The organism is Bradyrhizobium sp. SZCCHNR2028 (assembly GCF_032380995.1).
Taxonomy (GTDB): domain Bacteria; phylum Pseudomonadota; class Alphaproteobacteria; order Rhizobiales; family Xanthobacteraceae; genus Bradyrhizobium.
The window spans coordinates 57,672-115,342 of sequence record NZ_JAUHJF010000011.1; the positions used below are offsets into that span (position 1 = coordinate 57,672).

Annotated in this window: 52 protein-coding genes (2 of these 52 cut by a window edge); 32 read left to right on the top strand and 20 right to left on the bottom strand. The window is 66.0% G+C overall.

The features are described from left to right. A protein-coding gene (locus QX121_RS18575) for an ABC transporter substrate-binding protein (RefSeq protein ID WP_315812709.1) crosses the window boundary here: on the bottom strand, positions 1-1,073 show its 5' portion. 112 nt of this gene lie to the left of the window's left edge; the window shows 1,073 of its 1,185 coding nt (coding positions 1-1,073); the start codon lies at positions 1,071-1,073; its stop codon lies off the left edge, out of view. Positions 1,074-1,378: 305 nt separating this feature from the next. Between QX121_RS18575 and QX121_RS18580 the strand changes: the two genes are divergently transcribed. From QX121_RS18580 to QX121_RS18595, 4 genes are all read left to right on the top strand, one after another. Then, on the top strand, positions 1,379-1,873 hold the full coding sequence (locus QX121_RS18580; protein ID WP_315741180.1) for a MarR family transcriptional regulator: 495 nt from the start codon (positions 1,379-1,381) through the stop codon (positions 1,871-1,873). Between the two features lie 165 nt (positions 1,874-2,038). Continuing rightward, complete coding sequence (locus QX121_RS18585; protein WP_315812710.1) at positions 2,039-3,724, top strand: benzoate-CoA ligase family protein; 1,686 nt, start codon at positions 2,039-2,041, stop codon at positions 3,722-3,724. 21 nt (positions 3,725-3,745) lie between these two features. Then, a complete protein-coding gene (locus QX121_RS18590) occupies positions 3,746-4,192 on the top strand; it encodes a RidA family protein (RefSeq protein ID WP_315741182.1) in 447 nt (148 codons plus the stop codon). An 808-nt stretch (positions 4,193-5,000) separates the two neighbouring features. Continuing rightward, the gene (locus QX121_RS18595; RefSeq protein WP_315812711.1) at positions 5,001-5,273 is read left to right on the top strand and encodes a hypothetical protein; all 273 of its coding nucleotides are present in this window, start codon (positions 5,001-5,003) and stop codon (positions 5,271-5,273) included. A 424-nt stretch (positions 5,274-5,697) separates the two neighbouring features. Here QX121_RS18595 and QX121_RS18600 read toward each other — a convergent pair whose 3' ends face one another. Further along, complete coding sequence (locus QX121_RS18600; RefSeq protein WP_315812712.1) at positions 5,698-7,065, bottom strand: vWA domain-containing protein; 1,368 nt, start codon at positions 7,063-7,065, stop codon at positions 5,698-5,700. Between the two features lie 5 nt (positions 7,066-7,070). Next, positions 7,071-8,030: a MoxR family ATPase gene (locus QX121_RS18605; RefSeq protein ID WP_315773062.1), complete on the bottom strand. Its 960-nt coding sequence runs from the start codon at positions 8,028-8,030 to the stop codon at positions 7,071-7,073. A 262-nt stretch (positions 8,031-8,292) separates the two neighbouring features. On the opposite strand from QX121_RS18605, the gene QX121_RS18610 reads away from it, so the two are divergent. The 10 genes from QX121_RS18610 (at position 8,293) to QX121_RS18655 (ending at position 17,431) form a co-directional block, all read left to right on the top strand. Then, on the top strand, positions 8,293-8,706 hold the full coding sequence (locus QX121_RS18610; protein WP_315812770.1) for a TspO/MBR family protein: 414 nt from the start codon (positions 8,293-8,295) through the stop codon (positions 8,704-8,706). Positions 8,707-8,952: 246 nt separating this feature from the next. Further along, positions 8,953-9,852, top strand: coding sequence for a LysR substrate-binding domain-containing protein (locus tag QX121_RS18615; RefSeq protein ID WP_315812713.1), 900 nt, complete (start codon positions 8,953-8,955; stop codon positions 9,850-9,852). Positions 9,853-10,165: 313 nt separating this feature from the next. Beyond that, a complete protein-coding gene (locus QX121_RS18620) occupies positions 10,166-11,542 on the top strand; it encodes an MFS transporter (protein WP_315812714.1) in 1,377 nt (458 codons plus the stop codon). 42 nt (positions 11,543-11,584) lie between these two features. Continuing rightward, positions 11,585-12,610: an amidohydrolase family protein gene (locus QX121_RS18625; protein ID WP_315779435.1), complete on the top strand. Its 1,026-nt coding sequence runs from the start codon at positions 11,585-11,587 to the stop codon at positions 12,608-12,610. Positions 12,611-12,628: 18 nt separating this feature from the next. Continuing rightward, on the top strand, positions 12,629-13,324 hold the full coding sequence (gene ligK, locus QX121_RS18630) for a 4-carboxy-4-hydroxy-2-oxoadipate aldolase/oxaloacetate decarboxylase (RefSeq protein ID WP_011925385.1): 696 nt from the start codon (positions 12,629-12,631) through the stop codon (positions 13,322-13,324). Positions 13,325-13,330: 6 nt separating this feature from the next. After that, positions 13,331-14,269, top strand: coding sequence for an NAD(P)-dependent oxidoreductase (locus tag QX121_RS18635; RefSeq protein WP_315812715.1), 939 nt, complete (start codon positions 13,331-13,333; stop codon positions 14,267-14,269). 8 nt (positions 14,270-14,277) lie between these two features. Further along, complete coding sequence (locus QX121_RS18640) at positions 14,278-15,192, top strand: amidohydrolase family protein (protein ID WP_315776332.1); 915 nt, start codon at positions 14,278-14,280, stop codon at positions 15,190-15,192. Positions 15,193-15,204: 12 nt separating this feature from the next. Next, a complete protein-coding gene (gene ligA / locus QX121_RS18645) occupies positions 15,205-15,594 on the top strand; it encodes a protocatechuate 4,5-dioxygenase subunit alpha (RefSeq protein WP_315773072.1) in 390 nt (129 codons plus the stop codon). Continuing rightward, complete coding sequence (locus tag QX121_RS18650; protein ID WP_315773073.1) at positions 15,595-16,458, top strand: class III extradiol dioxygenase subunit beta; 864 nt, start codon at positions 15,595-15,597, stop codon at positions 16,456-16,458. A gap of 1 nt (position 16,459) precedes the next feature. Continuing rightward, positions 16,460-17,431, top strand: coding sequence for a Gfo/Idh/MocA family oxidoreductase (locus QX121_RS18655; protein ID WP_315812716.1), 972 nt, complete (start codon positions 16,460-16,462; stop codon positions 17,429-17,431). Positions 17,432-17,495: 64 nt separating this feature from the next. On the opposite strand, the gene QX121_RS18660 is transcribed toward QX121_RS18655, so the two are convergent. The 3 genes from QX121_RS18660 to QX121_RS18670 are packed head-to-tail and all read right to left on the bottom strand — an operon-like array spanning position 17,496 to position 20,394. Continuing rightward, on the bottom strand, positions 17,496-18,650 hold the full coding sequence (locus QX121_RS18660; RefSeq protein WP_315812717.1) for an ABC transporter substrate-binding protein: 1,155 nt from the start codon (positions 18,648-18,650) through the stop codon (positions 17,496-17,498). Between the two features lie 25 nt (positions 18,651-18,675). Continuing rightward, positions 18,676-19,527 carry an amidohydrolase family protein gene (locus QX121_RS18665; protein WP_315779443.1) on the bottom strand — a complete coding sequence of 284 codons (852 nt, stop codon included), beginning with the start codon at positions 19,525-19,527 and terminating at the stop codon, positions 18,676-18,678. 24 nt (positions 19,528-19,551) lie between these two features. Then, positions 19,552-20,394 (bottom strand): shikimate dehydrogenase, encoded by an 843-nt coding sequence (locus QX121_RS18670; protein WP_315812718.1) that lies wholly within the window; start codon positions 20,392-20,394, stop codon positions 19,552-19,554. A gap of 250 nt (positions 20,395-20,644) precedes the next feature. Here QX121_RS18670 and QX121_RS18675 point away from each other — a divergent pair, with 250 nt between their 5' ends. Further along, positions 20,645-22,129 (top strand): AMP nucleosidase, encoded by a 1,485-nt coding sequence (locus QX121_RS18675; RefSeq protein WP_315779447.1) that lies wholly within the window; start codon positions 20,645-20,647, stop codon positions 22,127-22,129. Between the two features lie 20 nt (positions 22,130-22,149). On the opposite strand, the gene QX121_RS18680 is transcribed toward QX121_RS18675, so the two are convergent. Continuing rightward, the gene (locus QX121_RS18680) at positions 22,150-22,473 is read right to left on the bottom strand and encodes a helix-turn-helix domain-containing protein (RefSeq protein ID WP_315741221.1); all 324 of its coding nucleotides are present in this window, start codon (positions 22,471-22,473) and stop codon (positions 22,150-22,152) included. Between the two features lie 181 nt (positions 22,474-22,654). On the opposite strand from QX121_RS18680, the gene QX121_RS18685 reads away from it, so the two are divergent. Next, positions 22,655-23,773 carry an NADH:flavin oxidoreductase gene (locus tag QX121_RS18685; RefSeq protein WP_315779448.1) on the top strand — a complete coding sequence of 373 codons (1,119 nt, stop codon included), beginning with the start codon at positions 22,655-22,657 and terminating at the stop codon, positions 23,771-23,773. 105 nt (positions 23,774-23,878) lie between these two features. Here the strand turns inward: QX121_RS18685 and QX121_RS18690 are convergent, their stop codons facing one another. Next, positions 23,879-25,042 carry a cytochrome P450 gene (locus QX121_RS18690; protein WP_315741200.1) on the bottom strand — a complete coding sequence of 388 codons (1,164 nt, stop codon included), beginning with the start codon at positions 25,040-25,042 and terminating at the stop codon, positions 23,879-23,881. A 133-nt stretch (positions 25,043-25,175) separates the two neighbouring features. Between QX121_RS18690 and QX121_RS18695 the strand changes: the two genes are divergently transcribed. The 10 genes from QX121_RS18695 (at position 25,176) to QX121_RS18740 (ending at position 38,498) form a co-directional block, all read left to right on the top strand. Further along, positions 25,176-26,090 (top strand): helix-turn-helix domain-containing protein, encoded by a 915-nt coding sequence (locus tag QX121_RS18695; protein ID WP_315779450.1) that lies wholly within the window; start codon positions 25,176-25,178, stop codon positions 26,088-26,090. Between the two features lie 178 nt (positions 26,091-26,268). Further along, the gene (gene pobA, locus QX121_RS18700) at positions 26,269-27,441 is read left to right on the top strand and encodes a 4-hydroxybenzoate 3-monooxygenase (RefSeq protein WP_315741202.1); all 1,173 of its coding nucleotides are present in this window, start codon (positions 26,269-26,271) and stop codon (positions 27,439-27,441) included. Between the two features lie 1,063 nt (positions 27,442-28,504). Beyond that, the gene (locus tag QX121_RS18705) at positions 28,505-29,533 is read left to right on the top strand and encodes a LacI family DNA-binding transcriptional regulator (RefSeq protein ID WP_315741203.1); all 1,029 of its coding nucleotides are present in this window, start codon (positions 28,505-28,507) and stop codon (positions 29,531-29,533) included. 119 nt (positions 29,534-29,652) lie between these two features. Continuing rightward, positions 29,653-31,101 (top strand): xylulokinase, encoded by a 1,449-nt coding sequence (xylB, locus tag QX121_RS18710; protein WP_315812719.1) that lies wholly within the window; start codon positions 29,653-29,655, stop codon positions 31,099-31,101. Between the two features lie 6 nt (positions 31,102-31,107). Then, entirely contained in the window at positions 31,108-32,430 is a 1,323-nt protein-coding gene (gene xylA, locus QX121_RS18715) for a xylose isomerase (protein WP_315812720.1), read from the top strand. Positions 32,431-32,476: 46 nt separating this feature from the next. Beyond that, positions 32,477-33,244 (top strand): ATP-binding cassette domain-containing protein, encoded by a 768-nt coding sequence (locus QX121_RS18720; RefSeq protein ID WP_315812721.1) that lies wholly within the window; start codon positions 32,477-32,479, stop codon positions 33,242-33,244. Continuing rightward, entirely contained in the window at positions 33,244-34,341 is a 1,098-nt protein-coding gene (locus QX121_RS18725) for an ABC transporter permease (protein WP_315773080.1), read from the top strand. The genes QX121_RS18720 and QX121_RS18725 overlap by 1 nt, the downstream gene beginning before the upstream one ends. Positions 34,342-34,424: 83 nt before the next feature. After that, entirely contained in the window at positions 34,425-35,360 is a 936-nt protein-coding gene (locus QX121_RS18730) for a sugar-binding protein (protein WP_315758434.1), read from the top strand. A gap of 364 nt (positions 35,361-35,724) precedes the next feature. Then, complete coding sequence (locus QX121_RS18735) at positions 35,725-36,597, top strand: helix-turn-helix domain-containing GNAT family N-acetyltransferase (RefSeq protein WP_315773082.1); 873 nt, start codon at positions 35,725-35,727, stop codon at positions 36,595-36,597. A 356-nt stretch (positions 36,598-36,953) separates the two neighbouring features. Further along, the gene (locus tag QX121_RS18740) at positions 36,954-38,498 is read left to right on the top strand and encodes a L,D-transpeptidase (RefSeq protein ID WP_315812722.1); all 1,545 of its coding nucleotides are present in this window, start codon (positions 36,954-36,956) and stop codon (positions 38,496-38,498) included. Positions 38,499-38,553: 55 nt separating this feature from the next. On the opposite strand, the gene QX121_RS18745 is transcribed toward QX121_RS18740, so the two are convergent. Then, a complete protein-coding gene (locus QX121_RS18745) occupies positions 38,554-39,222 on the bottom strand; it encodes a hypothetical protein (RefSeq protein WP_315812723.1) in 669 nt (222 codons plus the stop codon). Positions 39,223-39,483: 261 nt separating this feature from the next. On the opposite strand from QX121_RS18745, the gene QX121_RS18750 reads away from it, so the two are divergent. Then, on the top strand, positions 39,484-40,401 hold the full coding sequence (locus QX121_RS18750; protein ID WP_315799287.1) for a PaaI family thioesterase: 918 nt from the start codon (positions 39,484-39,486) through the stop codon (positions 40,399-40,401). A gap of 24 nt (positions 40,402-40,425) precedes the next feature. Here the strand turns inward: QX121_RS18750 and QX121_RS18755 are convergent, their stop codons facing one another. Further along, positions 40,426-40,779, bottom strand: coding sequence for a DUF2200 domain-containing protein (locus QX121_RS18755; protein ID WP_315776349.1), 354 nt, complete (start codon positions 40,777-40,779; stop codon positions 40,426-40,428). A gap of 132 nt (positions 40,780-40,911) precedes the next feature. Then, positions 40,912-41,058, bottom strand: a complete 147-nt coding sequence (locus QX121_RS18760) for a hypothetical protein (RefSeq protein WP_315776350.1) — start codon at positions 41,056-41,058, stop codon at positions 40,912-40,914. A 371-nt stretch (positions 41,059-41,429) separates the two neighbouring features. On the opposite strand from QX121_RS18760, the gene QX121_RS18765 reads away from it, so the two are divergent. The 3 genes from QX121_RS18765 to QX121_RS18775 all read left to right on the top strand — a co-directional run bounded on the left by QX121_RS18765 (position 41,430) and on the right by QX121_RS18775 (position 43,883). Continuing rightward, entirely contained in the window at positions 41,430-42,149 is a 720-nt protein-coding gene (locus tag QX121_RS18765) for a RibD family protein (RefSeq protein WP_315741214.1), read from the top strand. Continuing rightward, positions 42,142-43,419 carry an NAD(P)/FAD-dependent oxidoreductase gene (locus QX121_RS18770; RefSeq protein WP_315776351.1) on the top strand — a complete coding sequence of 426 codons (1,278 nt, stop codon included), beginning with the start codon at positions 42,142-42,144 and terminating at the stop codon, positions 43,417-43,419. Before QX121_RS18765 ends, QX121_RS18770 begins: the two co-directional genes overlap by 8 nt. 77 nt (positions 43,420-43,496) lie before the next feature. Further along, positions 43,497-43,883, top strand: a complete 387-nt coding sequence (locus QX121_RS18775; RefSeq protein ID WP_315812724.1) for a VOC family protein — start codon at positions 43,497-43,499, stop codon at positions 43,881-43,883. A gap of 24 nt (positions 43,884-43,907) precedes the next feature. On the opposite strand, the gene QX121_RS18780 is transcribed toward QX121_RS18775, so the two are convergent. Beyond that, complete coding sequence (locus QX121_RS18780; RefSeq protein ID WP_315776352.1) at positions 43,908-44,840, bottom strand: LysR family transcriptional regulator; 933 nt, start codon at positions 44,838-44,840, stop codon at positions 43,908-43,910. Positions 44,841-44,963: 123 nt separating this feature from the next. Between QX121_RS18780 and QX121_RS18785 the strand changes: the two genes are divergently transcribed. Together QX121_RS18785 and QX121_RS18790 are read left to right on the top strand one after the other, a co-directional pair. Continuing rightward, positions 44,964-45,317, top strand: a complete 354-nt coding sequence (locus QX121_RS18785) for a protocatechuate 4,5-dioxygenase subunit alpha (protein ID WP_315758446.1) — start codon at positions 44,964-44,966, stop codon at positions 45,315-45,317. Between the two features lie 2 nt (positions 45,318-45,319). Beyond that, positions 45,320-46,156, top strand: coding sequence for a class III extradiol dioxygenase family protein (locus tag QX121_RS18790; protein ID WP_315812725.1), 837 nt, complete (start codon positions 45,320-45,322; stop codon positions 46,154-46,156). 263 nt (positions 46,157-46,419) lie between these two features. Here QX121_RS18790 and QX121_RS18795 read toward each other — a convergent pair whose 3' ends face one another. From QX121_RS18795 to QX121_RS18830, 8 genes are all read right to left on the bottom strand, one after another. Further along, the gene (locus tag QX121_RS18795; RefSeq protein ID WP_315779473.1) at positions 46,420-47,103 is read right to left on the bottom strand and encodes a PadR family transcriptional regulator; all 684 of its coding nucleotides are present in this window, start codon (positions 47,101-47,103) and stop codon (positions 46,420-46,422) included. Between the two features lie 127 nt (positions 47,104-47,230). Beyond that, complete coding sequence (locus QX121_RS18800) at positions 47,231-50,308, bottom strand: efflux RND transporter permease subunit (protein ID WP_315812726.1); 3,078 nt, start codon at positions 50,306-50,308, stop codon at positions 47,231-47,233. A 33-nt stretch (positions 50,309-50,341) separates the two neighbouring features. Then, positions 50,342-51,457: an efflux RND transporter periplasmic adaptor subunit gene (locus QX121_RS18805; RefSeq protein WP_315812727.1), complete on the bottom strand. Its 1,116-nt coding sequence runs from the start codon at positions 51,455-51,457 to the stop codon at positions 50,342-50,344. After that, entirely contained in the window at positions 51,457-52,977 is a 1,521-nt protein-coding gene (locus QX121_RS18810; protein ID WP_315812728.1) for an efflux transporter outer membrane subunit, read from the bottom strand. The genes QX121_RS18805 and QX121_RS18810 overlap by 1 nt, the downstream gene beginning before the upstream one ends. A gap of 400 nt (positions 52,978-53,377) precedes the next feature. Beyond that, on the bottom strand, positions 53,378-54,298 hold the full coding sequence (locus QX121_RS18815) for a PepSY-associated TM helix domain-containing protein (protein WP_315812729.1): 921 nt from the start codon (positions 54,296-54,298) through the stop codon (positions 53,378-53,380). Between the two features lie 477 nt (positions 54,299-54,775). Then, positions 54,776-55,489 carry an ABC transporter substrate-binding protein gene (locus QX121_RS18820; protein ID WP_315737110.1) on the bottom strand — a complete coding sequence of 238 codons (714 nt, stop codon included), beginning with the start codon at positions 55,487-55,489 and terminating at the stop codon, positions 54,776-54,778. Positions 55,490-55,605: 116 nt separating this feature from the next. Beyond that, a complete protein-coding gene (gene dctA / locus QX121_RS18825) occupies positions 55,606-56,925 on the bottom strand; it encodes a C4-dicarboxylate transporter DctA (protein WP_315776358.1) in 1,320 nt (439 codons plus the stop codon). A 46-nt stretch (positions 56,926-56,971) separates the two neighbouring features. After that, positions 56,972-57,671, bottom strand: the 3' portion of a protein-coding gene (locus QX121_RS18830) for an amidohydrolase family protein (RefSeq protein ID WP_315812730.1). 272 nt of this gene lie beyond the right edge of the window; 700 of the gene's 972 nt are visible here — the last part of the coding sequence; the start codon falls outside the window, past its right edge; the stop codon is at positions 56,972-56,974.

Genomic DNA, 57,671 nt, shown 5'->3' on the forward strand with positions numbered 1-57,671 from the left:
AAGTCCTGGATCGGGTAGCCGTTGGTGTTGAATTTGAAGTTGCCGCGCAGCGAGGCGAAATCGGCCTTCTTCAGCGCCGCGGCCACGGCATCCTTGTTGCTGAGGTCGCCGCCGACCGCCTTCACGGCGCTGTCGATCAGCAGCGCGGCGTCATAGGCCTGCATGGCGTAGGTGCCGGGCACGCTGTTGTAGGCGGCCTCGTAACCGGCGACGAACTTCTTGCTCTGCGGATTGTCGAAATTCGGTGCCCAGTTGGCGCCGCCGAACATTCCGACCGCGGCATCCTGCTGCGCAGGGAGCGTGGACTCGTCGACGGTGAAGGCGGAGAGCACCGGGACGCTGTCGGCAAGGCCCGCCTGCTTGAATTGCTTGACGAGGTTCACGCCCATGCCGCCCGGCATGAAGGTGAACACGGCGTCCGGCTTTTGCGAGGAGATCTTGGACAGCTCGGGCTGGAAGTCGAGCGTGTTGAGCGGAACGTAGGACTCTTCGACGATCTCGCCCTTGTAGTCGAGCTTGAAGCCGGCGACGCTATCGCGCCCGGCCTGATAGTTCGGCACCAGCAGATACATCTTCTTGTAGCCGCGGTCCTGTGCGACCTTGCCGAGAACCGCGTGCACCTGGTCGTTCTGGTACGACGTCACATAGAAATACGGGCTGCACTCCTTGCCAGCGTAGCTCGACGGACCGGCATTCGGGCTGATCAGGAAGGTCTTGTTCTCCGTGATCGGGCGGTGGATCGCCTGCAGCATGTTGGAGAAGATCGGGCCGACGACGAAGTCGACCTTGTCGCGCTCGAGCAGGCCCTTGGCCTTGGTGATCGCGGCGTCCGGCTTCAGCTCGTCGTCGGCGACGACCACCTCGACGTCCTTGCCGCCCATCTTGCCGCCGAGGTCCTTGATCGCGAGATTGAAGCCGTCGCGGACCTGCCCGCCGAGCGCGGCGGCCGGCCCCGAAAGGGTGACGATGACGCCGATCTTGATCTTGTCGGCGGCCAGCGTCGGCTGCGCCAGCAGGCACGCGACGACGCCAAGTCCAGCGCCGAGACTGACCAGCTTCGAACTCACTTTCATGACAACTCCCCCGGATGCGGAAATTCAGGTTTATGTTTTTTGCACCTGACCAGATGATGCGTCAGACCGCAGCTTGGTCTCAAGCCTAGTCCGATGACGCCCTTACCCGCAAGCGAGCTGCCTGCGGTGAACGGCGGTTTCGGCTGCATGCAAGCAGCGCGCCAATTGCTTGAAGGTTAAAGGAATTACCGTCCTTCCTCCTCTGCCACAGGGGACGGTACGTTTTTCCTTGCTCCCGGAAGGTCCTGAAGGTCAAACTCGCGAGCCTCGCTGGACGAGGCTGAACGTGCCCAAGTGATTCCGTCATGACGCTTGATTCCGAGACCAAGGCCGTCGAGCTGCCCGAGGACCATGCCGAGGAGCTGCGGCTGTGGCTGCGCCTGCTCACCTGCACGACCCTGATCGAGGGCGAGATCCGCAGCCGGCTGCGCGAGCGCTTCGACGTGACCCTGCCGCGTTTCGACCTGATGGCGCAGCTCGACAAGGCGCCTGATGGCATGACCCTGTCCGATGTCTCCAAGCGCATGATGGTTTCGAATGGAAACGTGACCGGGCTGGTCGAGCGCCTGGTCGAATCCGGCCATCTCGATCGCCGCACTTCGGAGACCGATCGTCGGGTTCAGGTGATCCGCCTGACCAAGCTCGGCCGCGCCGAATTCCGCAAGATGGCGGCCGAGCACGAGACCTGGATCGCGGACATCTTCGGCGATCTCACGGAGAAGGACGTGCGTGAGCTGATGCGGCTGCTCGCCAAGACCAAGGGATCGGCGCAGAAAGCCGTGCAGCGCCGGCAGGATTGACGCGAGCCTGACAGGACGTCGCAGGCGGCGCTGCTGCGCGCGGCAAACGCTCAAACAATTTGCTGGCAGTGCACAATCTTCGGCTCTTGCGTCCAGATGTTTTAAGTCTAAAATGTTTAGGACTGAAACGTACCGGGCGTCTTTCCTTTCAGACAGGAGCCTGTGATGGCCACCGCCGCCAAAGCTCAACTTCCGGACAGCGCAAAGGCGCATAGCGCCCATGTCGACACCTTCGCTCAGGACAATCTGCCGCCGCGCGAGCTGTGGCCCGACTTCGTGTTCAGCCGGCCCGAATTCCACTATCCGCCACGGCTGAACTGTGTGACGCATTTCGTCGACCGCTGGGTCGAGGAAGGGCGGGGCGATGCGCCCTGCATCATCAGCACCGAGGTCAGCTACACCTATTCCGAGCTGCAGGCCCTGGTGAACAAGATCGCCAACGTGCTCGTCAGCAAGCTCGGCCTGGTGCCCGGCGGCCGCGTGCTGCTCCGCTCCGCGAACAATCCGATGATGGTTGCCACCTATCTGGCCGTCATCAAGGCCGGCGGCATCGTGGTCGCCACCATGCCGCTGCTGCGCGCCAAAGAGCTGTCCTATCCGATCCAGAAGGCGCAGATCGCGCTGGCGCTGTGCGACGGCAAGCTCGCCGACGAGATGGAAAAGACGCGCGCGGTCGCGCCGGCGCTGAAGCAGGTCCTGTACTGGGGCAACGGCCGGCCCGACGCGCTGGAAGCGCTGATCGCGGATGCCAGCCCGGACTTCACCGCGGTCGATACGGCCTCCGACGATCTCTGCCTGATCGCGTTCACCTCGGGTACCACCGGGGACCCGAAGGGCACGATGCATTTCCACCGCGACATGCTGGCGGTCTGCGATGGCTACGCCCGCAACGTGCTGCGCGCCAATCAGGGCGACCGCTTCATCGGCACGGCGCCGCTCGCCTTCACCTTCGGCTTCGGTGGCGTGCTGTTTCCGATGCATATCGGCGCCTCCTATGTCGTGCTGGAGAAGACGACGCCGGACGATCTGTTGTCGGCCATCGAGCGCTACAAGGCGACCGTCTGCTTCACCGCCCCGACGGCGTATCGCGCCATGCTCGGCAAGCTCGAAGGCCGTGACATCTCCTCGTTGCGCAAATGCGTTTCCGCTGGCGAGACGCTGCCCAAGCCGACCTTCGATGCCTGGCTCAAGGCGACCGGGCTGAAGTTGATGGATGGCATCGGCTCGACCGAGATGCTGCACATCTTCATCAGCGCCGTCGAGGACGAGATCCGGCCCGGCGCCACCGGCAAACCGGTGCCGGGCTACGAGGCCAAGATCATCGACGATGAAGGCCGCGACGTGCCGCCGGGGACCATGGGGCGGCTCGCGGTGCGCGGTCCCACCGGCTGCCGCTATCTCGCCGACGAGCGTCAGCGCAAATACGTCCAGAACGGCTGGAACGTCACCGGCGACACCTATGTCATGGATGAGGACGGCTACTTCTGGTACCAGTCGCGGTCGGACGATATGATCGTGTCGTCCGGCTACAACATCGCCGGCACCGACGTCGAGGCCGCGCTGCTGACGCATCCCGCGGTCGCCGAATGCGGCGTGGTCGGTGCGCCCGACGAGGCCCGCGGCATGGTCGTGAAGGCCTATGTCGTGCTGGCGCCGGGTGCGGAAGGCACCCCGGCGCTCGTGGCCGAGCTGCAGGAGCATGTCAAACGCGAGATCGCGCCGTACAAATATCCGCGCGTGATCGAGTTCGTGACGCAGCTGCCCAAGACCGAGACCGGCAAGCTGAAGCGGTTCGCCCTGCGCGCGATCGCACAGGCCGCCGCTGCGCCATCGTCGGGCACGGGCGCGTAGCAGAGACAGGGAGAGACGTTCGTGAGCACGACCAAAGCGCCCACGCTCGCCGTGGTGAAGCAGGAGGAGGGCGAAGGCCTGCGCGTCCTGCAGCCGAGCGGCTGGCCGATGCCGAAGGGCTACGCCAACGGCATCAGCGCGGACGGACGGATCGTCGTGACCGGCGGCGTCATCGGCTGGGACGCGAACGAGACGCTGGCCGAGGGCTTCGTGGCGCAGGTCCGGCAGGCGCTGCAGAACATCGCCGCCATCCTGGCCGAGGGCAACGCCGGGCCGGAGCATCTGGTGCGGCTGACCTGGTACGTCGTCGACATGGACGAGTATCTCGCCAACCTGAAGGATCTCGGCAGGATCTATCGCGAGATCTTCGGCAGCCACTATCCGGCGATGGCGCTGGTGCAGGTGGTGCGGTTGGTCGAGAAGGCCGCGCGCGTCGAGATCGAGGCGACCGCGGTGGTGCCGCGCTGAGGGCGACGTTCGAGCGGGAGGCGCGAGACCATGGAGATCTCCGTAAAATGCTGTGAAGCCGGGCTCCGCCGTGCGCATGCGTTCCTCCCACCGGTCTCGGCTCGGGGATAATTGAAGCAAAATCCGCGACGCGGTTTCGACCACACCTCGGCGTGCGACATTGCCCTCTCGCGGCGCAGATGCGTCCGAGCTGTGCTGGTCTCGTTCGCCCTCCTGAAATCGAGGGCGCAGGGAAGGCCGGGTGTCCACCACACCCGCGGCCCCCGTGCGAAAAAAGTGCACGGGGCAGGAACCACAGGTGGGCCGAACATTCCGGCCTTCCCTGCGCGATGGTCTGACGGCTTATACGTGGTCTCCCTGGTGCACCGGGCTTGTTGGCCACCATGGCGCGCGCAATGCGCTGGGCATTGTCACGCACGTGATACCAGCATCGGGGTATCAGGACATCACGACTTCACCGTACGCCGCTACATCACTCGTCTGCGCGAGATGCGCATGATGCAAGCCGCGTCCATCGCAGCCTGCCTCACGTATCGTGACGACGCGTACGCCCCTCTTCGCGAAGCAGGATGGCCGCAACCATCGGTCTGATTTGCCCGACGGCACAAGGCCTGAGCGCTGCGACATGGTAACGCGACGGGCAGTCACACACGGGATCACAGTTGTCGCGCCGTGCGTCGTCACGGACCGAACAAATATGGTCGCTTGATGAGCTTGCTGCCGAACGAAGGGCCAGACATCGCCTTGGCGTAGACAAAAACCTGTTCGAGCGTGGCGGCGCAGTGGCGGGTGAGAGCAGGGGGCGAATTTGGACTGGAAACTCTTCGTAACGACAGCGCTGGCGGCCGCCGTCGGCGCTGCGGCCGGAGCATTGGCCCTGGCCAGTAGCGGCGGCGGCATCGAGCATCAGGCCGACGCCAAGATGCTGGAGATCGGCGTCGCTATCCTGCGCGAGCCGGCGCGGGTGGATGATGATCCGATGCGATCATGGGCGGTGAAAGTGGTGGAGAAGAAGTCGGGTGTGAGTTTTACGGATCAGCAGCGCGCGGCGTTGCTGAAGCGGGCGGCCGGGGGACGGTAGATCAGCGATCGGCTGAATAGCGTGGGCAAAGGCGTGCCTGCGCGATTGCCTGTTTGTCGATGCTGTGTGATAGCAGCCGTGCTGACCATCTTGTGCTGATAGATTTTAGTCGGCGCGCCCCGTGGACTCGGGACCGGTGTCATCAGGTGTCAGAACCAGTTGTGCCTCACGTTCCGGCCGGTGGTTATGGGTCCCGGCGTTCGCCGGGACGACAGTTGTGAGTGGAGCGCACAGCTGTGTAGGACTGCCCCAGTCGAGCGACAACCACCGCTGTCGTCCCGGCGAACGCCGGGACCCATACCGCGGGATTGTCCTTGGGCCCGAATGGGAGAGATATCCAAGGCCCCGACGCGCTGCTCCATCATGTTGTCATTGGGAGGCGCGCAGCTTCGCTGCGCTCGCAATGAGGGGGTGAGAGCGGGGGCTACTGATACGCCGACACGATATCGCTGACGGCGCGCTCCAGCTGCTGCGCGGTCGCGCAGGGGCGGACCACGTTGCAGAAGGTCTGGTAGCGCGGCATCTCGGAATCGCCCCAGCCCCAGGTCACGCGCCCTTCGGGGTTGAGCCAGACCACGCGCTTGGCGCGCTCCGAGATGGCTTTCAGGATGTCGGCGCGTGGGTCGAGCTTGTTGCTGCGGGCGTCGCCGAGCACGATCACGGTGGTCTGCGGCGTGACCGAGGCCATGAACTGCTTCTCGAAATCGACCAGCGAGCTGCCGTAGTCCGACGAGCCGAAGCCGACCTTGTACATGATCTCGGCCATCGCCTCCTCGGCGGATTTCTGCTCGAGGATGCCACTGACCTCGATCAGGTGGCCGGAGAACGCGAACGAGCGGACGTCGCTGACGACGTCATGCAGGCTGTGGATCAGCAGCAGGAAGAAGTCGGAGACGCGCGCGACCGAGCCGGAGACGTCGCACAGCGCCACGATCTTCGGGCGGTCGCGATGCCGCCGCTTCCACGCGGTGAGGAAGGGCACACTGCCCCAGGCGGCGTTACGCCGGAGGGTGCGGCGGACGTCGAGATGGCCGCGGCGCTGGCGCTTGCGCGGCTTGCTGTAGCGCTCGCGCAGGCGGCGGGCGATCTGCCGGATCAGCGCCCGCATCGCCGCGACCTGGCGCGGCTCAATGCGCGATAGCTGCGCGTTGCGCAGGATCTCGTGGCGCAAATTCTCGGTTTCCTCGCGGCCGTACAGTGCGAGCGCCTGCGCAACGGCATCACGCACGGTGTCGCGCAGGCCATCGAGCCCGGCCTGCAGCCGTTCGGCCAGCGCGGGATTGCTTTCGGTCAGTGCGTCCAGATCGTCGCGCAGTCGCTGGATGCCCATCGTCTCCAGCATGCGGCTGGAGAACAGGCCGCGCTGGGTGAAGTAGCGGATCTCGGAAAGGCCGACGGCGCTGGAGGCGTTGGCGATCGCAGCCGAGATCTCGGCCGTGCTCTGCGCGAGCAGCATCTGGGCAAGGGGGCCGAGCTCGGTATTCGCTTTGCCGGTCTGCTGCCCCAACGTCGGCGCTGGCTGGGCTTCGGTCTGCGCCGCCTCCTCTGATCCCTCGTTCGTCTCTGCCTGTGCCGGATCGACATGGGCGAAGAACAGGTCGAAGCAGGCGCCGAGCGCCTTCTTCTCGTCCTCGCTCTTGGCCAAGGTCAGCAGCAGGCTGTCGCGCAGCACCGTGCGATCGGACAGGCCCACGCGCGCCACTGCCCGCATCGCGTCGATGCTCTCGGCCGGCGAGACATGCACGCCGGCGCCGCGAGCGGCGCGAAAGAAGCGATGCAGGTTCTCCTGCATGGGCCCTATCCGAAGATGTTCTGGCGCTGCGCCTTGGCGACGAAGGTCGTCACCTGCGGCAGCGCCACCTCGATGTCGGACTCGTATTTCAAGAGCACGTTGAGCGTGTCCTTGACCACCTCATGGCCGAGCTCGGCCGCCTGCAGCAGCACCAGCACGCGGGCCCAGTCGATGGTCTCGCTGACCGACGGCTGCTTCTTCAGGTCGAGCGTGCGGATGTCATGGATGAAAGCCACGAGCTGCCGCCGCAGGGTTTGCGAGATGCCGGGGATGCGGCTCTCGACGATGCGCTCCTCCAGCTTCTGCTCCGGGAAGCCGATGTGCAGATGCAGGCAGCGCCGCTTCAGGGCGTCGCCGAGATTGCGCTCGGAGTTGGAGGTCAGGATCACGGTCGGCGGCTTGGCGGCGGCGATGCTGCCGAGCTCGGGGATCGTGACCTGGAAGTCCGACAGGATCTCCAGCAGCAGCGACTCGAACTCGGCGTCGGACTTGTCGATCTCGTCGATCAGGAGCACGCAGCCATCAGGCTCGAGCAGGGCCTGCAACAGCGGCCGGGGTTCGACGAATTCCTTGGAGAAGAACACGTCGCCGAAATCATGCAGCTGGGCGAGCGCCGCGTGCAGCGTCTGCGCGCCGCCGAGCACCTCGCCGAGCTTGTCCTTCAGGATCTGGGTGTAGAGCAGCTGCTTGGCGTATTTCCACTCATACAGCGCCTTGGCCTCGTCGAGCCCCTCATAGCATTGCAGCCGGATCATCTTCAGGCCGCGCCAGGCGGCGATGGCCTTGGCGAGCTCGGTCTTGCCGACGCCGGCCGGGCCCTCGACCAGGATCGGCTTGTCGATCGCCTGCGACAGGTAGACGGCGGTGGCGATCTGGCGGCTGGCGATATAGCCCTGCGCGGCGAGGCCGGCTTCGACGGCGGCGATCGAGGCGATGGCTGAAGAGGGGGCCGGGGAATCAGCCACTGATCGAACTCCGTTTCCTTGGGCAGTCGGACCTGGGGCTGACGTGATCGGCGGTCCGGTCCCTGCGATGCCCGTCAGGCGAAACCCCTGACATTTGCTGGCTTTGTGTTATGTCCTGGCTACGCGCCCGGCCCATCCTTGTCCAGTGCGGGCGCGTCGGCAGGGCAGCATGGCTGCCTGTCCCGGATCGACGGACCCCGAAAATCACGCCGAGCGGAATATGAACCGATCCATCCTGCATCTCTTCGTCCTCCTGGTCCTCGTGGTCGGAGGCGGCTGGATCATCGGCGCCTCCAACATGCCCGGCGCCTGGTACGGCTCGCTCAACAAGCCGCCGTTCAATCCGCCGAACTGGCTGTTTCCGATCGCCTGGACCGTGCTCTACATCCTGGTCGCGATCGCCGGCTGGCGGACGTATGAGCGCGTCGGCAGCGGTGCGGTGATGCAGGTGTGGTGGGGCCATTTGGTCCTGAACTTCGCGTGGTCGCCGGTGTTCTTCACCGCGCATCTGATGTGGGTGGCGTTCGCGATCATCGTCAGCATGTTCGTGCTGATCGTGACCTTCATCGTGATGCAATGGCGCGACGACCGGATCGCGGCGCTGCTGTTCGTGCCCTATGCCTGCTGGGTCGCGTTTGCGTCCGCGCTGAATTTTTCGGTGAACGTGCTGAACTGAGATGAGGCGGCTGATGGGGCGAAGCTTAGGACGGTTGGCCAGGCTGCCGCGGCATCCTCCGCCGTCGTCCCGGCGAACGCCGGGACCCATACCGCGGACGGCCGATTGTTGGAAACGGCTCTGCGTCATCTTTCTTTCTCGACAGAGGGCCCCGGTGGTTATGGGTCCCTGCTTTCGCAGGGACGACAGCGGAGGGTGGGGCAGCCGGCTGGGCATACTGAGGCATGATGTTCGAGGCCTCCAGCCATGAACCTCAAGCAGCTCGAATATTTCGTGCAGGTCGCCGAGCTCGGCTCGTTCAGCAAGGCGGCAAGCGTGCTCGACGTGGCGCAGCCGGCGCTGTCGCGGCAGGTGCGGGCGCTGGAATCCGAATTGAAGCAGCAGCTGTTCGCGCGCAACGGCCGTGGGGTGGCGCTAACCGAGGCCGGCAAGCGGCTGCTCGACCATAGCGTCGGCGTGCTGCAATTGGTGGCGCATGCGCGCGAGGATCTCGGCGCCAGCCGCGACGCGCCGGTCGGCCGCGTCACCATCGGCCTGCCGCCGAGCATCGCGCGGCAATTGACGCTGCCGCTGATCGACCGCTTCCGCAAGGAATATCCGGCGGCGCGGCTCGCGGTGGTCGAAGGGTTGTCGACGCATGTCGTCGAGTGGGTGACCAGCGGCCGCATCGATGTCGGCATGGTCTATAATCCCGAGGCCCAGGCCGGCATCGAAATTACGCCGGTGCTGCAGGAGCCCTTGGCGCTGGTCAGCCACGCGCCCAAGGGCAAGCGCCGGGTCACCGCGCCGCTGCCGATGGCGGAGCTGTCACGCTATCAGCTGATCATGCCGGAGCGGGTGCATGCGATGCGGCGTCTGCTGGAGACGCAAGCCGCGCTCGCCGGCATCAAGCTCGACATCGCCTGGGAAGTGTCGAGCGTGCCCTCGATCATCGACCTCGTCTGCGCCGGCTACGGCCACGCCGTGCTGACCCCGAGCGGCGTCGCCGCGTCCGGGCGCGCGAGCGAGCTCGCGATCCGTCCGCTGACCGAGCCGGCGCCGACCAGCGTGCTGTGCCTGGTGACATCAGCGCACAAGCGGCCGACCCCGCTGGCCCAGCACACGATGAAGCTGGCGACGGCCCTGATCAGAAAGCTGCCGCGTTGACTGCAGCAATCCGTTTCGGCTCGGCGGTTGCCACCCTCCCCCTCCAGGGGAGGGTGGAGCCCGGGGCGTCTACGTGATGCGCAATCCGCAGCCCAGACCCGTTGAGACCCATTCTAAAATCAGCATGGCTCACCTGATATCTTATGCCGTTTTGGAATAGCTGATAGACGCAGCCCGGCGCTGGCGCGCCCTGTCGCGCCCGGTCACATATCTCGTCAAGCCGCCGCAGGCGCAGGGCTGATCGCGCACGGACGCGCGCTCCTTGCGGACCTCGGCGAACGAGCAAGAACAGCCCCTAAGGAAAGCAGAAACGATGCAAACGACCGGCCGCGTCGACGTCCAGGCCTTTCTCGACGATCACAAGTTCTCCGCCTTCCAATGGCTGATCTTCGCGCTCGGCTTCGTCATCGTGCTGCTCGACGGCTTCGACACCGCTGCGATCGGCTTCATCGCGCCGTCGCTGCTCAAGGAGTGGGGCATCGAGAAGTCGGCGCTCGGCCCGGTGCTGAGCGCGGCGCTGTTCGGGCTTGCCGCCGGCGCGCTGTTCGCCGGTCCCGTGGCTGACCGTCTCGGCCGCAAGCTGGTGCTGGTCGGCTCGGTGCTGATCTTCGGCGTCGCCTGCCTGGCCTCGGCGTTCGCGACCAACCTGACCGAACTCACCGTGCTCCGTTGTGTCACCGGCATCGGCCTCGGCGCCGCCATGCCGAATGCCGTGACCCTGCTCAGCGAGTATTGCCCGGGCCGGCTGCGCGCCACCATGACCAATTTGATGTTCTGCGGCTTCCCGCTGGGCGCGGCCTGCGGCGGCTTTCTGGCCGCCTGGATGATCCCGCAATGGGGCTGGCGCAGCGTGCTGGTGCTCGGCGGCGTGACGCCGCTGGTGCTGACCGTGCTGCTGATCGTGATCCTGCCGGAATCCGTGCATTATTTGCTGTCGCGCGGCGCGAGCGTCGAGCGCGTGCGCAAGGTGATGCGCAGGATCTCTGCCGCGGCCGTCGATGTCGGCCAGTTCGTGATGCTCGAGCCGGAGCATGCCGAGACCACCCGGCGCGTCAACGCCACCGGCATCGGCATGGTGCTGTCGCCGGTGCTGCGCGTCGGCTCGCTGATGCTGTGGGTCACCTATTTCATGGGGCTCGTGATCTTCTACTCGCTGATCAACTGGATGCCGGTCCTGTTCAAGGATGTCGGGCTCAACCCGCAGACAGCGACCCTGATCTCGGCGCTGTTCCCGCTCGGCGGCGTCGGCGCGGTGTTCTTCGGCCTGCTGATGGACCGCTTCAACGCCAACCGCATCGTTGCGGTCGGTTACGCCCTGACCGCGGTGACGATCTTCCTGATCGGCCAGGCGGTCGGTAACATCGGCTTGCTGGTGGTGATCGTGTTCGTCGCCGGCGTGGTCATGAACACGGCCCAGTCGTCGCTGCCGGCGCTGGCCGCCTCCTTCTACCCGACCCAGGGCCGGGCCACCGGCGTGGCCTGGATGATGGGCATCGGCCGCTTCGGCGGTATTGCCGGCTCCTTCCTGGTCGCCGAGCTCACGGCCCGCCATCTGACCTTCAGCGAGATTTTCACCGTGATCGCAGTTCCCGGCTTGATCGCGGCGCTCGCCCTTGTGGTAAAGCAGGCCGTGGGACCGGGAGGCCGCGCCAGCGGCAAGGATGTCGGCAGCCCTGTGATTGCGCATTGAGCGGCGCCCCGGAAGACAGAGAAGCTTGAGGGAGAGACTGACGTGATCATCGACGTGCACGGCCATTACACGACGGCCCCGAAGGCGCTCGAAGAGTGGCGCAACCGGCAAATCGCGGGCATCAAGGATCCCTCGGTGATGCCGAAGGCCTCCGAGCTTTCGATCAGCGATGACGAGCTGCGCGAGAGCATCGAGAGCAACCAGCTCAAGAAGATGAAGGAGCGCGGCAGCGATCTCACCGTGTTCTCGCCGCGCGCGAGCTTCATGGCCCACCACATCGGCGACTTCCAGGTGTCCTCGACCTGGGCCGCGATCTGCAACGAGCTGTGCTATCGCGTCAGCAAGCTGTTCCCGGACAATTTCATTGGCGTCGCGATGCTGCCGCAGTCACCCGGCGTCGACCCCAAGACCTGCATTCCCGAGCTGGAGAAATGCATCAAGGAGTACGGCTTCGTCGGCATCAATTTGAACCCGGACCCGTCCGGCGGCCACTGGACCTCGCCGCCGCTGTCGGACCGGCACTGGTATCCGATCTACGAGAAGATGGTCGAGCTCGACATCCCCGCGATGATCCACGTCTCGACCAGCTGCAACGCCTGCTTCCACACCACCGGCGCGCATTATCTCAACGCCGACACCACGGCGTTCATGCAGTGCCTGACCTCGGACCTGTTCAAGGATTTCCCGACCCTGAAGTTCCTGATCCCGCATGGCGGCGGCGCGGTGCCCTATCACTGGGGCCGGTTCCGCGGCCTCGCCCAGGAGCTGAAGAAGCCGCTGTTGAAGGATCACCTCCTCAACAACATCTTCTTCGACACCTGCGTCTATCACCAGCCGGGCATCGACCTGCTGACCGGCGTGATTCCGATCGACAACATCCTGTTCGCGTCCGAGATGATCGGCGCCGTCCGCGGCATCGATCCCGAGACCGGCTTCTATTACGACGACACCAAGCGCTACATCGAGGCCGCCAAGCTGACGCCCGAGCAGCGCCACCAGATCTACGAAGGCAATGCGCGGCGCGTATTCCCGCGTCTCGACGCCGCGCTGAAGGCCAAGGGCAAGTGATTTAAGGGCAGACGAGCGATGAGCACCCCCATGAACAATCTCGGCATCGTCAAGACGAAGATCACCCGCGCCGACAAGGCCGCGGTGGAGAAGCTGTCGAAATTCGGCGTCGCCACCATCCACGAGGCGATGGGCCGGGTCGGGCTGATGCAGTGCTATATGCGTCCGATCTATCCGACGGCGAAGATGTGCGGCACCGCCGTGACCGTGCTGCTGCAGCCGGGCGACAACTGGATGCTGCATGTCGCGGCCGAGCAGATCCAGCCCGGCGACGTCGTCGTCGCGGCCTGCACGGTCGAGAACACCGACGGCTTCTTCGGCGATCTCCTGGCCACCAGCTTCCGCGCCCGCGGTGCCCAGGGCCTCGTGATCGACGGCGGCGTGCGCGACGTCGCTGATCTCACCGAGATGCAGTTTCCGGTGTTCTCGCGCGCAATTTCCGCACGGGGAACGGTGAAAGCCACGCTGGGCTCGGTCAACATCCCGATCGTCTGCGCCGGTGCGGCGGTCAATCCGGGCGACGTGATCGTCGCCGACGTCGACGGCATCGTCGTCGTGCCGGCCGCGGTCGCGCATCAGGCCGCGGACGCCGCCGCCGCGCGCGAGGCCAACGAGGCCGACAAGCGCGAGAAGCTGGCGTCCGGCGTGCTCGGACTCGACATGTACAAGATGCGCGAGCCCTTGGCGAAGGCCGGGCTCAAATATATCGATTGAGCAGCAATGACCGCAGCGTCCAACCCAAGTCCTTCTAACCGATGGCATGTCGGGCTGATCGGCTACGGCGAGGTCGGCAAGATCCTCGCCGAGGATCTGCGCAAGGACGGCGTGCGCGTCTGCGCCTTCGACGTGAAGTTGGCTGACGCTAGGGGCGACGCGATGCGCAGCCACGCCGCTGAAATCGGCGTGACGCTCGCAGCCTCGCATGCCGAATTGGCAGCGCAGGCCGACTTCATCGTCTCCGCGGTCACCGCGAGCCAAGACGTGGCGGTGGCGCAGGCCTGTGCTGCCACGATCAAGCCAGGCGCCTGGTTCCTCGACTTCAACTCGGCCTCGCCCGGCGCCAAGCAGCGCGCCGCCGCGCTGATCGACGGCGCCGGTGGACGCTATGTCGAAGGCGCGGTCATGACGTCGGTGCCGCCCTATCGCATCAAGGTGCCGCTGCTGCTCGGCGGCTCCGGCGCGCGCGAACTGGCGCCGCTGCTCAACGATCTCGGCTTCGCCGCGAAGTTCGCCAGCGACAAGCTCGGCGTGGCCTCGGCGACCAAGATGTGCCGCAGCATCATGATCAAGGGTCTCGAGGCGATGGTGATCGAGAGCTTCACCACCGCGCGCGCCTATGGCGTCGAGGATGCGGTGCTGGCTTCGCTGCAGGAGACGTTCCCCGGCATCGACTGGGAGAAGCAGGGCGCCTATTTCTTTCAGCGCGTGATCGAGCATGGCCGCCGCCGCGCCGAGGAGGTAAGGGAGGTCGCCGAGACCGTGCGCGACATCGGCCTGACGCCGTGGTCAGCGGAAGGCACGGCCGAGCGCCAGGCCTGGGTCGCCGATCTCGCCGATGGCGGCCTGTTCGGCACCCGCGGAGCCAAGGACTTCGCGCGCAGCCCGGACTGGCGGACCGAGGCCGATCGCATTCTCAACAAGATCAAGTCCAAGGAGTAGGGAACCTCATGGAGTTCCAGAAGACCCCGGGATGGCTCGACTGGTACGACGGTCCGTCGAAGCCGCGCTTCAAGGTGCCGGCCGGCAGCGTCGATGCGCATTGCCACGTGTTCGGCCCCGGGGCCGAATTCCCCTATGCGCCCGAGCGCAAATATACGCCCTGCGACGCCTCCAAGCAGCAGCTCTATGCGCTGCGCGACCATCTCGGCTTCGCGCGCAACGTCGTGGTGCAGGCGACCTGCCACGGCGCCGACAACCGCGCCATGGTCGATGCGCTCGTGCATTCCAACGGCAAGGCCCGCGGCGTCGCCACGGTGAAGCGCAGCGTCAGCGACGCCGAGCTGCAGGCGATGCACGACGCCGGCGTGCGCGGCGTCCGCTTCAACTTCGTCAAGCGCCTGGTCGACTTCACGCCCAAGGATGAGCTCATCGAGATCGCCAACCGCATCAACAAGCTCGGCTGGCACGTCGTGATCTACTTCGAAGCCGTCGACCTGCCGGAGCTGTGGGACTTCTTCACCTCGCTGCCGACCACCGTCGTCGTCGACCACATGGGTCGTCCCGATGTGACCAAGCCGGTCGATGGTCCCGAGTTCGAGCTGTTCGTGAAGTTCATGCGCGAGCACGGCAACGTCTGGTCCAAGGTGAGCTGCCCGGAGCGTCTCTCGGTCAAGGGACCGCCGGCGCTGAACGGCGAGCAGAACGCTTATCGCGACGTGGTGCCGTTCGCCAGGCGCATCGTCGAGACCTTCCCGGATCGCGTGCTGTGGGGCACCGACTGGCCGCATCCGAACCTGAAGGACCACATGCCCGACGACGGCCTCCTGGTCGATTTCATTCCGCATATCGCTGTCACGCCGGAGCTGCAGCACAAGCTCCTGGTCGACAATCCGATGCGGCTTTACTGGCCGGACGAATCCTGAAGGAGAGAAGCGATGTCGCTCGACAAACCCTATACCGACGTTCCCGGCACGACCATCTTCGACGCGGACATGTCGCGGATGGGTTATCACCTCAACCAGTTCTGCATGTCGCTGATGAAGGCGGAGAACCGCGCCCGCTTCAAGGCCAATGAGCGCGCCTATCTCGACGAATGGCCGATGACCGAGGAGCAGAAGCAGGCCGTGCTCGACCGCGACCTCAACCGCTGCATTTCGCTCGGCGGCAACATCTACTTCCTCGCCAAGATCGGCGCGACCGACGGCAAGAGCTTTCAGCAGATGGCCGGCAGCATGACCGGCATGACCGAAGATCAATATCGCGACATGATGATCAAGGGCGGCCGCTCGGTCGAGGGCAACCGCTACACCGGGGAGAAGAAGTAAATGGCCCATATCTCCGCAAGCGTCTTCACCTCGCACGTCCCGGCGATCGGCGCAGCCCTCGACCTCGGCAAGACCGGCGAGGATTATTGGAAGCCGGTGTTCGCCGGCTACGACTTCGCCAAGCAGTGGGAGAAGGAGCAGAAGCCCGACGTCGTGTTCCTGGTCTTCAACGACCACGCCACCGCCTTCAGCCTGGAGATGATCCCGACCTTCGCGATCGGCACTGCGGCCGAATATCAGCCGGCCGACGAGGGCTGGGGTCCGCGTCCCGTGCCGAAGGTGATCGGCCATCCCCGGCTCGCTGCGCACATCGCGCAGTCGGTGATCCAGGACGATTTCGACCTCACGATCGTCAACAAGATGGACGTCGACCACGGCCTCACCGTGCCGCTGAGCCTGATCTTCGGCCAGGTGGATGCCTGGCCGTGCCCGGTGATCCCGTTCGCGGTCAACGTCGTGCAATATCCGGTGCCGTCGGGCCGCCGCTGCTTCATGCTGGGCAAGGCGATCCGCAAGGCGATCGAGAGCTATGACGAGCCGCTCAACGTGCAGATCTGGGGCACCGGCGGCATGAGCCACCAGTTGCAAGGGCCGCGCGCCGGCTTGATCAACCGCGAGTGGGACAACGCCTTTCTGGACCGACTGATCAACGATCCGGAAGGGCTGTCGAAGGTGCCGCACATCGAATACGTGCGCGAGGCCGGCAGCGAGGGTATCGAGCTCGTGATGTGGCTGATCGCGCGCGGCGCCATGAGCGACGTCAACGAAGCCAAGAAGGGCAACGCGCCGACCGTGCGTCACCGCTTCTACCATGTGCCGGCCAGCAACACCGCCGTCGGCCATCTGATCCTGGAGAACAACTGATATGGCCAAAGACGGTTCTAAGACCATCAAGGTCGCGCTCGCCGGCGCCGGCGCCTTCGGCATCAAGCATCTCGACGGCATCAAGAACATCGACGGTGTCGAGGTGGTGTCGCTGGTCGGGCGCCGCTTCGACCAGACCAAGGAAGTCGCCGACAAATACGGCATCAAGCACGTCTCGACCGAACTCGCCGACAGCCTGAAGCTGCCGGAGGTTGACGCCGTCATTCTCTGCACGCCGACCCAGATGCATGCGGCGCAGGCGATCGACTGCCTCAAGGCCGGCAAGCATGTTCAGGTCGAGATCCCGCTCGCCGACTCGCTCAAGGATGCGCAGCAGGTCGTCGAGCTGCAGAAGGAGACTGGGCTGGTCGCGATGTGCGGCCACACCCGCCGCTTCAACCCCAGCCATCAATTCGTGCACAAGAAGATCAAGGCCGGCGAATTCCACATCCAGCAGATGGACGTGCAGACCTACTTCTTCCGTCGCACCAACATGAATGCGCTGGGCCAGCCGCGCAGCTGGACCGATCACCTGCTGTGGCACCACGCTGCCCACACCGTCGACCTGTTCGCCTATCAGGCGGGCTCGCCGATCGTGAAGGCCAATGCGGTGCAGGGACCGATCCATCCCAGCCTCGGCATCGCCATGGACATGTCGATCCAGCTCAAGGCCGCCAATGGCGCGATCTGCACCTTGTCGCTGTCGTTCAACAATGACGGCCCGCTCGGCACCTTCTTCCGCTACATCGGCGACACCGGCACCTATATCGCCCGCTACGACGATCTGGTGAACGGCAAGGAAGAGAAGATCGACGTCTCCAAGGTCGACGTCTCCATGAACGGCATCGAGCTGCAGGACCGCGAGTTCTTCGCCGCCATTCGCGAGGGCCGCGAGCCCAACGCCTCGGTGGCCCAGGTGCTGCCCTGCTACCAGGTGCTGCACGATCTCGACGAGCAGCTCGCCAAGGGCTGAGACTATCCCTCCTCGCGCGTATACGCGCGGGGAGGGTACTTCCCAGGCGCGGCCCCGCGGCCGCTTATGGCGTCTTGGACGGCTTCAGCTTCGGCAGCGTCGCCACGATCTTCTGCTTGCCGTCGACGATCTCGGCCAGGAAGCTCTCCCGGTCGATGTCGCCGTTCTGGTCCCAGCTTGCTTCCATCAGCATGCCGGGCGCCTTGTCGGGCGTGAGCGTCAGCCCCTTCATGGTGGCGCCGAAGGCGTGGCCGTCGAACTTGCCGATCATCTCGGTCACATATTTGATGAGGTAGACCGCGGTGTAGCCCTTGATGCCGTTATGGTCGGGCCAATAGCGGTAGCGCTCGTTGAACTTCTTCGCAAAGGCCTGGATGGCTGGGACCGGCGCATCCGCGCTCAGGCCGACATGGCCGCGCACGCCGTTGGCGGCGGGGCCTGCGAGCTCCACGACCTTCTGACTGAGCAGCGTCGTCTCTCCGAACAGCGGCACCGACAATCCCTGACGTTTGGCCTCGATCAGGAAACGCGCGCTTTCTTCCTCGTTGGTGTAGACGAAGATCGCGTCGGCCTTGACGTTCTTCAGCTTGATCACGTCCGAGCCGAAATCGACCTGGCCCTGCTCGGTCGAAATGTCGGACACGACGTCGATGCCGCGGGTCTTCATCTCCTTGACAAAGCTGTCGCGGCCGCCTTTGCCGAAATCGTTATTCACCCAGACCACCGCGACCGATTTCACCTTCAACTGGTCGTGCAGATAATTGGCGATCTTCGGCATGCTGAACTGTTGGCCGAAGGCGGTGCGGAAGATCCAGGGGTTGCCCTGCGTGGTGATGTCGGCCGCCTCGGCGCCGACGATCTGTGGCACCTCGGCCTGCTGCGTCAGCGCCATGTTGACCTTGACCGAGCCGGAGTAGATCGGACCGAGCACGACGTAAGGCTCGCGGTCGAGCACCTTCTGGACCTGGGCGCGGGAGACGCCCGGATTGCTCTGGGTGTCGAGATGCTCGGTCGCGATCCTGCGGCCGAGAATGCCGCCAGCGGCATTGATTTCGTCGACCGCAAGCGCGACGCCATCGCGCCAGTTCGTGCCCGACACCGCTCCCGGGCCGGACAGCTCGACGATGTTGGGAATGTAGACGGTGTTCTCGGCATGCGCATGGAAGCCCCACAGCGAAGCGGCCAGCGCAACGCCGCTCAGTCGTCCCAGATGTCTCACGATATCCTCCCCCTTTGTTTTTTGCTTATGGTGACGAACTCATCGGTATCTCTGCAAAGCCCAGCAGCCGCGATGGCGTTCGCCATAGCAGCCGATGCTGGTCGTTGGGATCTGGAAAGATTGCGGTGATGCCGGCCAGCAGCGGCCCGTAGTCGAGCCGTTCAGGCGCACGCAGGAAAGGCCAGTCCGAGCCCCAGACGCAACGATCGAGCGTGAAGGCATCGACGAGCGCGGCGATGAACGGCCACGTATCGGCGTAGGGATAGGGCTGCCGCGCGAACTTGTAGTAGCCGGATAGCTTCACATAGGCATCACGCTCGCGGCCGAGTGCGAGCAGCGCCTGGAAGGCGGCGCGCTTCAGCCCGTGTTCGACGGCAGGCCGGCCGCAGTGATCGAACACGAGACGGACTTTTGACCTTTCAATGAGCGGCAGCAAGTCGAGCAGTTGATCCTGCTCGACCTGGACCTGCAGGAACAGGTCGAGGTCGGCCAGCTTCTCCAGCAGCGCTGCGGCATCGCGGTAATAGGCGGTGCCGTGAAACGGCACGTTGAAGGCGATGCCGACGACGCCGGCAGCCTTGAGCCGCTGCAGCTCCTTGATCTCGACGTCCTTCTCGACGACAGCGACGCCCTTGAACCGCCCGTTTCCGAGTCCGAGCGTATCGAGCAGGATGCGGCTATCCGAGCCATAGCCGGAATTGGTCGCGACGATCAGCGCGTGCCGGACGTCGAAGACGTCGAGCACGCGAATGAGATGCGCGGCGGGCGCAATTTCCTGGCCGGTCGGACGATAGGGCGTATCCGGCGCGTAGGGGAAGCGCGCGGGATCGATGGCGTGGATGTGGCAATCGATCCTGGGGCCTGCCGGAAGTGCCATGGTCGAGCCCTCTCTGACCGACGTTCAGAACGTCGCCTGAATTGCCTTGATCAGTTCGGGCGTGACGTCGGGCAGCACCCCGAACCAGGCCTGGAAGGCGAGGCGGGCCTGGTTGAGCAGCAGGCCGAGCCCGTTCACCGTCGTGCAGCCGCGCCCGCGCGCGTCCGCGAGGAAGGGCGTCTCCAGCGGCGTGTAGATCAGGTCTGCCACGAGCGTCTTGGCTGAGAGCCGCCCCAGATCGATCTCCAGCGCCGGCTTACCGATCATGCCGCGATCGGTGCTGTTGATCAGCAGCGCGACGTCGGCCACCGCCGCCGAGCGGTCGTCCCACGCCACCGTGCTGATCGCCGACCCGAACTCGGCCGCAATGGCCTGCGCCTTCTCGGCGGTGCGGTTGCTGATGCGGATGTCGCGGGCGCCGTTCTCCAGCAGCGCCACCACCACCGCGCGCGCAGCGCCGCCGGCGCCGAGCAAGAGAATAGGACCTTCGTCGGCGCGCCAGTCCGGCCTGGCGTCGCGCAGGCTCTGGACAAAGCCGTTGCCGTCATTGTTGAAGCCGCTCAGCGTGCCGTCGGATTCGACGACAATGGTGTTGACGGCGCCGATGCGGCGTGCGGTTTCGTTCACCCGATCGAGCAGCGGCATCGCCGTCTGCTTGTGCGGCATGGTGACGTTGCAGCCGCGAAAGCCGAGTGCCACCAGTCCTGCGAGCGCATCCTTCAGCCGCTCCGGCTGAACCGCGAGCGGCACATAGGCGCCGCGCAGGCCGTGCGCGTTGAGCCAGAAATTGTGGATCGTGGGGGAGCGGGAGTGAGTAACGGGCATGCCGATGACGCCGGCCAATCCGAATCCATTCGCTTGCGACATGCTGCGCGATGACCTCCCTTTTCAGATATCGGCCTGTCCCGGCCAATGTGAAACCGTCTTATGAGCAATGACGCGCACAGGCAATTGAAACATTCGGCCACAAATCCTTGTCGCAATGCAGCGCATCATGGCTCAATGTCCAGTTCATAGGCGTCATCGCGTGACCCGCCCCCTGGGCAAAGCCAGGGGTGATTTCTATGATTGCGCAAGTCTGCCTCGACGACCGTCCGCCGGACCCAAAGGATCGCCATTGACTGTCCAATCTCCGCCACCCGTGGCAACAGAAACCTTCACCGACGCGGCCGCCGCGGTGGCCCGGCTCGAGGAGATCTACGAGCGCAATACCGCTTTCCTGCGCGGCCATTTCGAGGCCTATGCCAACGGCGTCGTGCCGGCGACACGGATCCGCGCCACCTATCCCTTCGTGCGGCTGACCACCGCAAGTCACGCCCGGCTCGATTCGCGTCTCGCCTACGGCTTCGTTGCGGGTCCTGGCGTGCACGAGACCAGCGTCACGCGGCCGGACCTGTTCCGCTCGTACCTGACCCAGCAGATCCGCCTGCTGATCGAAAACCACGGCGTACCGGTCGAGATCGGCGAGTCGGCTGAGCCGATCCCGGTCCATTTCGCCTATCGGCGCGACATCAACATCGAGACGGCGCTGCCGCATCACGAGAGCCCGCTGGTGACGCGCTCCTTGCGCGACGTGTTCGACGTGCCGGATCTGTCGACCATGGACGACGCCATCGCCGACGGCACGCTCGAGCTGACGCCGGGCATGCCGGAGCCGCTGTCGCTGTTTCGCGCCGCGCGCGTCGACTACTCGCTGCGCCGTCTCTATCACTACACCGGGACCGATCCCGACCACTTCCAGAACTTCGTGATCTTCACGAACTACCAGTTTTACGTCGATGCCTTCGCGGATTGGGGCCGTCAGCAGCTCGCGGCGGGGCAGGGCGCCGCCGAGACGTTCGTCGAGCCGGGCAACGTCATCACGCGCAATGCGCGGCTCGGCGGCGGCACCACAGGCGCGGCGCCGTCGCGCACGCCGCAGATGCCGGCCTTTCACCTGGTCGAGCCCGGGCACCAGGGCATTACCCTGATCAACATCGGCACCGGGCCCTCGAACGCACGCAACGTCACCGACCACATCGCGGTGCTGCGGCCGCATGCGTGGCTGATGGTCGGCCATTGTGCGGGTCTTCGCAACACGCAGCGGCTCGGCGACTATGTGCTGGCGCACGGCTATGTCCGAGAGGATCATGTGCTGGACCAGGAGCTGCCACCCTGGGTGCCTATCCCGGCGCTTGCGGAGGTGCAGGTCGCACTGGAAGAGGCCGTCGAGGCGGTCACCGGCTTTTCCGGTTTCGAGCTGAAGCGGCTGATGCGCACCGGCACCGTCGCCAGCGTCGACAATCGCAACTGGGAGATCAGCGGTCCGGCGGTGATCCGGCGGCTGTCGCAATCGCGCGCCATCGCGCTCGACATGGAGTCGGCAACGATCGCGGCCAATGGCTATCGCTTCCGCGTGCCTTACGGCACGTTGCTCTGCGTGTCCGACAAGCCGCTGCATGGCGAGATCAAGCTCGCCGGCATGGCGGGCGACTTCTATCGGCAGCGCGTCGGCCAGCATCTCCAGATCGGGCTGAAGGCGCTGGAGCTCCTGAAACACCAGGAGTCGGAGCGGCTGCATTCGCGCAAGCTGCGCAGCTTCGCCGAAGTCGCATTTCAATAGCGGCCCGTGGCCGCCTGGGATCAGCGGCCCCGGCGCCCGTCGAACGCCTGACGCGCCTGCTCGACCTCCGGCATCTTGGCGATGGTCCAGGCGTAGAGCGCGCGGAACGGTGGCTGCAGGGTACGGCCGAGCGGCGTGATCTCGTATTGGACCGCGACCGGCGAGTCCGCGATCACCTCGCGGGCGACGAGGCCGTTGCGCTCCAGCCGGCGCAGGCATTGCGTCAGCGCCTTCTGGGTGACGCCCTCGAGCTGCTTTTTGATCGCGTTGAAGCGCAGCGGTCCGGAGTCGAGCACCGCCAGCACCATCATCGACCATTTGTCGGCGATCTGGTCGATCAGCACCCGGCTCGGGCATTCCGACGAGAAGTGCTGCGGCTTGCAGCGGAGCGGGGCGGTCTCTGATGTCGACGTGGCGGTCACGACAGCGGTTTCCTCGGATATACCTGAGCGACTTTGGGTGCCTGATTGACTTCAGGTTTACGAAGTATACTGGAGCGGTTCCGAACGCAATGGAGCCCCCTGAATGTCCGATCTCGATACCAGCGTGCTGTTTCGTCCCTTCCGCCTGAAGACGCTGGAGCTGAAGAACCGCATCGTCATGGCGCCGATGACCCGCAATGCGGCGCCGAACGGCATTCCCGGCGAGGCCAACGCCGCTTATTACCGCCGCCGCGCCGAAGGTGGCGTGGGGCTGATCCTCACCGAGGGCACGGTCGTCAACCGCCCGGCCTCGCGCAACGAGCCCAATATTCCCTTCTTCCACGGCGATGCCGCGCTGGCCGGCTGGCAGAGCGTCGCCACGGCCGTGCACGCCGCCGGCGGCCGCATCGCGCCACAGATCTGGCACACCGGCTCGACCAAGGGCATGAGCCGCTGGGAGCCCGATGCGCCGGTCGAGAGCCCGTCCGGGCTGGTTGCGCCGGGCAAGCCGCGCGGCAACGCGATGAGCGAGAACGACATTGCCGACGCCGTCGCCGCATTCGCGCAAGCCGCGGCCGATGCCAAGCGGGTCGGCTTCGACACCGTCGAGATCCACGGTGCGCACGGCTATCTGATCGATGAGTTCTTCTGGTCCGGCACCAACAAGCGCGAGGACCGCTATGGTGGCGCCACCATCAAGGAGCGCTCGCGCTTCGCTGGCGAGGTCGTCGCCGCGATCCGCAAGGCGGTGGGTCCCGATTTCCCGATCATCCTGCGCGTCAGCCAGTGGAAGCAGCAGGACTATGCGGCGCGCCTCGCAGAGACGCCGGCGCTGATGGCCGACTGGCTGCAGCCGCTGGTCGCGGCCGGCGTCGACATCCTGCACTGCTCGCAGCGCCGTTTCTGGGAGCCGGAATTCCCGGACGTGGACGGCGAGAAGGGCCTGAACTTTGCCGGCTGGGCCAAGAAGATCACGGGGGCTGCGACCATCAGCGTCGGCTCGGTCGGCCTGTCCGATGAATTCTTCTCGGCGTTTGCCGGCAAGCCGTCGACGACGGCCGATCTCGACGCGCTGCTGGAGCGCATGGCCAAGGAGGAGTTCGACCTCATTGCGGTCGGCCGCGCGCTGATCAGCGATGCCGAATGGGTCGCGAAGATCAAGTCCGGTGACAAGGCGGGCCTGAAGGGCTTCAGCGCGGCGGATCTCGGCGCGCTGGTGTAAGCTCTTGTCGACCCGTTGGTGCCCCTCGCCCGGCGCAAGCGGGGCGAGGGGGCGTACCGTCAGCGAGGCGCGAGCTCGAGCCTGCCATCCCGTCCTTGCGACGGACTAATGCACCGTCAGCTCGAGATACATCGGGCTGCGGAAGGTCGAGGACGGCATCCAGGGCAATTGCTCCTGGGTGCGGCGATAGTCCGGCACGACCTTGTGCAGCTCGTCGAACGCGATCCTGATCGCCATGCGCGCGATCGCCGATCCCAGACAGGCGTGCACGCCGCCGCCGAAACCGAGATGGCCGCGCGGTTTCCGCGCGATGTCGTAGACATCCGGATTGGGAAACTGCCGCTCGTCGCGGTTGGCGGAGCCGTAGGCGAGGCAGACGAAATCGCCCTCGCGCATGGTCTGGCCGTGCAAGGTGACGTCCTTCTGCAGGCAGCGGCGGAAGCGCTGCGCCGAGGTGTTGAAGCGCAGCGACTCTTCCACGGCGTCCGCCATCAGGTCGGGATTGGCGACGACGGCCCGGCGCGCCTCGGCGTGATCGGCGAGATTGTAAGCCAGCATCGTCATGAAACCGCCGAGCGACTCGATGCCGGCCATGATCAGCGTTGTCGTCGTCAGCAGCACCTCGCGCTCGTCGAGCTTGTCGCCGTCGATCTCGGCCATGCTGAAATGCGAGATCAAGTCGTTCTGCGGCCGCGCGCGGCGCTCCGCGATGATGCCGGCCGCATAGTCCTGCATCCAGTTGTAGGCTGCGATGTGCTGCGGTCCCTTGGCGCGGCTCACCGGATCGCTCTGCACCATCAGCACAGCCTTGTCGCGCACAGTCTGCTCGTCGCCGAGCGGCAGGCCGAGCGCGGCGAACAGCACGCGCACGGTGAATTTCGAGGAGAACGCCTCGATGAAGTCGAACCGGTCCTGGCCGCGCAGTGCCTCGGCGCAGTCGCGCGCGATGTCGCGGATCGGGCCTGACAGGCTCTCCAGATTGCGCTTCATGAAGGCATGCTGGACGAGGCCGCGCAGCCGGTCGTGGCGCGGCGGGTCGGTGGTGCCGAGCGTCGCGCCGGCACGGTTCGGCAGCTCGGTCATCAGGTTGCCCTTGGCCGACGAATAGGTCTGCCAGTTCGTTCCGGCCGCCGCCACATCGGCATAGCGCGACAGAATCCACACCTGGGCCTGCGGGCTCCAGAAGCATGGGTGCTCGTCCCGCAGCGTCTTGTAGAACGGGAACGGGTCGGCATCGACCGCAGGCGAATACGGGTCGAACGCGAACATGTTGGGCCTCCTCTCCATTGAGTGTGGTCGTTGTTGTTCTTTTCACTGATCTAGCCGAGCCGTGGCCGCGGCGTGAGACACGAAAGCCGGCCAAGACTTGTACTTTTCCGACATTCAGGGTTAGCTCTCGCTCATGCCCCGCTTTCGCACCAAGCCGTCGATCCCCGCGTTCGCGCTCTACGGCGAAGCGTCGGCCGCGCAGCCGGACATGCTGCATGTCGAGCCGATCCAGGTGCGCAGCAAGCTCTATCGCTGGGAGATCGAGGCGCATACGCACCAGGGCCTGCACCAGATCCTCTGGGTCGCTGCCGGTCCAGCCGAGATCGCCTTGGACGAAAGCCGCGAGCGCTGTACCGGCCCGGTCGCCGTGATCATTCCGCCCGGCGTGGTCCATGCCTTCCGCTTCTCGCGCGACACCGACGGCTATGTGCTGACGTTCAATCCGCGGGCGGTGGTGGAGGGCGATGTGCCGGCGACCGGCGAGGCGCTGCGCGACCTGTTCGCAACCGCGCAGATCCTGCATCTCGATGCGCAGGCGGTCGCGACGCGGCGCATCGCCGCGCTGTTCGTCGACCTCGCCGACGAGTTCGCCGCGGCCGATTCCGCGGCCTCACCGGTGCCGCATTGGCTCGGTCGCTCGATCGTGTGGCGGCTGGCGCAGCAGAGCGCGCGGCAGTCGCAAGGCGCGCGGCGCGGCAGCGGGCATGCGGCGCTGTTCACCCGCTTCATCGTGCTGGTCGAGGCGCATCACCGCGATCACTGGTCGGTGGCGCGCTACGCCGACGAGCTCGGCATGACGCCGGAGCGGCTCAATCGGTTGACGCGGGCTGAGACCGGCCAGTCCGCGCTCGACATCGTGCATGCGCGGCTGGCGCGCGAGGCGTGCCGGCGGCTCACCTATATTGCAGCGCCGGTGTCGAAGCTGGCGTTCGAGCTCGGTTTCAAGGACCCGGCCTATTTCTGCCGCTTCTTCAAGCGGCACACCGGGACGAGCCCGCGCGACTATCGCCGTGCGATGGGGGTGGGGGACGGCGCGGCGCCGCCGTAAGGGTGATCGGCGCCGCCCGATACCACCTTCGCATTCGTTTTGCATCGCGGCATGGTGTCGGAAAAGTGCAAGAGAATGCCGCGTCCATCCAAGTGATCCCAGCACATTCCTTGCTAAAATCAGCGATTGAAAAGCATACCCAACAAGCCTGCGTCTGCGAATCCGGGAGAACACGCCCATGAAAGTCCAAGTCTGCATCATCGGCGGAGGCCCGTCGGGCCTGATGCTGTCGCAGCTCCTGCACCTGCAGGGCATCGATACGATCATCCTGGAGAAATCCAGCCGCGACTACGTGCTGTCGCGCATCCGCGCTGGCGTGCTCGAGCACGGCTTTGCCGAGCTGATGCGCGAGGCGCAGTGCGGCGAGCGCATGGACCGCGAGGGCGAGATTCATCACGGCTTCTACATCGCCCATGACGGCAAGCTCGACCGCGTCGACCTGCACAAATATTCCGGCGGCAACTCGGTGATGGTCTACGGCCAGACCGAGCTGACGCGCGATCTCTACGAGGCCCGCGACAAGCTCGGCGGCAAGGTCGTGCACAACGCGACCGACGTGACGCCGCACGACATCGCCTCCGACAAGCCTTACGTCACCTACCGTCAGGACGAGGAGGTCGTCCGCATCGACTGCGACTACATCATCGGCGCCGACGGCTTCCACGGCGTCAGCCGCAAATCGATCCCGCACGACAAGCTGACGGAATACGAGCGGGTGTATCCGTTCGGCTGGCTCGGCGTGCTGTCGCGCACCAAGCCTGTGTCGCCGGAATTGATCTATGCCAAGCACGAGCGGGGCTTTGCGCTGTGCTCGCTGCGCTCGCAGGTGCTGAGCCGCTACTATGTCCAGGTGCCGCTGACCGACAAGGTCGAGGACTGGAGCGACGATGCGTTCTGGGAGGAGCTGAAGCGCCGGCTGCCGGCCGAGATCGCGGCCAAGCTGATCACCGGACCGTCGATCGAGAAGAGCATCGCGCCGCTGCGCAGCTTCGTCGCCGAGCCGATGCGCTACGGCCGGCTGTTCCTCGCCGGCGACGCCGCCCACATCGTGCCGCCGACCGGCGCGCGCGGGCTGAACTCGGCTGCGTCCGACATCTACTATCTCTATCATGCGCTGCTCGATCACTACAAAAAGGGCGACGACCGCGGCATCGACGGCTATTCGCAACGGGCGCTGGCGCGGATCTGGAAGGCGCAGCGCTTCTCCTGGTGGATGACGACGCTCTTGCATCGCTTCCCCGACCGGCTGTCCTACGACGACAGACTGCAGGACACCGAGCTCGCTTATCTGTTCTCGTCGGAGGCCGCGCAGCGGTCGCTGGCGGAGAACTATGTCGGACTGCCTTTCTAGCGAGGTCAACGCGACGCGTTTCGCCTGCGCTGCTTGATGGCACCACGCATCAGTCGCCTCGCTGTCGTCCCGGCGAACGCCGGGACCCATACCCCCAGGGAGCGGTTTGAGGCAGGCTGGCGATTGGCTTTGTGCCCATCATGACTGCCGCGGAGTATGGGTCCCGGGTCGGCGCCGTGACGCGCTTCGCGCCTCACGGCTTGCCCGGGACGACGGTTGGGATAGATCGGATTCACGTCTCAAACAGCGCAGGCAGGACGTGGCAACGCGGTCTCGCGGCACATGATGCCCGAGGTCTGCGATCAACTCGCCCCTCCCATAATCGAGAGGGCGCAGGGAATGCCGGGTGAAGGCCTCACCCATGGCCCGCCTGCGTAAGAAAATGCAGGCGGCAGGTACCACAGGTGCAGCCGAACACTCCGGCATTCCCTGCGCGGCAGTCTCACGCTTATACGCAGTCTCCCTGGTGCGCCGGGCTTTCTGGCCACCATGATCCGCGCGGCGCCTCGAGCGCCGTCGCGAACGAAACACCAGCATCGGGGTGTCAGGACGCTGCGACTTCGCGTCCGCAAGAGATCGCTCGTCCGCATGCTCTCGCGAGCCTGCTCTCGAACTCTCGCGGCCACCGCATCCCCGCCTCGCGTGTCGTGACGATCGCGCGCAACGCCCCTCTCGTTGAGGCGGGATGGCCGGAGATAAGCACATTTTCCGATAAGACGAAAGAGAAATTTTCTGAAAAGCGGAAAATTTTCGAAGGGGGCCGGGCAGATCGCGTTCAATGCCGCGCAGGAACGTCGGCTGCCCGCGAGCCCCATGAGCAGGATGCAGCATGTTGATCGAACACGCGACCGTCAGCCCCGTCACCGCTCCGCGGCCGCTTGGAGGATGACGCCGTGTTTCGCTGGTGCAACTTCGCTCAGCTCGAGATCGGGGGACAGATGATCGGGGCGCGCTGTTGGATTAGCGCCAACTGCTAAAGTCTGTCGGCCTCCCCGCGCGCCCTGAAAAATGAGTTGCGCACCTCAAAAACCGCGCTATGGTCCTCAACCCAAAGGGGAGGAGCATGAACGCGCCGCTGACATTGCGGGATATTGCGCGGCAGGCGGGCGTGAGCCTCGCCACCGTCGACCGCGTGCTGCACAACCGGCCGGGCGTGCGCCCGGACACGGTGCGACGCGTCAAGGATGCGATGGCGCGCAGTGCGTTCCAGCCGCATGCGGCGGCCTCCGAACTCGCCCGTGCCCGCTCGCGGCGCTTTGCCTTCGTGATGCCGTCCGGTGCCAATCCCTTCATGCAGCAGATTCAGGCGCATCTCGGCGAGTTGGCGAGCTGGATGGCCGCGCGCCGGCTCTCGGTCGATGTCGTCACGACGGACGTGTTCGATCCGGCTGTGCTGGCCGGCAAGCTCGAAGATCTGGTCGGTCGCGTAGACGGTGCGGCGGTGGTGGCGCTCGACCATCCGAGCGTACGCGCCGCGATCAATGATCTCGTCGAGTCCGGCGCCAAGGTCGTGACTCTGGTCTCCGACGTGCCGTCGTCGCGGCGGCATCATTATGTCGGCATCGACAACATCGCCGCTGGCCGCACCGCGGGTGCGCTGGTCGGACGCTTCGCCGGCGGCAGGGCGGGGCGGGTCGCGATCATGGCCGGCTCGCAAGGCCTGCGCGATCATGCCGAGCGCATCTTCGGCTTCGGCCAGGTTCTCGCGGCGGAGTTTCGGCAACTTGAGGTTTTGCCGGTTGCTGAGGGGCATGATGTGGACGATCGCTCGGAGCACCTCATGCGCGAGCTGCTGACCGAGTATCGCGACATCGTCGGGCTCTACAATGTCGGCGCTGGCACGGCCGGCGTCGCCAAGGCGCTGACCGAGTCGGGGCGGGCCGATGACATCGTGTTCGTCGGCCATGACGTGACGGCGCTGACGCGCAAGCTGCTGTTGAACGGCGTGATGGATGCGGCGATTTCGCAGAACCCGGGACACGAGGCGCGCTCCGCGGTGCGCGTGCTCCTGGCGCTGGCGCGCGGCGAGCCGATCCTGAGCGAACAGGAGACGATCCGCATCGACATCGTGATGCGGGACAATCTGCCGTGAGCGGATGGCCGCGGTGACGCGGTCGGCCTGAACACGGAATGAGAAACGACCGAGGCGCTGGTTTCGAGGCGACGCAGATCGCCGAGGCGCCTGGCGGTCCGTGTGGGAGGAGTGGAGTCGTGTTTCTCGGACTGGATGTCGGCACATCCGGCGTGAAGGCCGTGCTGGAGGACGAGACGGGCGCGCTGATCGCGAGCGCCTCGCGTCCGCTGGCGCTGTCGCATCCGCAGCCGCTGTGGTCCGAGCAGAATCCGGATCATTGGGTCGAGGCCGTCATCGGCGCGGTCGATGATCTCGCGCGTGAGCGTCCGCGTGAGACGTCAGCGGTGCGCGGCATCGGCTTGTCCGGCCAGATGCACGGCGCGACCTTGCTTGGTCGCGACGGCCGGCCGCTGCGTCCCGCGATCCTGTGGAATGACGGCCGCTCGCAAGCCGAATGCGCCGAGCTCGAACGCCGCTGTCCCGAATTGCACACGATCGCCGGCAATCTCGCGATGCCCGGCTTCACCGCGCCGAAGCTCGTCTGGGTGGCGAAGCACGAGCCGAAGATCTTTGCAGAGGTCGCGACGGTGCTGCTGCCGAAGGCCTATGTGCGCTATCGGCTGTCCGGCGAGATGGTCGAGGACATGTCGGATGCGGCCGGCACCCTGTGGCTCGACGTCGGCGCGCGGCGCTGGTCGGAGGAATTGCTGGCGGCGACCGGGCTCGGTCTCGATCACATGCCGCGCCTGGTCGAGGGCAATGAGCGGAGCGCCGTGTTGTCGCCCGAGCTGGCGCGGCGCTGGGGCATGGGCGCCGATGTCGTGATCGCAGGGGGCGCCGGCGACAACGCGGCGAGCGCAATCGGACTCGGCGCCATCCGGCCTGGCGATGCCTTCCTGTCGCTCGGTACATCAGGCGTGCTGTTCCGGGTGACCGACCGCTTCGCGCCGGCGCCGGAAGCGGCCGTGCATGCGTTCTGCCATGCGCTCGGCGGGCTGTGGCATCAGATGGGCGTGATGCTGTCGGCCGCGGCCTCGCTGGCGTGGCTGGCGCGCATTCTCGAGACGCCGGAAGCCGCGCTGCTGGCGCCGCTCGGCACGCGCGTCGAACGTCCGAGCCCGGTGCAGTTCCTGCCTTATCTCGACGGCGAGCGCACCCCGCACAACGATGCCCATGCCGCCGGCGCCTTCGTCGGCCTGCGCAGCGCCGCCGGCCGCGGTGATCTCGTGCAGGCGGTGCTTGAGGGCGTGGCGTTTGCCTCACGCGACATGTTCGCCGCGCTCGCGCGTAGCGCGCAGCCGATCAAAGAGCTCGATCTGGTCGGCGGCGGCTCGCGCTCCTTGTTGTGGGCACAGATCATGGCCGACGTGCTCGGCGTCACCGTGCACCGGGTCGAGGAGGGCGAGGTCGGTGCCGCCATCGGCGCCGCGCGGCTCGGCCATCTCGCCGCGACCGGCGCAGCACCGGCCGATGTCTGCCGCAAGCCGCAGCGGCTGCAGAGTTTCGAACCCCGCGCCACGCAGCGCGCGGCATACGACGCCGCCTACGCGCAATGGCGCAAGCTCTATCCCGCTCTCAAGGAGTAAACCCTCGTGAACGTTCAGGCTCCCTTCTTCCAGACCGGCGCAACCGTCACCTATGGCGGGCCCGAGTCGCGCAGCCCGCTGTCGTTCCGCTGGTACGACAAGGATCGCGTCATCCGGGGCAAGCGGATGGAGGATCATCTGCGCTTCGCGGTCTGCTACTGGCATTCGTTCTGTTGGCCGGGCGGCGATCCGTTCGGCGGCGAGACCTTCCTGCGGCCGTGGCAGCATGGCGATGATGCGATGGCGATGGCGCGTGCCAAGGCCGACGTCGCGTTCGAATTGTTCCGGCTGCTCGACGTGCCGTTCTTCACCTTCCACGACGTCGACGCCGCGCCGGAAGGCGCGACGCTGAAGGAGTTGGTCGCCAATCTCAACGCCATCGCCGACCTGTTCGAGCAGAAGATGGCGTCTGCCAAGGTGCGGCTGCTGTGGGGCACCGCCAACCTGTTCTCACATCGCCGCTACATGGCGGGCGCCGCGACCAATCCGGACCCGGACGTGTTCACCTACGCGGCGGGACAGGTGCGTGCCGCACTCGAGGTGACGCATCGTCTCGGCGGCGCCAACTACGTGCTGTGGGGCGGCCGCGAGGGCTACGAGACGCTGCTCAACACCGACATGAAGCGCGAGCTCGACCAGCTCGGCCGGTTCGTCTCGCTGGTGGTCGAGCACAAGCACAAGATCGGCTTCAAGGGGCCGCTGCTGATCGAGCCGAAGCCGAAGGAGCCGACCAAGCATCAGTACGACTTTGACGTCGCCACCTGCTACGGCTTCCTGCGGCGCTACGATCTGCTCGACGACGTCAAGCTCAACATCGAGCAGAACCACGCCATCCTCGCCGGCCACTCGTTCCAGCACGAGATCGCGCTGGCGCAGGCGCTCGGCGTGTTCGGCTCGCTTGACATCAACCGCGGCGACGATCTGCTGGGCTGGGACACCGACCAGTTCGCGATGAACGTGCCGGAGCTGGCGCTGGTGTTCCACGACATGCTCAAGGGCGGCGGCTTCACCACGGGCGGGCTGAACTTCGATGCCAAGATCCGCCGGCAGTCGATCGATCCGGATGATCTGCTGCACGCCCATGTCGGCTCGATGGACGCCTGCGCGCGTGCGCTGATCGCCGCCGATCAGATGCTCGAGGACGGTGCCCTGACGGCGCCGCTCGCGCAGCGCTACGCCGGCTGGGACGGCGAGGAGGGGCAGGCGATCCTCGCCGGCCGCCGCTCGCTCGCCGAGCTCGCCGACCGCGCCGTCAACACCGGCCTCGATCCGCAGCCGCGCTCCGGCCGGCAGGAATATCTCGAAAGCGTGGTAAATCGCTATGTCTGATGACAGCAGCCTGCGCACGATGACGAATGAGGCTGAGCGAGCCGTGATGAGCACCGCCGCGCAGCCAGTCTTGGAGCCAGTCTTGGAGCTGAAGGGCCTCGGCAAGCAGTTCGGCGCGATCCGCGCGTTGCAGGGCGTCGATCTTTCGATCGGCGCCGGCGAGGTCGTCGGCCTGATGGGCGACAACGGCGCCGGCAAGTCCACCCTGGTGCGCATCATCGCCGGCAATTTTCCGCCGAGCCAGGGCACCATCCGTTTCGGCGGCCGCGATGTGCATTTCCATCGTCCGATGGATTCGCGCAGCGTCGGCATCGAGGTCGTCTACCAGGACCTGGCGCTCGCCAACAATCTCACCGCCGCCGCCAACGTGTTTCTCGGTCGCGAGCTGAAGCGCAATTTCGGCCCGCTGGTGCTGCTCGACCACAAGGGCATGGAGGCGCGCGCGCTCGAGCTGTTCCGCGAGCTGCGCTCGGAGACACGCCCGCATGATCTGGTCAAGGACATGTCGGGCGGCCAGCGCCAGGCGGTGGCGATCGCGCGCACGCGGCTGTCCAATGCCAAGCTCGTGATGATGGACGAGCCGACCGCGGCGATCTCGGTGCGCCAGGTCGAGCAGGTGCTGAGCCTGATCCATCGGCTGAAGGAGCAGGGCATCGCCGTCATCCTGATCTCGCACCGTATGCCCGACATCTTCGCGGTGTGCGATCGCGTCGTGGTGATGCGTCGCGGCGAGAAGAAGGCCGACAAGCCGGTCGGCGAGACCAGCCCCGAGGAAGTGACTGCGCTGATCACCGGCGCCAAGGAGGCGGCGTGATGTCCGTTCCATCCGAGACCCGCTCCGCCGGCACCGAAGTCACCTTCACCAATGTCGGCGCCATCAGATGGTGGCACCGTGGCGTGTTCGCCTCGCAGACCGCTTATGTCACGCTGGCGCTCATCGCCCTCATCATCGTGATGAGCTTCGCCAGTCCCTATTTCCTGACCGAGGGCAATCTGCAGAACGTCGCCAAGAACTTCTCCTTCATCGCCATTGCGACGCTCGGCATCACCTTCGTCATCATCACCGGCGGCATCGACCTGTCGGTCGGTTCGATGATGTGCTTCGCGGCGATGATCACCTCGATGGTGATGACGACGCTGTCGACACCGGGGATGCCGCTGTCATCGCTGTTCGTGCATCTCGCCGCGGACGGCAAGACCGTGGTCGCCAACGTGCCCGGCCTGATCCTGATCGTCTCGGTGCTGGCAGGCCTTGCGGTCTCGCTCGTCGTCGGCCTGATCAACGGCGTCTGCATCGCCTTGCTCGGGCTGTCGCCGTTCGTGACCACGCTCGGCATGCTGTCGATCGTGCGCGGTCTCAGCTATGTGATCTCGAACGGCAAGGGCAGCTTCCCCGGCGGCCCCGACGCCGATTATTTCTATGCGTTGACGCAGGGCGATGTCTACGGCGTGCCGGCGCCCTTCATCTATCTGATTGCGTTGGCGCTGGTGATGGCGCTGGTGCTGCACCACACCGCGTTCGGCCGCCACGTGTTCGCGATCGGTGGCAACGAGAAGGCGGCGGAGCTGACCGGCGTCTCGGTGCCCCGCGTGAAGATCGAGGTCTATGTGATCGGCGCGCTCGCCGCCGGCCTGCAGGGCATCATCATCTCCGGCTGGCTCGGCTCCGCGCCCGCCAACATGGCGACGTCCTATGAGCTCAACGTGATCGCGGCGGCCGTGATCGGCGGCGCCAACCTCGCCGGCGGTCTTGGCGGCCCGCTCGGCGCCATCGTCGGCTGCGTGCTGCTCGAGGTGATCAGGAACGGGCTGGTGCTGGCGCAGGTCAACTCCTACTGGCAGCAGACTCTGGTCGGCGTGATCATCATCGCCGCCGTGCTGGTGGATCGTATCCGCGCACGCCTGCTGTGACGAATACTGGCCGGGATGACAAGCGCGTCTATCCTCACCCGGAGCAGACAATCATCAGGGATAGACATGGAGGAGGGAAACCCATGAAGAAGCTGCTCTATGCGGTCGCATCGCTCGCGATCATGCTGGCCCCGGCGCAGGCCGAGACCAAATACCGCTTCGCCATCGTGCCGAAGGCGATGAACAATCCGTTCTTCGACGTCGCGCGCGACGGCTGCCTGAAGCGCGCCAAGGAGCTCGGCAACGTCGAGTGCATCTACAAGGGTCCGGTCGAGCACGAGCCGGCCACGCAGGCGCAGATCATCCAGGACTTCGTCACGCAGAAGGTCGACGGCCTGGCGATCTCGGTGGCCGACGTCGCCGCGATGACGAAGTCGATCGAGGCGGCGACCGCCGCCGGCATTCCGGTGATCACCTTCGATGCCGATGCGCCGGGCTCCAAGCGCATCGCCTATATCGGCACCAACAACAAGGATTTCGGGCTGGCGCTCGGCAAGCAGCTGCTGCAGCTCCGACCCGACGGCGGCAAATATGCCGTCGTCTCCGGCGGCCCCGGCGCCAAGAACCTCGCCGAGCGCGTCGATGGCGTGCGTGAGGCGCTGAAGGGCTCGAAGTGGACGGAGGTGGCGGGCTCGCCGACCTTCTGCAACGACGATCCCGCGCTCGCCGTGCAGCAGATGGCCGATCTGCGCACCGCGACGCCGGATCTCGGCGCCATCGTGCCGATCGGCGGCTGGCCGATGTTCGCGCCCGAGGGCTACAAGGCCTTCGTCAACAAGAACCGCAAGGACATCGACGCCGGCAAGCTGACGCTGGTCGTCGCCGACACGCTCAAGATGCAGCTCGAATTGCTGCGTGACGGCTATTCCAACGCGCTGACCGGCCAGCGCCCGTTCGAGATGGGCGAGAAGGCGATGGACACGCTGCTCGCGATCAAGAAGGGCGAGAAGGTGCCGGACGTGATCTACACCGGCCTCGATCTCGTCACCAAGGACAACGTCGCCAAGCTTCTGAACTGAGTTCCTCCCGGGGAAAACCTGGCGGTCCGGCATCCGGCTTCGGCCGGCGGCTGGGCCGCCCTTTTTGTTTGGGATGCTTAGTGCGCGTTGGTGCCGGCGCTTGAGCCGCCTCGTATGTGTGCCTCTGTCTTAGCCAACAAGATGCTGCCGATCGTCTCTCCGTCATCGTCCGCGACGGCGGACGATCCAGTATTCCAGAGACGGTCGTGGGCAATCGAGCCGCCGCGGCGTGCTGGATCATCCGCCGGAGCCTGTCATTGGGCTCGCCGAAGGCGAGACCCGGTGGCGGATGATGACAGTTGGGGAGAGGCAACACGGGCCCGGACGATTGACAGGGGGATATATCTGACTAAAGTCAGACATTATGCTCGACCCCATCTCTCGCGTCCGCCGCTTCAACCGCGCCGTCACCTCGGAGGTTGGCGCGCTCGACACCTCGTTTCTCGGGCGCGGGCGGCCGCTCGGGGCGGCCCGCGTGCTCAATGCGATCGGCCATGGCCGCAGCGACGTCGCCGATCTGCGCGACTATCTCGCGCTCGATTCCGGGCTGATGAGCAGGCTGCTGCGCAGCCTGGAGGAGGAGGGGCTGGTGACGACCAGGCCGCATCCCGACGACGCGCGCCGCCGCATCGCCAGGCTCACAGCCGCCGGGCGGCGCGAATTCGAGGCCTATGAGACGCTCTCCAACGCCCAGGCCGAGTCGATGCTGGCGCGTCACGCCCAGCCCGAGGCGCTTTTGGCGGCGATGGACCTGGTTGCGGCCGCGCTGGGACGCAGCCGCATCGCCATCGACGAGGTTGATCCGCGCGGCGAGCAGTCGCGCTACTGCCTCGGCGAGTACTACGCCGAGCTGTCACGCCGCTTCGAACGCGGCTACGACGTCGCGCTGTCGCGCGATCCCGACGCCGCCGACATGACGCCCCCGCGCGGGGCTTTCTTCGTGGCGCTGTCCGACGGCCTGCCGCTCGGCTGCGTCGGGCTGAAGGGCAGCGGCGGCGATGTCGCCGAGATCAAGCGGCTGTGGGTCGCGCCCGCGGCGCGCGGGCTTGGCCTCGGCCGGCGGCTGATGGATGCGGCCGAGGACGCCGCGCGAAAGCTGTCGATCACGACGCTCCGTCTCGACAGCAACAGCGCGCTGACCGAGGCCGTCCAGCTCTATCGCCGCACCGGCTGGACCGAGATCGACCGCTTCAACGACGATCCGTATCCGGATCTGTTCTTCGAGAAGCAGGTTTGAGGTCGATCTCCCGTGACGCTCGGCGCTCGTGCATCGGGCTTCAGGAACGCGAGCGCCTTGTGGTCGGCGAATTGCTAGGGGACCTCTGCGACGGACCCCGTCGGCCTTCTCGGCGTTAAGCGATGGGCAACCGGCGGGTGATTGGATGAGGGTCGTTGGGTTCCAGCGATGAGAGGCAGACGGGCGTGCTTTGAGTCTAATCTGTTGCCTGAGCCTGACGCAATTGCGGCGAGGGCCTCGTGACTCGGGGACGCTTCTTCGCCTCACTTCACCCCAAGACTTGATCGAGCGTATAGATCGTCCTGCGCCGATCGCGCCGGCGCGGGCGGAACAGCAATGACGAATCGGGACAAGGCATGGTGACACGATCCACGGCGGCTCAGAACCTTGCAGCGATGCGGCGTCGCGGACCGGTCTTGATGACCCTTGCGGCCTTGGCGGCGCTGGCGATGCCCAGCTCCGCGGCCAACGCGCGGCAGGCGCGCCCCGCGCCGGCGACCGAAGCGACGGCGCCGCGCGCGCATGGCGATCCGATCATGGCGATCGTATCGATCAAGGCCCAGAAGGTGACGTTCTACGACGCCGACGGCTGGATCTGGCGGGCGCCGGTGTCGACCGGTGTCTCCGGCCGCGAGACGCCGGCCGGCGTGTTCGCCGTGCTGGAAAAGGACAAGGACCACCGCTCGACGCTCTATGACGACGCCTGGATGCCGAACATGCAGCGCATCACCTGGAACGGGGTGGCGCTGCATGGCGGGCCGCTGCCCGGTTATGCCGCCTCGCATGGCTGCGTCCGCATGCCCTATGGCTTTGCCGAGAAGCTGTTCGACCGGACCTGGATCGGCATGCGGGTGATCATCGCGCCCGGTGACCCGGCGCCGGTCGAGTTCTCCCATCCCGCCTTGTTCGTGCCGACCGCAGAGGCGCTCGCCGCGGTGCCCTCGCGCGCCGCGACGCTCGGCCGCGAAGCCGAGGACGCCGCCAGGCTCGCCGACGAGGCCAAGGCGGCGGCTGCCGCGGCCGAGCGCGAGGCCAAGGCTCTGAAGGCGTCCTTGCGCAAGCTGGAGCAGGCCAAGGCGCGCGCCGAGGCCGAGCTCAAATTCGCCGGCAGGAAGCTGGCCGCCGCCAAGACCGATCAGGCGAGGACGCTGGCCGAGGATGCGAATCAGAAGGCCGCCGCCAAGGCGACCGACGCGGCGGCGCAGCTCGAGGCCGCCAAGTCGGACGCGACCGCGAAGCTCGCTGCGGCGACCTCGACCAAGGATGCCGCCAAGGCGGCTGCGGCCAGGAAGGCCGATACGAGCAAGGCTGCGACGGACGCCAGGCTCGCGACCGAGCCGGTCTCGGTCTATATCAGCCGTTCCACGCAGATGCTCTATGTCAGGCGCAACACGCACAAGCCGGCCCCCGACGGCGGCGGCGAGGTGTTCGACACCTCGATCGAGGCGCCGGTGACCATCCGCGATCCCGACCGGCCGATCGGAACGCATGTGTTCACCGCAGTGGCGCAGAACGGCGCGGGGCTGCGCTGGACGGCGGTGACCATCGACGACGGCGACACCGCCAAGGACGCGCTCGACCGCATCACCATCCCGAAGGACGTGCTCGCTCGGATCGCGCCGACGGCCGTGCCGCGCTCCTCGATCATCGTCTCGGACGAGCCGCTGTCGAGCGAGACCAATTATCGGACCGAGTTCGTCGCGGTGCTGAGCAACCAGCCGCAGGGCGGCTTCATCACGCGCCGGCCGACGACCAATGTCGACGTTGCCAGCGGCGACGAATATGACGATGGCTTCGGCAGCTTTTTCCAGCGCAGCTGGGATGGCCAGCCCGTCGCGGCGCCGCGCCGTCGCGGTCCGCCTCCGACCTATTACCGGCCGGTGCAGCCGGGCTGGTGGTGACCAGCCGGCCTGATGCCTGACTGGGTTCGCGGGTCAGGCCGGATGGCACTTCAAATCAGTTGCGACCTGCGGGGATGACGCCGGGCCAGTGCATCAGGAAAGGCTGCGGCTCATGTTGCGCTTCGGTCGCGCGCGCCACGCGCCTGACACGGTGAGGCCTGCGGGAGATCGAGCTGGTCGCCTCGCGGGCGGTCTCGATGCGTGCCAACTGCTGACGCATCTCGCCGGTGGAGGTCCGGAGCTGCTCGATGGTGACGTCGCTGTTCGCGGCCGCGGTGCGCAGCCCGCTCAGCTCGGTCGCCGCATCTTCCTGGGCGCCGCGGAGGCGGACCGTCTGGCGCTTCAGCAGCGCGAGATCGGACTCGATCTTGTCGGCCGTATCGCGGCGGCGCGCCTCGTTCTCGTCGGCGGTGGTGCGCAAGGCGGCCAGGCCCGTTTCGGCCGTGGTGAGGCTGGCGCGCAATTGCAGAAGCTCGCCGGAGGTGTCGCTCTGGCGGTCGCGCAGCTGGGCGGTCTCGGCCTTGAGCTGCGCCAGCTCCGAGGTCAGCGTGGCGACGCGGGTCTCGAGCGAAGGCGCTCCGGTCCCGAAGGAGAAGCTGTTGGCGCCGCCACTGCTCCACCACATCGCACCGGCGCTGGCTGCGAGCGCCAGGCTCAGGACAATTCGTAGAGAGGCCGTGCCGCTGCTCGGCGGGGCGTCCGGCGTCTTGGTGGGTCTGCGCATCGACAGGTCTCCGGGATTTGATGGCGGCAATTATGATCATATTAAGGTTGCCAATGTTCTAAGCGCGCCGCGCCGGCAGAACATTTCATCCACGTAGTTTTGCGGGAATGCAGGCTCGCAGCCTTGAGTCGTGAGCACGATCGGCGGCGCTCAATCGTGCGGATGCAGGGACGGCGATGATCCGGCCTGGATCGCCGGCACACAATCCGGATCAGTCGGAAAAGGCTTCGTGCGTCCTCGGGATCGTGATCTAAATCGCGCATGTCCAACATTCCGCCCATCGCCACACCGCCGGCATTCGACGAACTCGCCGAGGCCATCAGGCAGCGCCGCTCGGTCTATGGCCATATCAGCGGGCTCAGGATGGACCGGTTCGCGCCCGGCGAGGCCTGGTCGACCTTGCCCTATCGTCCGGTGTTCGTCGGCGACAGCGAGACCGGCGTCATCCATGGCGGCGTCGTCACCGCGATGCTCGACGAGAGCTGTGGCATGGCGGTGCAACTCGCGCTCGACGGCAGCCGGGCGATCGCCACGCTCGATCTGCGCATCGACTATCAGAAGCCGGCGACCCCCGGTCTCGACATCAAGGCCCATGCGGTATGCTTCCGCGTCACCCGCTCGATCGCGTTCGTGCGCGCCACCGCCTATCAGGAGGAGGAGACCGCACCGGTCGCCACCGCGACCGCCTGCTTCATGATTGGCGCCAACCGCACCAACATGCTGACCGACCGGGCGGCCTTCGACGGCGTGCCACCGCCGCTCGACGCACCGGACGATCCGACGGGGCCGTTTCCCACCAGTCCGTTCGCGCGCTGCCTCGGCATCCGCTTCGCCGAGAACGACACGCTCGTGATGCCGTTCTCGCACCGGATCATCGGCAATCCCGTGCTGCCTGCGATCCATGGCGGCATGACCGGCGCGTTTCTCGAAACCGCGGCGATCGTCACCGTGATGCGCGAGCTCGGCGCCACGGCGCCGCCGAAGCCGGTCGGCCTCACCATCAACTATCTGAGGTCGGGCCGTGCGCTCGACACCATCGCATCAGCGTCGATCGTCAAGCAGGGCCGCCGCGTCGTCGCCTTCGAGGCCCGCGCCTGGCAGGACGATGCGACGAAGCCGATCGCCACCGCCTTCGGCCATTTCATGCTGCGGCAGGCGCCAGGGCAGGAGCAGGACTGAGGAAGATCGCGTCGCGGGTTGCGATCATGCCTTGCGCAGGATCTTGTCCATTGCCTTTCCCCGCGCCAGCTCATCGACCAGCTTGTCCAGGTAGCGGATCTCCCGCATCGTCGGTTCCTCGACATCCTCCACGCGGACGCCGCAGATCATGCCCTTGATCAAGGTCCGCGCGGGATTCATCGCAGGCGCCTGCGCGAAGAAGGTCTCGAAGTCCGTCTGACGTTCCAACCGGGACTCAAGCTCGTTTTGGCCATAGCCCGTCAGCCAGCAGATCACCTGATCGACCTCTGCCTTGGTGCGTCCCTTCTTCTCGGCCTTCGCGACGTACAATCGGTACACGCTCGCGAAGCTCGTCGTGTAGATGCGGTGTTTTGCCATGCTGGCTCCATCGGATCGTAGGCGACGCATGTCGGGTCGGAAAGGGGCGACGGCGCGCCCGAAGCGCGTGCTTCATGTCCGCGTTCATGATCGTAGTACAGCACGTTCGTTCGCACACGTCGGAAACGCGCGCTAGCCCGGCGGGAACATCGGAAACGACACCCCAAGCGACCACGCCAGGATCAGGCCGAGACCCAAGCCTTCGGCCAGCGGCGAGCACGTCCTACGAACGACACAGCCGCCGATCACGCCGAACACGATGAGGAACAGCACGATCACGGGGATGATGATGAGCAGGAAGAACAGCCGCTTGAGGTCGAGCGCGACTGCCCCGCCCAGCGAGGCCAGGAAGGCGGCGAATCCACACGGAGCGCCACGGCGCGGCGTGGCCGCCCTGGTTGGCGATGCTGTCGGCCAGCATGCAGGGCACCGCGCCGTGCCCTGCGCAAACCGATGGCGTCTCGTCTGCGCGGCGCAGCGTCCATGATCGGCTCCGTTTCAATCCCGAAACTAGCGCAGGAACTCGTGCGGTTACAGCGACGGCGCAGGCGAGCGTTGCGGCCGCGATCGAACGAAACGCACGCCGTTTCGTTGACAACGCCGCCGAGGCGATATTCGGTGACCCCGTTCAGCGGCGACAAGGAGGATGCATGAAACCGGAAGTCATCTGCCTGATGGCGTCGAGCGTCGACGGCCGGACATTGCCGAGCCGCTGGCGTCCGAAGGGATCGGGCGATCTGTTCGAGCAGGTGCATGACCAGCTCGGGGGCGATGCCTGGCTGATCGGCCGCGTCACCGGCCAGGAGTTCGCCAAGGGCTCGGCCTATCCGGCCGAGACCACGGAGCGAATCCCGCGCACCCATTGGATCGCGCGACGCGGCGCCAAGGCCTACGGCATCGTGCTCGATCCCCATGGCAAGATCTGCTGGGGCCGCGCCGACATCGGCGGCGATCCGATCGTCGTCGTGCTGACCGAGGCCGTGTCGGATGCACATCTCGCGGGCCTGCGCGGCGAGGGTGTCTCCTACGTCTTCGCCGGCCAGTCGAAACTCGATCTCTCACGCGTGCTGGAGATCGTCGCGCAGGAGCTCGGCGTGAAGCGCCTGCTGCTCGAGGGCGGCGGCGGCGCCAACGGCGCGTTTCTGCGCGCGGGTCTGGTCGACGAGTTCAACCTCGTTCTATGTCCGGCCGTGGACGGCGCCAAGGGGGCACCCAGCGTGTTCGATTCGACCGAAGCCGAGTCCGGCGAGCGCGCGCCGATCACGGCGATGACGCTCGAAAGCAGCACGGCGCTGGAGGGCGGCGCGCTGTGGCTGCGCTACAAGATCACCAACGGCTCGCCCTTGCCGGCCCAGGCAAGTCATGGCTGAGCGGCGAATGCACGTCATCGTCGTCGGGGGCGGTGCCGCGGGCCTGATGGCGGCGCGTGAGCTGGCCCGCGCCGGCAAGCAAGTGACGCTGCTGGAAGCGCGCGACCGCTGCGGGGGGCGCATCCATCCGCTGCCCGCGAGCAGGTTTGGATATCGCGCGGATGCCGGCGCGGAATTCATCCATGGCGAGGCGCCGGTCACCCACGCGCTGATGGCCGAGGCGGGGCTCACCTCGACGCCGGTCGATGGCGCGCGCTGGTACGTGATGGACGGCGCGTTCTCGCGCGAGGATCCTGCCGATCGGCAGATGCGCCAACTGCACCGCGTGGCGCGGCAGCTCGATCAGGATATGACCGTCACGGCGCTGCTCGAGCGTCATTTCGGCGGTGCGGAGTTTGCCGCCCTGCGCAAGTCGGTGCTCGGGATGGTGCAGGGCTATGATGCCGCCGATCCTGGTCGTGCCAGCGTGTTCGCGCTGCGCGACGAGTGGATGGGCGGCGACCGCGGTGCTCAGGCACGCATCGTCGGCGGCTACGCGGCGCTGCTCGATCATCTGGTGGCGGAGTGCCGGGCGCATGGCGTGGCGATGAAGCTCGAGGCGGTGGTCCGCGCGGTGGAGAGCTCCGATGATGGCGTCGTCGTGCGCTGCGCCGACGGCCGCGCGCAGCGCGGCGATATCGTCCTCCTGACCGTGCCGCTGCCGCTGCTGCGGACCATCGCGCTGCCGCCGGCGATGCGCTCGCAATTGGCCGCAGCCGAAGCCATCGGCTTCGGCAACGTCATCAAGCTGCTGCTGCGCTTCGAGCGCCGGTGGTGGCGAGAGGCTCGGACCGAGGACCTCTCCGACATGCTGTTCGTGCTGTCCGATGCCGACGTGCCGGTGTGGTGGACGCAGCATCCGAACGATGATGCGGTGCTGACCGGCTGGCTCGCCGGGCCGCCGGCCAGCGCTTTCGTCGCGCTCGACGATGTCGCCTTGATAGAGTCGGGTCTCTCGGCGCTTGCGAGCATTTTCTCGCAGCCGGTGGACTCGCTGAGGCAGCAGCTCCTCGCGTCGCATGTCACGGATTGGGCGAAGGATCCGTTCGCGCGCGGGGCCTATTCCTATGCGACGCTAGGATCCCGCGAGGCGCAGGATACGCTTTCGCGCTGGGATGGCGGTCGTGTCTTGATCTCCGGCGAGGCGCTGTATCGCGGGCGCGACATGGGAACGGTCGAGGCGGCGCTGGCCAGCGGGCAACAGACGGCGCGGCGCATCCTCGCGATGTGATCGCGCGCCGCGTGCATGATGTTGCGCCCGTAGGCCCACGGCGCTAGCATTCGCCGATCACCATGGAAAGGATCGTCATGCTCGATCACGTCGGTTTCCCTGTCTCCGACTTTGTCCGCGCCAAGGCTTTCTATGCGGCGGCCCTGGCGCCGTTGGGTTACGTCCTGATGATGGAGATCACCAACGAGCAGACCGGCGGCCACGGTGATCACGACGGCTTCGGCGACGGTCGTCCGGATTTCTGGATCGGCACCGGCGGGACGGCCGCGACCTCGACGCATGTCGCATTCCACGCCAAGGATCGCGCCACGGTCGATGCGTTCTATCAGGCGGCGATCGCGGCAGGCGGACGGGACAACGGCGCGCCTGGACTGCGGCCGCATTATCACGCGAACTATTACGGCGCGTTCGTGCGCGACGCCGACGGCAACAACATCGAGGCGGTGTGCCACGCGCCGGCGTGAGGGCCGCTCACCCCTCGGGATGAGTCACGCCATCACCGGCATGTGCTCGGCGGCCGCGGCCAAGCTCGGCGCGACCACGATCTCGAGCTGCTGGCGCAGCCAGCGGTGCAGCGGGTCGTCCTGGTGGCGCAGGTGCCAGACCATGTACATCGGCATCGCCGGGCAGGGGACCGGCACCGGCGCCACCGCCAGGCCGCGCAGCATGTAGGCGCGCAGGAGGCTCGGCAGCGTCGCGATCATGCGGCTGCCGCGCAGGAACGGGCCGATGCCGCCGAAGCCCGGCACCTGCGCCGCGAACCGCCTGACGATGCCGCGCTCGGCCATGATCTCGTCGATGTCGAGGCGGCGCCTCGGCTCGTACAGTACCGTGACGTGGTCGCTGGCGAGATAGTCCTCAAGGCTCTGCGGCGGCTCGCGTTGGCCCGCATCGTAGAACACGCGATAGCTGTCCTCGAACAGCCGCTTCTGCAGGATGTCGCTGCCCTCGGGCGGGCGCGGCGTGATGATGAGCTGACAGTGCTCTTCCCGTAGCATCTCCGGCGTCGGTGCGCCGGAGGGGATGACGCGCAGGCTGAGGCCCGGCGCCTGCGCGCGGGCGTAGCGGAGCAGGGACGGCAGCAGCAGGTCGCGCTGCAGATCATTGGCCGCGATCGTCACTTGCGCGGAGATTTTCGCCGGCTCGAATGCAGCGGTGTGCGAGAAGCTCCGGAGGTCGTCGAGCAGCGCGCGGGCGCGCAGCGCCAAGAGCTGCGCATGCGCGGTCGGCACGATGCCGCGGCCGGACTTCACGAACAGCGGATCGCCGGTGATCGCGCGCAGCTTGTCGAGCAGATGGCTGACGGCCGACTGCGTGACGCCGAGCCGCTGCGCAGCGCGGGTGACCGAGCCCTCCTCGATGACGGCGAGCAGGAGCTGCAGCAGGTGGCCGTCGAGGTCCAAATGATCGAATTGGCTCATGGATCGGATCGGTCGCGCGGCCTTTATTGACGGTGTCTGTCAGCGATACTGGCGGGCACGAACGGCGCCGCGTTTGATCCAGATCAAGCGCGGCCGTTCGAAACACGACCAGGGGAGGCTCAGATGTCCACCACGTCAGCCCGGCAGCCCGTGCCCGGCACCACCATCTTCGACGGCGAGCAGGCCCGCAAAGGCTATGCGCTCAACAAGATGTGCTACTCGTTCAACGATGCCGCCAACCGCAAGGCGTTCGTCGCCGACGAGGACGGCTATTGTGCCAAATATGGCCTCAACGCGCAGCAGCGCGCGGCGATCAAGAATCGCAATGTGCTCGAGCTGATCGAAGCCGGCGGCAATGCCTATTACCTCGCCAAGTTCGCCGGCATCTTCGGTCTGGACATGCAGGACATCGGCGCGCAGCAGACCGGGCTGACGAAAGAGCAGTTCAAGGCCAAGCTTCTGGCGGCAAGGGGTTGATCATGGCGAAGATCGTAGGTTGCATCACCACGTCCCACGTTCCGGCCATCGGCGGCGCGATTGCCAAGGGGTTGCAGCAGGACCCGTATTGGAAGCCATTCTTCGACGGTTTCCCGCATGTGCGCGAATGGCTCGCCAAGGCCCAACCCGATGTGGTCGTGCTCGTCTATAACGACCACGGCCTCAACTTCTTCCTCGACAAGATGCCGACCTTCGCCGTCGGCGCGGCCGACAGCTATAGCAATGCCGACGAAGGCTGGGGCATTCCGCAGACCGCGCCGTTCAAGGGTGACAGCGAATTGTCCTGGCATTTGATCGAGCATCTGGTGAAGGAGGATTTCGACCTCACCACCTGCCAGGAGATGGTGGTCGATCACGCCTTCACGCTGCCGATGGCGCTGTGCTGGCCCGATCAGAAATGGCCGGTGCGGGTGGTGCCCGTGGTCGTCAACACGGTGCAGGCGCCGCTGCCGTCGGCCGCGCGCTGCTACAGGCTCGGCCAGGCGCTGGCGCGGGCCATCGAATCCTGGCCGAAGGACGAACGCGTCGTCGTCATGGGCACCGGCGGCCTGTCGCATCAGCTCGACGGCGAGCGCGCCGGCTTCATCAACAAGGATTTCGACGAGAAGTTCATGGCCAGCATGGTCGACGATCCCGCCTGGGCGACGAAGTATTCGACCACCGAGCTGGTCGAGCTGTCGGGCACCCAGGGTGTCGAATTGCTGAACTGGATGGTCGCGCGCGGCACCCTGCCGGAGAAGGTCCGCAAGGAGCATTCCAACTATCACATCCCGATCTCCAACACGGCGACGGGATTGATGGTGCTGGAGCCGGTGTAGCGGCTCCAGGGGGATTTTTGGTGCGGAAGGTGATGACCGAGAGCTATTCCGCCAACGACCATCATGCGGTATGGGTCCCGGCTCAAGGCCGGGACGACAGCAGTGTGTTTGGCACGACCGCGCCACATCACCGGTTTCGTCCCGTCGAACGCCGGGACCCATACCGCGGATGCTATCGAGGAACGTGACTGTCAGCGTCTGTGCGGCGGCGAGCACGGTCTCGATGCCGGCCGCTACGCCTCCGCCCGTGGCGGATGTTGATGTCAGCTCGCCGCGTTGTCGTCGTCGCCCTGGATCTCGGCGATGGCGCGGGTCAGGATGCCGCTGACGCGCTTGGCCTCCTCGTCGCTCCAGCCGGGGCGGTGCATCTTGAGCGCCATCTTCAGGGTCTGTACCGTCTGCAGCACCTGCTCCGGCGGGCGCATGCCGCCCATGGTGCGGGCCATGATGCGCAGCCGGCTCAGCAGGCCTTCGATCGCCGCCTCGTCGTCCTTCAGCGCCTGGCGGCCGGCGTCGGTGATCGCGAACAGCTTCTTGCCGCCCTCAGCCGATGCCGCTTCGATCTGGCCCATGTCCTCAAGCAGATTGAGGATCGGATAGACCGAGCCGGGGCTCGGCGAGTAGGAGCCGCCGACCAGCTGCTCGACCGCCTTGATCAGCTCATAGCCATGGCGCGGCTTCTCGCCGATCAGCCACAGCAGCAGGCTGCGCAGGTCGCCGGGGCCGAAGAAGCGACCGCCGCCGCCACGCCCGAACTCCTCGCGCCCGCCACGGCGGCCGCGCTCGAACAGGCCGGGTCCTCGCGGGCCGAAGCCGGGACCGCGGCCGCCGAGGCGGACGTCCTCGCAGGCCTCGCCGAAGCCATGCCCGCCGCGATGGCCCCAGCCGCGCTCCTCGCGATCATCGTCCCAGCCACGACGCCCGAATTTCCAATGATGATGTCTCATACGATATGATCTCCGTTTCGTATAAACGATATATCGTTATCGTCTTACGTTTGTCAACATCGATCGCTTCGGTTGCCTCGGCCTTTGATTTAAGTGCGTGAGTTAAAAAGTATTTTTACCGCGCGTCTTACGTTGTCGCTTCCGCCGTATGAGCCGTTGCCGCCGGTTCGGTCGTCGTGCCGCGATGAGCGATCAGCGCATAGGCGACGGGGACCACGAACAGCGTGAACAGGGTGCCGATGGCGAGCCCGGTGGCGATCACCAGGCCCATGTTGAAGCGCGACACCGCGCCGGCACCGCTCGCCGTGATCAGCGGGATCACGCCGAGCACCATCGCCGCCGTCGTCATCAGGATCGGCCGCAGCCGGACTGTGGCCGCCTCGATGATCGCCTCGGTGCGATCCTTGCCCCGCTCGCGCAGCTCGTTGGCGACCTCCACCATCAGGATGCCGTGCTTGCTGACGAGGCCCATCAGGGTGACCAAGCCGACCTGGGTGTAGATGTTGATGCTGGCGCCGCCGATGCCGAGGCTGATGAAGATCAGCGCGCCCGCCAGCGACATCGGCACCGACACCAGGATGATGATCGGATCGACGAAGCTGTTGAACAAGGCGGCGAGCGCCAGGAAGATGATGATCAGCGCGAACACGAAGGTGGTGACGAAGCCGCCGGATTCCTGCTCGAGCTGTCGCGACGCGCCGCCATAGTCGATCGAGTAACCCGATGGCAGCGACTTCGCGATCTCCTTCAAGGTGGCGAGCGCGTCGCCCATCGCGATGCCCGGCATCGCCACGCCGGAGATGGTTGCCGCATTGATCTGCTGGAAGTGATTGAGCGACTCGGGGATCGTCTTGCGCTCGAGCCGGGCCACGGTCGACAGCGGCACCATGGCATTGCCGCTGGTGCGGATCGAATAGTCGAGCAACTGACTGTCGGTGAGGCGGTCGTTCTGCCGGACCTGGGGGATCACCTTGTAGGAGCGGCCCTCCAGGCTGAAATAGTCGAGATAATTGCCGCCCAGCATGGTCGCGAGCGCGCCGCCGAGATCGCTCATCTTGAGGCCGAGATCGGCGGCCTTGTCGCGATCGAACACCACGGTGGTCTGCGGCTTGTCGATCTTCAGATCGCTGTCGAGGAAGATGAATCGGCCGCTCGCCAGCGCCTTGGCCATGAAATCGCGCGACACGTCGTTGAGCTCGCCGAACGCGCCGGTGGTGCCGATCACGAACTGGACCGGCAGGCCGTTGCTGCCCGGCAGCGGCGAGGGCTGGAACGCCACCGAGCGGGCGCCGGCGATGCCGTTCAGGAGCTGCTGGAATTCCGGCTGCAGGGTCTTGGTCGTCGCCTTGCGCTGATCCCAGGGCTTGAGAACCCAGCCGCCGATCACCTGTGTCGAGGTATCGATCTGGAACACGGTACGCGTCTCCGGGCGCTGGGCGATCAAGCCATACAGCTGCTGGCCGTAAAACTGGCGCTGCTCGAGCGTGGCCGAGGGCGCCGAATTCGTCAGCGATAGCACGATGCCCTGGTCCTCGTCCGGCGCAAGCTCGCTGGTGGAACTGACATAGAGCCAGGGAATCATCGCGAGCAGCAGCAGCGCGAACACCACCACCACCGGCTTGGTCGCGAACACGCTTTCGAGCCAGCGGCGATAGAAGTGGGCGAGCCGTTCGAGCACATGGTCGATCGTCCTCACCAAACGCGTCTCGAACGTGGTGGCGTCGCGCTCGGTCCGGCGCAGCAGCCAGGCGCAGTTCATCGGCGAGAGCGTCAGCGCGATTACCGCCGAGACGGTGACGGCGCCGGCGAGCGTGAAGGCGAACTCAGTGAACAGGGCCCCGGTCAGGCCGCCCTGGAAGCCGACGGGCACGTAGACCGCGATCAGGACCACGGTCATCGCGATGATCGGGCTCGCCAGCGCCCGCGCCGACTGGATCGCGGCCTCGACCGGCGGCACGCCCTCGTCGATCAGGCGGTGGACGCTTTCCACCACGATGATGGCGTCGTCGACGACCAGGCCGATCGCGAGCACCAGCGCCAGCAAGGTCAGCAGGTTGATGGAGAAGCCCATCAGCAGCATCAGCCCGAAGGTGCCGATCAGCGACAGCGGAATGGCGATCACCGGGATCAGCACCGAGCGCCACGATCCCAGGAACATGAAGACGACGACAATTACGATCCCGATCGCCTCCACCAGCGTATGGATCACCTCGTCGATGGACGAGTTCACGAAATCGGTGGAGTCGTACAGGATCTCGCTGGTGATGCCGTTCGGCAGCTGTCGCTGCAGCTCCGGATAAACAGCCTTCACGCCGTTGATGACGTCGAGCAGGTTCGCCGTTGGCGCCACCTGGATGCCGATGTAGACCGCGGTCTTGCCGTTGAAGCGCGTCGCGCTGTCGTAGTCGTCATTGCCGAGCGTGACATTGGCGACATCGCGCAGGCGGATGATGGCGCCATTGACCTGCTTGACGACGAGATTGCGGTATTGCTCCAGCGAATGCAGATTTGTCGCGGCGGCGAGGTCGACCTGCACGAGGCGGCCCTTAGTGGTGCCGAGCCCGGAGATGTAGTCGTTGCCCGACAGTGCCGTCGACACGTCGGTCGCGGTCAGGCCATAGGCCGCGAGCTTGTCGGGGTCGAGCCAGGCGCGCAGGGCGAATTTCTTGGCGCCGAGCAATTCGGCGGTCTGCACGCCGGAGACCGCCTGCAGCTTCGGCTGCACCACGCGGGTGAGGTAGTCGGTGATCTGGTTCGGCGCCAGCACGTCGCTGGCGAAGCCGATATACATCGAATCGATGGTCTGCCCGACCTTCAAGGTCAGGGTCGGCTGCTGCGTGCCGGTCGGTAGCTGGTTGAGCACCGAGTTCACCTTGGCGTTGATCTCGGTCATCGCCTTGCCGGAATCGTAGTTGAGCCGCAGGTTCACGGTGATGGTGCTGCTGCCGGTGACGCTGGTCGACGTCATGTAGTCGATGCCGTTGGCCTGGGCGATCGCGTTCTCCAGCGGCGTGGTGATGAAGCCGGCGATGATGTCGCTATCGGCACCGGCATAGGCCGTGCTCACCGTGACGATGGCGTTCTGCGTGCGCGGATATTGCAGGATGGCAAGCGTCGTCATCGAGCGCAGGCCGAGCACCAGGATGAGGGCGCTGACCACGAGCGCCAGCACCGGCCGGCGGATGAAGATGTCTGTGAAACGCATGGTGATGACTCTGATGGGCGCGGGCTGGCCGGATTATTGGTCGACGACATCCGGCGCGGCTTCCGCGACCGGCACGTGCGAATTGTCGATTCTCACCGGGCTGCCGTTGCGCAGCTTGATCTGTCCCGCGATCACCACCGTCTCGCCCGGCTTGATGCCGTCGGTGATTGCGATCCGGTCGCCCTTGGCCGGCTTGCTCTTGACGAACATCTGCCGCGCCTTGCCCTGGCCGTCCTTGAGATCGTCGACGACGTAGACGAGATCGCCGTAGGGGTTGCTGACGATTGCCGTCAGCGGCAGTGTGACGAGTTGCTCCGGGCTGCCGGTCGCGATCTCGACCTTGGCGAACATGCCCGGCAACAGCCGGGCGGCCTCGTTGTGCAGGGTGGCGCGGACCTGGACGTTGCGGCTGGTGGAATCGACCTTGGCGTTGATCGCCGAGATCTGGCCGGTGAAGCGCTCGGATGGGAAGGCATCCACCGTGATGGCGACGTCCTGGCCGATCCGAATGTCGGCGAGCGACTGCTGCGGCAGATAGAAGTCGACGAAGATGGGATCGAGGCTCTGCAGGGTGACAATGGTGGTGCCGGCGCCGAGATACTGCCCGAGATCGACGGCGCGGATGCCGAGCCGGCCGGCGAAGGGCGCCTTCAGGGTCTTCTGCTCGACGATCGCCTTTTGCTGCGTCACCAGGGCCTGCGCGTTCTTCAGATTGGCGCGGTCGCTGTCGAGCGTGGCCTGGCTGACCGCGTTGAACTTGATCTGCTCCTCGTCGCGCTTGACGACGATGGCATAGTTCTCGGCAGTCGCCTGCAGCGACTGCAGCTTGGCGACGTCATCGGTCGCGACCAGCTGCAGCAATTGCTGGCCGGCTTCGACGGTGTCGCCCGAATTGAACTGGATGCCGTGCACGATGCCTGCGGCCTGCAGCGCCAGATCGGCGCCGTTGACGGCGCGCAGCGAGCCGACCGCGGTGAGGTTGGAGCGCCATGGTGCGGTCGCCGCAACGACCGTCGAGATCGTCTGCGGCGGGTTGGCCATGGCGCCGATCGCCTTGGCGATCATGATGCCCTTGAATGTCTGAAAGCCGTAGAGGCCGCCGAACAGCACCGCCATGGCGGCCAGCATGATCGTCATGCGTTTCTTCATTACATTGCTTCCTGGGTCGTACGATTGGGACCGGCGAAGTAGCCGGGATTGGCGCGGGGCAGCGCCGCCGGGGTCTCGTCCTGGCGATTCCACCAGCCGCCGCCGAGCGCCTGGAACAGCGCCGCGGTGTCGCTGAAGCGCGTGGCCTGCGACTTGATGCGGGAGACGCGTGCGTTGAGATAGGATTGCTGCGCGTTGATGACGTTGGCGTAGGGCACGGCGCCGCTCTTGAACTGCTCGACCGCCATGGCGAGACTGTCGGCCGTGGCTTTCTCGGCGGCAGCCTGGGCCTTCAGCGCCTCGGCGTCGTACTGGATGGCGCGCAGCGAATCCGCAACGTTCTGGAACGCGGTGATGACCGTGCTCTTGTAGAGCGACAAGTCCTGCTCGAAGGTGGCGACGTCAGCCTCCTTGGTGTGATACAGCGTGCCGCCGTCGATCAGCTTCTGGCTGACGCTCGAGGCCGCATCCCACACGATGGTCGTCGGCGAGAACAGCCGGCCCGGTCCGCTTGCGCCGTAGCTGCCCGACAGCGTCACCTGCGGCAGCAGATTGGCGACGCCGACGCCGACCGTCGCTGTGGCCTGGTGCAACGTAGCCTCGGCCTGCCGGATGTCCGGACGCTGCCGGACGAGCGAGGAGGGCAGTGACACCGGCAGCTTGCGCGGCAGCCGCAGCTCCGCGAGGGTCACATGCTCGCCGCGGTCCTGGCTCGGCAGCCGGCCGAGATAGGCCATCAGTTGATTGCGTTGCTGCGCGAGTTGCTTCTGCAGCGGCGCCAAGGTCGCCTTGGCCTGCGCCAGCGTCGCCTCCTGCGCCAGCACGTCGGATTTGGAGATGGCGCCGACATCAAACTGGTGTTGGATCCGGCCAAGCTGGTCGGTCTCGGCCTTGATGATCTCCTCGGTCGCTGCGATCTGATCGCGCAGCGAGGCGTCGCTGATCGCGGCGGTGACGACATTGGCGGTCAGCGCGAGATGCGTCGCCTCCAGCTTGAACGCCTGGTAGTCGGCCTGCGCCTGCAGCGCCTCGACCTGGCGTCGCGTGCCGCCCCACAGATCGAGCGCGTAGCTGACGCTTACCGACGTGCCATAGAGCGTGTAGAGCGAGGTCTGGCCGGGCCATTGCCCGTTCTGTGTGGTGGAGCCCTGGGTGCGTTCGGCGGATCCGCTCGCGCTCAGCTGCGGAAACAGCGCGCCCTGTTGCGACAGCGCGTTCTCGCGCGCAGCACGCAGCGCCAATTGCGCGGCTTCGATGTCCGGGTGGTTGCGAATCGCTTCCTCGACGAAGGCGTTGATCTGCCGGGAATGAAACAGCGCCCACCAGGTGCCGGGCAGATCGCCTCCGGGTGCGAAGCTCTGCACATTGCCGCCCGGCGTCGAGGCGCTGGCGGTCGCGGCGAGGCGTCGCTCGGCGACGTAACCGGTCGCGACCGGCGCCTCGGGGGAGATGAAGTCCGGGCCGACGGCGCAGGATGCGAGCAGCACGCTGCAGCCAAAAAGGCCGAGCGGGACGGACATCGCGCGGCCTGTCGGGACCCCCCTCAAACGCGCGGGAAACATTCGGACATGATCTGACATAAAACTAAACCGTTTCGTTTTCTATCCGGACCATGCGGGGCAGCACAGACGTAGTCAAGTCACGTTGATGACAGGGCGGTGATGCGCACAGCTTCGTCCTGCGCGGCGCCGGTGCTCGCTTGCACCGGACGGGCGCATCATTTTTGAGGTGAGAGTAGACAACGCGCCGCTTCCATTTCCGCAGCGGTCGGGCAGCGACGTCGTTCTTGTCACAATGATCGAAAAAGGTCTGCCGCCGAGCTCGCGCGGCGCGGGCCGGCCTTTGGCGAAGCAGCGCGCGAGACGGAGTTGGAGGCCGGCTCGCAGCGTCGAGCCGGCTCCGTGGGGCGGTCGCCGCTCGTCAGGACGGCATCGAGGATGCGACCACCGGCTTTGCCGGCACGGTGCGCGCGCGATTCGGGCGCCGCAGCCGGCGCTGCGCCCAGATCAGCACGCCTGTGATCAGCAGTGCGAACAGCGCGATCGAGATCAGCACGTTGGCCGCGCTGCCGATCAGCGACCAGTTGCCTTCGTGCAGCAGGCGCGGCCAGTTGCGCGGCAACGCGGAGAGCCCGTCGGACGTCACAGCATAGGCCCTGAGCTCATCGTCCTCGATGATCCTCGCCATCATCCGCCCGCCGCGATTGCCGATCGAGTTGACCGCCGAAAGGTCGTGGTCCCTGGCGACGATGCTGACGGCGTCAGGCAGCGAGATGCGCTTGGCTGCGGTGGGCGGAGCGCTGCCTGCGAAGGTCAGGCCGAGCTCGAGACAGAGTCCGGTGAGCGGGCTGAGCAGAATCAGAGGCAGCGTGAACCAGGCCGCGCCCTTGTGCCAGCCGGACAGCGTGTTGCGCAGTCGCGGCAGTCCCATCAGGATGCCGATGATCATGATGGTGACCATTGCGATGGTCGAGATCAGGGTGAGGCCGGGGATGCCGATCAGATGCTCGTGGGTCCTGCGCGCCCACAGGAAGACGCTCGCCATCGCGGGCTTCTCGACCGCGGCGCCGGTCGTGATGTCGACCTCGGCGCCCGGCGTACCCTGCAAGGTGAGGTGCTGTGTGGACGCATCGATCGACAGGCCGCGTGCCTTGCCGTCGGGATCATGCTGCTTGATCAGCGCGATCACGCGCGCCGGATCGACGCTCTGCGGCTTGACGGCAGCGACCTGCGCCATCGGCTCGAAGGAGAGGATCAGTCCGGTCACGATGACGACAAGCAGCGGCAGCGCGAAGACGAGGCTGATCCAGCGGTGAAGTTTGAGCAGAAGCTGCTTGTTCATGATCGTCTCCAAGTATTCGCCAAGTGATCGTCGAGTGATCGTCACACACACGAACGACGCGGCGTGACTGTTGTCCGCAGGCGCTCACTCCGTAGTTTCAGATCGTTTCTTGCTGGACGACGCTGCGAGATCAGTCCGCCGCCGTTGCGCTTTCATTAGCCGAGCGCACCACTCATACGAAAGGAGATAACCATTAATTTTAGGTCATGCGCCGTTTGATCGGCGTCAATGCGGCGAAAGCAAATCGGTGTCTATGCAAATGATGTCAATTCACGACTGACGTTTCTCGGTGACCGGCTGAAACGAGATAGCGGCGGTATCTCAGGATGACGCGCTCATCTCGGACTTCAGCGCGTCATTGTGAGAGGCCCTTGGCGATGCGCTTCGCTTCTCATGTCGGTGTCGCACTTATCCGCAGTCTGTCGCTGTCCGATGCGGAGAACACCGCGATCCCCGGCGGCACTGCGCGCCGACGCGTCAGGGCGATTTCCCTGGCGACACAATGCCCTTCAGTCCGGCGCGCTCAGCAGCGGCGCTGACGAGGCCAGACGACTGGATCTCGGCCGTGAAGCTGCGCAGGAAGTCGAGCCCGGCGTCGCGGCCCCTGGGGATCGCGATGGCGTGGCGCTCCTCGCCCCAGCGCCCGTCGAGCACGCGCGATCCTGGCACCTGCTCGGCGATCTCGAACAGCGTCGCCTTGTTGGTGGCGAAGGCATCGATCTGGCGGCTCGTCAGCATGGCGACCGCATCCTTCAAGGTCGGCGCCCGGACCAGCGTCGCGTTCTTCAGCTCGCGCCCGAGCGTCGCATCCGACGTGCTGCCGGTCGTGACGCCGATCTTGCGGCCGCTCGCGTCGACATCGCCGGCGTCGGAAAGCGGGGAGCCGTCGGGCACGAGATACCCAAGCTCGATCTCGAGATAGACAGGACCGAAATCCATCTCCTTTGCGCGCGCCGGCGAAGCATTGGTGAAGGCGACGTCGACCGCGCCGGTCTTGACGGCCTCGAGCACCTCGGCGTTCTTGGCGAACACGACCGGCTCGTAGTCGACATGGAGCTGGCGCGCCATTTCCTTGCCGATGGTGTAGCCGACGCCGCGGGGATTCTCGGTCCCGTCGGGCAGGATCGATGTCGGCGTGCCCGGATAGAGTCCCGCGCGCAGATGTCCGGTCGGCGCGAGAGTGCGTGCCACGTCGACATCAGCGGAATAGCTTCGAACCGGAGCGAGCGTCGCGCACGCGACGAAAGCGACAATGACGGCCTGCCTCAGGATGGTAGCTGCGCAGTCCATCGGTCGCCTCGCTGATATCAGACTGATTCGGTCAGTTCGCTGCCGGCTTCGCCATCGAGCACCTGCTGGAGACGCGTCTTGTCGAGCGCATTTTCCCAGCGGGCAATGACGATGGTGGCCACGGCGTTGCCGATCAAATTCGTCGGCGTCAGCCCCTGCGACATCAACCGGTGAATGCCGAGCACCAGTGCGACGCTGGCGACCGGAATCGTTCCGGTCGCGGCGAGCGTCGCTGCCAGCACGACGAAAGCGGCGCCGGCAATGCCGGCTGCGCCCTTCGACGTCACCAGCAGGATCAGCAGCAGCCCGATCTGGTGGCTGATGTCGAGATGAGTGTTGGTCGCCTGCGCCAGGAACACCGCGGCGGTGGCGAGGTAGAGGCAGGTGCCGTCGAGATTGAACGAGTAGCCGGTGGGGATGACCAGGCCGACGATGCCGCGCTCGCATCCGGCGGCTTCGAGCTTCGCCAGCATGCGCGGCAGCACGGTCTCCGATGACGTGGTGGCGATGCAGACCAGCACCTCATCGCGAATGTAGCGGATCAGCTTCCACAGGCTGAAGCCGGTGAGGGCGGCAATGGGGCCGAGCACGGCGGCGATGAAGATCAGGCAGGTGAGATAGAAGCTGCCGAGCAGCAGGCCGAGCTTGGCCAGCGAGCCCAGGCCGAACTTGCCGACGGTGAAGGCGATGGCGCCGAATGCGCCGAGCGGGGCGGCCCACATCACGATCCGAACGACACCGAAGATCATCTGGCCGGCGACATCGATCACGTCGGTCACGGGCTTGGCGCGGTCGCCGAGCCAGATCAGCGCAAAGCCGCACATGACCGAGATGAACAGCACCTGCAGGATATTGCCTTCGGCAAAGGCGCCAACGAAGGTCTGCGGGATGATGTTGAGCAGGAACGGCACGAAGCCGACCGCAGCGGTCTGCTTGACATAGGGCTCGATGGTCGCGGAGTTGATGGTCGCCGGGTCGATGTTCATGCCGACGCCGGGCTGAAACAGGTTCACCGCGGTCAAGCCGATGATCAGCGCCAGCGTCGTGATTGCCTCGAAATAGATCAGCGCCTTGATCGCGACGCGGCCGACCTTGGCCATGTCGGCCATGTGGGCGATGCCGTTGACCACCGTGCAGAAGATGATCGGCGCGATCAGCATCCGGATCGCCTTGATGAAGGCATCGCCCAGCGGCTGCATCTGGGCGCCGAGATCCGGCTTGACGGCACCGAGCAGGATGCCCGCTGCCATCGCGATCATGACCTGGACCCAAAGCTCCTTCCACCAGCCGCGGCGGGCGCCTGCCTTGCTGTCGGCGGTGAGGGTCGTGGCAGTCATGATCGGTCCTGTCGCTGAAGGGCTCGAAGTTGCAGCTGGCGGTGACTCAGCTCTTGGGCTCGAACTTGAACAGCCGTTCGGGATTGCTGACAAGCAGCTTTCGCTGCATGGCCGGATCCGGGGCGTAGAGCGGGATCAGATCGACCAGATCACCATCATTGGGCATGATCTTGACGTTCGGATGCGGCCAGTCCGTGCCCCAGATGACGCGATCGGGCGCATTCTCGATCAGTTTCCGGGCGAACGGCACGGCGTCGTGGAACGGTGGTCCGGAGGCCGAGGCGCGCTCGGGACCGGTGATCTTGATCCAGCACTTGCCGTCGCTGGCCTGCAGGTCGAGCAGCGCCTTGAACTCCGCATCGTCGATGCCCTTGGCGGCGCTGATCGTGCCCATGTGGTCGATCACATAGGTGACCGGCAGCGCCTTCAGGATCGGCACGAATTCCTGGATTGTCCCGGCCTCGAGATAAATGTCGACGTGCCAGCCGATCGCCGCGACGCGGTCCACCAGGGTGCGGAAGACGTTCATGTCGCCGACGCCGCCGAGGCGGCGGAGGAAGGCGAACCGGCAGGCGCAGATGCCGGCCTTGCCGAGCGCCGTGAGGTCGGCGTCGGACATCGCCGCGTTGATGTTGGCGACGCCTTTGTAGTTGCCGTTGCTCTGCGCGATGGCGTCCGTGACGACGCGATTGTCCGTGCCATGGACGGTGGCGTTGACGATGACGGCGCGTTCGACACCGATTTTG

Coding starts and splice junctions, on each gene's coding strand:
- QX121_RS18580 (WP_315741180.1), top strand. CDS start 1,379: ATGACGCTTGATTCCGAGACCAAGGCCGTCGAGCTGCCCGAGGACCAT.
- QX121_RS18585 (WP_315812710.1), top strand. CDS start 2,039: ATGGCCACCGCCGCCAAAGCTCAACTTCCGGACAGCGCAAAGGCGCAT.
- QX121_RS18600 (WP_315812712.1), bottom strand. CDS start 7,065: ATGCAGGAGAACCTGCATCGCTTCTTTCGCGCCGCTCGCGGCGCCGGC.
- QX121_RS18615 (WP_315812713.1), top strand. CDS start 8,953: ATGAACCTCAAGCAGCTCGAATATTTCGTGCAGGTCGCCGAGCTCGGC.
- QX121_RS18620 (WP_315812714.1), top strand. CDS start 10,166: ATGCAAACGACCGGCCGCGTCGACGTCCAGGCCTTTCTCGACGATCAC.
- ligK (WP_011925385.1), top strand. CDS start 12,629: ATGAGCACCCCCATGAACAATCTCGGCATCGTCAAGACGAAGATCACC.
- QX121_RS18635 (WP_315812715.1), top strand. CDS start 13,331: ATGACCGCAGCGTCCAACCCAAGTCCTTCTAACCGATGGCATGTCGGG.
- QX121_RS18640 (WP_315776332.1), top strand. CDS start 14,278: ATGGAGTTCCAGAAGACCCCGGGATGGCTCGACTGGTACGACGGTCCG.
- ligA (WP_315773072.1), top strand. CDS start 15,205: ATGTCGCTCGACAAACCCTATACCGACGTTCCCGGCACGACCATCTTC.
- QX121_RS18650 (WP_315773073.1), top strand. CDS start 15,595: ATGGCCCATATCTCCGCAAGCGTCTTCACCTCGCACGTCCCGGCGATC.
- QX121_RS18655 (WP_315812716.1), top strand. CDS start 16,460: ATGGCCAAAGACGGTTCTAAGACCATCAAGGTCGCGCTCGCCGGCGCC.
- QX121_RS18665 (WP_315779443.1), bottom strand. CDS start 19,527: ATGGCACTTCCGGCAGGCCCCAGGATCGATTGCCACATCCACGCCATC.
- QX121_RS18670 (WP_315812718.1), bottom strand. CDS start 20,394: ATGTCGCAAGCGAATGGATTCGGATTGGCCGGCGTCATCGGCATGCCC.
- QX121_RS18685 (WP_315779448.1), top strand. CDS start 22,655: ATGTCCGATCTCGATACCAGCGTGCTGTTTCGTCCCTTCCGCCTGAAG.
- QX121_RS18690 (WP_315741200.1), bottom strand. CDS start 25,042: ATGTTCGCGTTCGACCCGTATTCGCCTGCGGTCGATGCCGACCCGTTC.
- QX121_RS18695 (WP_315779450.1), top strand. CDS start 25,176: ATGCCCCGCTTTCGCACCAAGCCGTCGATCCCCGCGTTCGCGCTCTAC.
- pobA (WP_315741202.1), top strand. CDS start 26,269: ATGAAAGTCCAAGTCTGCATCATCGGCGGAGGCCCGTCGGGCCTGATG.
- QX121_RS18705 (WP_315741203.1), top strand. CDS start 28,505: ATGAACGCGCCGCTGACATTGCGGGATATTGCGCGGCAGGCGGGCGTG.
- QX121_RS18720 (WP_315812721.1), top strand. CDS start 32,477: ATGAGCACCGCCGCGCAGCCAGTCTTGGAGCCAGTCTTGGAGCTGAAG.
- QX121_RS18725 (WP_315773080.1), top strand. CDS start 33,244: ATGTCCGTTCCATCCGAGACCCGCTCCGCCGGCACCGAAGTCACCTTC.
- QX121_RS18730 (WP_315758434.1), top strand. CDS start 34,425: ATGAAGAAGCTGCTCTATGCGGTCGCATCGCTCGCGATCATGCTGGCC.
- QX121_RS18735 (WP_315773082.1), top strand. CDS start 35,725: ATGCTCGACCCCATCTCTCGCGTCCGCCGCTTCAACCGCGCCGTCACC.
- QX121_RS18740 (WP_315812722.1), top strand. CDS start 36,954: ATGGTGACACGATCCACGGCGGCTCAGAACCTTGCAGCGATGCGGCGT.
- QX121_RS18745 (WP_315812723.1), bottom strand. CDS start 39,222: ATGCGCAGACCCACCAAGACGCCGGACGCCCCGCCGAGCAGCGGCACG.
- QX121_RS18750 (WP_315799287.1), top strand. CDS start 39,484: ATGTCCAACATTCCGCCCATCGCCACACCGCCGGCATTCGACGAACTC.
- QX121_RS18755 (WP_315776349.1), bottom strand. CDS start 40,779: ATGGCAAAACACCGCATCTACACGACGAGCTTCGCGAGCGTGTACCGA.
- QX121_RS18765 (WP_315741214.1), top strand. CDS start 41,430: ATGAAACCGGAAGTCATCTGCCTGATGGCGTCGAGCGTCGACGGCCGG.
- QX121_RS18770 (WP_315776351.1), top strand. CDS start 42,142: ATGGCTGAGCGGCGAATGCACGTCATCGTCGTCGGGGGCGGTGCCGCG.
- QX121_RS18775 (WP_315812724.1), top strand. CDS start 43,497: ATGCTCGATCACGTCGGTTTCCCTGTCTCCGACTTTGTCCGCGCCAAG.
- QX121_RS18780 (WP_315776352.1), bottom strand. CDS start 44,840: ATGAGCCAATTCGATCATTTGGACCTCGACGGCCACCTGCTGCAGCTC.
- QX121_RS18785 (WP_315758446.1), top strand. CDS start 44,964: ATGTCCACCACGTCAGCCCGGCAGCCCGTGCCCGGCACCACCATCTTC.
- QX121_RS18790 (WP_315812725.1), top strand. CDS start 45,320: ATGGCGAAGATCGTAGGTTGCATCACCACGTCCCACGTTCCGGCCATC.
- QX121_RS18795 (WP_315779473.1), bottom strand. CDS start 47,103: ATGAGACATCATCATTGGAAATTCGGGCGTCGTGGCTGGGACGATGAT.
- QX121_RS18800 (WP_315812726.1), bottom strand. CDS start 50,308: ATGCGTTTCACAGACATCTTCATCCGCCGGCCGGTGCTGGCGCTCGTG.
- QX121_RS18805 (WP_315812727.1), bottom strand. CDS start 51,457: ATGAAGAAACGCATGACGATCATGCTGGCCGCCATGGCGGTGCTGTTC.
- QX121_RS18810 (WP_315812728.1), bottom strand. CDS start 52,977: ATGTCCGTCCCGCTCGGCCTTTTTGGCTGCAGCGTGCTGCTCGCATCC.
- QX121_RS18815 (WP_315812729.1), bottom strand. CDS start 54,298: ATGAACAAGCAGCTTCTGCTCAAACTTCACCGCTGGATCAGCCTCGTC.
- dctA (WP_315776358.1), bottom strand. CDS start 56,925: ATGACTGCCACGACCCTCACCGCCGACAGCAAGGCAGGCGCCCGCCGC.